Here is a 57,671-nt window from a genome sequence, read left to right on the forward strand (position 1 = left end):
GGGGACGGGGGAGGGGCGGGTGTGGGCAGGGGTGTGCGTGTGCGTGCGGGACGAAGGGACGGAAGGGACGCGGGACTTCGCGGTCATGACGGCCACCACCTGACGGAGAGGGATCCGATGCCCGGACCCAGCGCCCGGACACCCCTCACGATCCGCCGTCCCGCCGACTCCCGCTCGGGCCTGTGGACAATCCCCAGCCTGTGGATATCGCCGTCACCCCGAGGAGTTACCGCCCGCCGCGATCCGAGGCGATCCGCCGCAGCGCGGCCACCGGATCCGGGGCCCGCGTCACCGACCGGCCCACCACGATGTGCGAGGCCCCGGCCCCGAACGCCGCCCAGGGGCTCCCGGCGCGGGCGTGCCCGCCCGTATCCCCGTCCGAGTCCCCGCCCGCCGGCGTCACGCCCGCCAGCGTCACGCCCGGCGTGACGATCAGCGGGTCCCGACCCAACAGGGCCCGCAGCGGCCCCGCTTCCCGGGGCGACGCGATCACCCCGTCGCATCCGGCCTCCGCCGCCAGCCGGGCCAGCCGCAGCACCTGCTCGTCGGGGTCCGCGCCGATGCCGATGTCGGCGAGGTCGCTCCCGGTCATGCTCGTGACCACGGTCAGCGCGAGCACCCGTAGCCCCGGGAACTCCCGAGCCGCCTCCACCGCGGCCGTCATGATCCCCGTACCGCCCATGGAGTGCACGGTCACCATGGAGGCGCCCAGCGCGCCGGCGGCGCGGACGGCGCCCGCCACGGAATTCGGGATCTCGAAGAGCTTCAGGTCGAGGAAGACCTCGTGACCCCGCCCGACGAGCTCACGCACGAGGTCCGGCCCGGCGGCGGTCAGGAGCTCAAGGCCGACCTTGTAGGAGCCGCAGGCGTCCCCGAGGCGTGCCACCAGGGCCTCGGCGTCGGGGCGGTCGGCGAAGTCGAGGGCGACGATGATCCGGCGATCGGCTGTGGTGGTGTCCATCTACGGCAGCTCGATGCCCAGGTCCCAGCCGTCGTGCGCGTGGGTGCACAGGCAGGAGCGCGACGCGGTCGCGGGCAGGGCCGCCACCGCGTCGAAGAGGACCTCGCGGAGCCGGCCGACGTTCTCGCCGAAGACCTTCAGGACCTCCGTGTGGGAGACCCCCTCGCCCGCCTCGGCGCCCGCGTCCAGGTCCGTGACCAGTGCCATCGAGGTGTAGCAGAGGCCCAGCTCGCGCGCGAGGACCGCCTCCGGGTGGCCGGTCATGCCGACGACGGACCAGCCGGCCGCCGCGTGCCACCGCGACTCGGCGCGCGTCGAGAAGCGCGGCCCCTCGATGACGACCATGGTGCCGCCGTCCACCGGCTCCCACTCCCGCCCGCGCGCCGCCGCCAGCGCCGCCGACCGGCCCACCGGGCAGTACGGGTCGGCGAAGGTGGTGTGCACGACGTTCGGGACGGAGCCGTCGGGCAGGGTCTCGCCGTCGAAGAAGGTCTGCGCGCGGGACTTCGTACGGTCGACCAGCTGGTCGGGGACGAGCAGGGTGCCCGGGCCGTATTCGGGGCGCAGGCCGCCGACCGCGCACGGACCCAGCACCTGGCGGACGCCGACCGAGCGCAGCGCCCACAGGTTGGCCCGGTAGTTGATCTTGTGCGGGGGCACGGTGTGGCTCCGGCCGTGCCTCGGCAGGAACGCCACGGTCCGGCCCGCGAGCTCGCCCAGGTGAAGGGAGTCGCTGGGGGGCCCGTAGGGCGTCTCCACCTGGATCTCGGACACGTCCTCCAGGAAGGAGTAGAAACCCGATCCGCCGATGACACCGATCTCTGCATTCGCCATGCGGCCCACCCTAACGGGGCATGCCGAAGGCCCCGGCGTCGGCAAGGACGGCAGGGCCTTCGGTGAAGCTGTCGGGCGGGTCAGGCAGCCGAGGTGCTCGACGACGACGAAGAAGTCGAGGTCGAGGTCGACGACGCCGTCGACGAGGACGACGCGGCCGGGGTGGCGGCCGGCGTCGACACGGGCTTCGAGGCAGGGGTGCTGCTCGACGAAGCGCCGCGGCTGTCGTTCCGGTAGAAACCGGATCCCTTGAAGACGATGCCGACCGCGGAGAACACCTTCTTCAGGCGTCCGTCACAGCTCGGGCACACGGTCAGCGCGTCATCGGTGAACTTCTGCACGGCCTCAAGGCCCTCACCGCACTCGGTGCACTGGTACTGGTAGGTCGGCACGAATTTCCTCCTGGCACTCTCACTCAATGAGTGCTAACGACGCTCCATGGTGACGTATTCCGGCGGATCAGTCCACCGTCACCGGCACGCGGTGACCCAGGCCACGCTCGTTCACACCCGTGGAGGGTGCCTTCGAGGCGGCCGGCTTGGACGAGCTGACGATCCGGCTCGGGGCCTTCGGGGCCAGCTTCGCACGCAGTGCCAGCAGGATGGCCAGTGCGAGCACGGTGGCCACGAGCGGCACGAGGAAGCCGTACGAAGACCCGTGCGCGTCCGTCAGGCGGCCGGCCAGGGTCACGGCGCCGGCCTGCCCGAAGGCGACCGCTCCGGTGAGCCAGGTGAAGGCCTCGGTCCGCGAGGTGGCCGGGATCAGCTGCTCGACCATGGTGTAGCCGGTGATCAGCGCGGGGGCGATGCACAGGCCGACGACCAGGCCGAGGGCGCCGAGCAGGATCATCGAGTCGGCGGCCCACAGGACCGAGGCGGCCGCGGTGAGTCCGATGTAGCCGAGGATCAGGCGGCGGCGGGGGCCGATCTTCCAGGCGACGGCGCCGCAGGCGATGCCGGCGATCATGTTGCCCGCGGCGAAGACCCCGTAGAGCAGGCCGTTGGCGCCGGGGTTGCCGATCTCCTCGGAGAAGGCGGCGAGCGAGACCTGCATGCCGCCGAAGACGGCGCCGATGCCGATGAAGGCGACGATCAGGACGCGCAGGCCGTGGAACGACAGGGCCGAGGCGTGCTTCTCGCCGTGCGCCGGACGGGCCACGGGCTTGGGCTGCGTGGCGCGCTGGGCGGCGAAGAGCAGGCCGCCGATCAGCGTCAGCGCGGCCTCGGTGGCCAGGCCGGCCGCCGGGTGGACGCCGGTGCACAGCGCGGTGGCCAGCACGGGGCCGACGACGAAGGTGAACTCGTCGGTGACGGACTCGAACGCGGCGGCCGTCGGCAGCAGCGGGGAGCCTTCGAGCCTGGCCGCCCAGCGGGACCGGACCATGGGCCCGACCTGCGGGACGGACGCACCGGCGGGGACGGCCGCCAGTGCGAGCGCCCAGACGGGCGCGCCCAGCAGCGCGAACGCCACCAGGGAGCTGACGGCGGCGGCGTGCGTGAGGGCCGCCGGGACCAGCACGGCGCTCTGGCCGCGGCGGTCGATGAGCTTGCCCATGACGGGGGCGAACAGCGCCATGGAGATACCGGTGACGGCGGCGACGATGCCGGCGCTGCCGTAGGAGCCGGTGGTGTGCTGCACGAGGAGCAGGATGCTGATCGTCAGCATGCCGAAGGGGAGCCGTGCGGCGAATCCCGGGAGAACGAAGCCGAGGGCGCCGGGCGTGCGCAGGAGCTGCCCGTAGCCGGGGCGGGCGGACTTGTCGGTCGTGACCGCGGATGTCACGGCCTGGCCTTTCCGCTGCCTGGTAGAACTCCCCGTCTGCGGACGATGCACCGCTTTGTGGGCGGTCGCACCCGTACATGTGGGAGCCCCGAGAGCTGTCCTCTTGCGCAGAACCGAGTGATACCTGGGCGCCCACTGCGGGAGGGTGCCACGGCCGCTTTGCGGTCGCGCCAGCTCTGCGTCAGGCAGAGTTGGTTCGATGTTGTGCCTTTATCGTACAGGTGGATCGGCTTTCACGCCCTGTGATTAGGGCTACAGGGCATGTCTTCACCTGCGATTAACTGGAACTTTGCATTCAGGTCCCGTCTATAGCGGGATGAATGCGGACACACGCCATCGAAAATGGCCGAATTAGAGCGGTGCTCTAACTCGCGGGACCGCGAAACCACCCCGGGGAATCACCCCGGGTAACCACCCCCGACATGGCCTACCGGGCCGGAGGCTCGCCCGTCCCCAGCCACCCCGCCAGCTTGCCGCCCCGGGCCACCGCCCGCAGCCGCGCCTCTGCCGCGTCCCGCACCGGATCCGTGGCCACCACCAGCAGCTCGTCCCCGCGCCGCAGCACGGTCGACGGCGCCGGTACGAAGCTCTTCGCGTCCCGGACGACCAGCGTGACGGAGGCCCCCGGCGGCAGTCGCAGCTCGCTCACCTCGACGCCGTGCATCCGGGATGCCGGCGGGATCGCGAAGGACAGCAGGTGCCCGCGCAGCTTCTCCAGCGGGGCCGACTCGATCCCCAGGTCGGAGGCGGCCTCGTCGGTGTCGCCGAGCTTCAGCTTGCGCGCCAGCCACGGCAGGGTCGGGCCCTGGATCAAGGTGTAGACGACGACCAGGACGAAGACGATGTTGAAGACGCGCTCACTGCCCTCGATCCCGGTCACCATCGGGATGGTGGCCAGGATGATGGGCACGGCGCCGCGCAGGCCCGCCCACGACATCAGGGCCTGCTCCTGCCAGGGCAGCCGGAACGGCAGCAGCGAGACGAAGACCTCCAGCGGCCGCGCCACCATCGTCAGCACCAGCCCGATGACGACGGCCGGCCAGAAGTCCTGCGCCAGCTCGTGCGGGGTGACCAGCAGGCCCAGCAGCACGAACATGCCGATCTGGGCGATCCAGCCGAGCCCGTCCGCGAACCCGCGGGTGGCCGGCCAGTGCGGCAGCTTCGCGTTGCCGAGGACCATCGCCGCCAGGTACACCGCGAGGAAGCCGGAGCCGTGCGCCATCGCGCCGGCCGCGTACGCCGTGATGGCGATGGCCATGACGGCGATCGGGTAGAGGCCGGAGGCGGGCAGGGCCACGTGCCGCAGCCCGTACGAGCCCAGGAAGCCCACGGTCAGGCCGATCGCGGCGCCGATCGTCAGCTCCAGGGCGATCTTGCCTATGAGGACGTACCACTCGTCGACCGGTCCGACGGTCGCGAAGGCCACGACCAGGATGACGACGGGGGCGTCGTTGAAGCCGGACTCGGCCTCCAGCACGCCCGTCACCCGGGAGGGGAGCGGGACCTTGCGCAGGACGGAGAAGACCGCAGCCGCGTCGGTCGAGGAGACGACCGCGCCGATCAGCAGGGCCTGGCGCCATTCGAGTCCGACCAGGTAGTGCGCGCACGCCGCGGTCACGCTCACGCTGACGGCGACGCCGACCAGCGACAGCACGATCGCGGCCGGCAGGGCCGGCTTGATCTCTTTCCACTTGGTGCCCAGACCACCCTCGGCGAGGATCACGACGAGCGCGGCGTAGCCGATGACCTGGGTCAGCTCGGCGTTGTCGAATACGACGTTGCCGATGCCGTCCTGGCCTATCGCGATGCCTATGCCGAGGTAAATGAGCAGGCTGGGGAGTCCGCTGCGCGAAGAGACGCGTACCGCCGCAACGGCGACGAGCAGCACGAGCGAGCAGACCAGCAGAAGCTCATTGAGCGTGTGGACAGTCAGCGGGCGGCCCTTTCCTCGACGTGCCTGGCGATGACGGAACGAGGGGACGTCGGGCTGACGGATCGTTCCGGCACGGGCACGGACGGCAAGTACTTCGTTACCTTACCTAATCTTTGACGCGCCCTTTACTCGATAGCCACATTGTGAAACGCCCGCGGGGCTCTGTCCTCATGACCTCTCGCAATGACCTCGACCCCTGGCGGATCAACGGACCGGGTCCTGCGCCTATGGTTGCTCCCAGTACTCCCAGGACCACCCTGCCCCTCTAAGGACAGCGATGCCCGCCAACGAAACCGCCCCTTCCGTCAAGAAGAAGGGACGACGCGCCCGTCTGATCGTGCTCGTCCTGGTCCTGGCGCTCGTCGCGGGCCTCGGGTACGGGGCGTACTGGACCGTGGACAGCGTGCGCGCCTCGTTCCCGCAGACCACCGGCTCCCTCCAGGTGCCCGGCCTGGCCGGGACCGTGGACGTCAAGCGCGATGCCAACGGAATCCCCCAGCTGTACGCCGACACCGACGACGACCTCTTCCGCGCGCAGGGCTTCGTGCACGCGCAGGACAGGTTCTGGGAGATGGACGTCCGCCGCCACATGACCTCCGGGCGGCTCTCGGAGATGTTCGGTGCCGGCCAGGTCGAGACCGACGCGTTCCTGCGCACCCTGGGCTGGCGCCAGGTCGCGGAGCAGGAGTACAAGGACAAGCTCTCGCCGGAGACGAAGAAGTACCTGCAGGCCTACGCCGACGGGGTCAACGCGTACCTGAAGGGGAAGTCCGGCAAGGACCTCTCCGTCGAGCACGCCGCCCTCAAGCTCAGCGACGACTACCAGCCCGAGCAGTGGACCCCGGTCGACTCGGTGGCCTGGCTCAAGGCGATGGCGTGGGACCTGCGCGGCAACATGCAGGACGAGATAGACCGCGCGCTGATGACGGACAGGCTCTCGCAGCGGGAGATCGCCGACCTCTACCCGCAGTACCCCTTCGAACGGAACAAGACGATCGTCGAGGGCGGCTCGGTCGCGGGCGGCAAGTACACCCCGCAGAGCCCCTCGGCCTCCGGCGGTCAGGGCAGCGCCATCGGCTCCCAGGCGTCCTCCGCCTCCTCTTCCCCGTCGGCCTCCGGCGGGACGGGCCAGACCGGCCTGGCGGGCAACGCCACCGCCCAGGGCGCGACCGTGGGACTGCGCACCCAGCTGAGCGCGCTGGCCGACACCCTCGACGAGATCCCCGCGATCCTCGGCCCGGCGGGCAGCGGCATCGGCTCGAACTCCTGGGTCGTCTCGGGCAAGTACACGACCACCGGCAAGCCGCTGCTCGCGAACGACCCGCACCTCGCCCCGCAGCTGCCCTCGGTCTGGTACCAGATGGGCCTGCACTGCCGGGCGGTCTCGGCCGCGTGCCAGTACGACGTGGCCGGCTACACCTTCTCGGGCATGCCCGGCGTGGTCATCGGCCACAACACCGACATCGCCTGGGGCATGACCAACCTCGGCGCCGACGTCACCGACCTCTACCTGGAGCAGATCAAGCCCGAGGGCTACGTCTACGACAACAAGGTGCTCCCCTTCGCCACCCGCGAAGAGGTCATCAAGATCGCCGGCGGCGGTGAGAAGAAGATCACGGTCCGGAGTACCAACAACGGGCCGCTGATCTCCGACCGCAGCGACGAGATCACCTCGGTCGGCGCCCGCGCCCCCGTCGCCAGCTCCGCGCCCGACCGTGGCAACGGCTACGGCGTCGCCCTGCGCTGGACCGCCCTGGACCCCGGCAAGTCGATGGACGCCATCTTCAGGATCGACCGGGCCAAGAACTTCACCGAGTTCCGTGCCGCGGCCCGTGACTTCGAGGTCCCCTCCCAGAACCTGATCTACGCCGACGGCAAGGGCGCCAACGGCAGCATCGGCTACCAGGCCCCGGGGCGCATCCCGATCCGGGGCGGCGGCGCGGACGGCTCCATGCCGGCCCCCGGCTGGGACTCGAAGTACGCCTGGAAGGGCACCAAGGACTCCGCCGCGGGCTGGATCCCGCAGGACGAGATGCCGTACGACCTCAACCCGTCCCGCGGCTACATCGTCACCGCGAACCAGGCGGTCGTCGAAAGCGGCACCGGCGCCGGCAAGTACCCGTACCTGCTGACCACGGACTGGGGCTACGGCGCCCGCAGCCAGCGGATCAACGACCTCATCGAGGCGAAGATCAAGGACAACGGCAAGATCTCCACCGACGACATGCGCACCATGCAGATGGACAACAGCAGCGAGATCGCCGCGCTGCTGACCCCGCTGCTGGCCAAGATCGACGTCTCGGACCCGGACGTCCGCGCCGCGCAGAAGCTGCTGGAGGGCTGGAACTACACCCAGGAGCCCGACTCGGCGGCGGCCGCGTACTTCAACGCGGTCTGGCGCAACATCCTCAAGCTGGCCTTCGGCGACAAGATGCCCAAGGAGCTGCGCGTCGAGGGTAGCTGCATGAACGTCCCCGAGCAGACGACCGGGCCGGCCGACGACCTCGCCAAGATGGTCCGCGAGTGCGGTATGCGCGACTCCGACTCGGCGCAGCCGGACGGCGGCGACCGCTGGTTCGAGGTGGTCCGCCGCCTGATCAAGGACGACAAGTCCACGTGGTGGCAGGCGCCGGCCGTCGGCCGCACCGTGCCGGCCACCACCACCCGCGACCAGCTCTTCGCGCGGGCCATGAAGGACGCCCGCTGGGAGATGACCGCGAAGCTCGGCAAGGACCAGTCGACCTGGAGCTGGGGCCGGCTGCACCAGCTGATGCTGAAGAACCAGACGATCGGCACCGAGGGCCCGGGCTACCTGCAGTGGCTCCTCAACCGCGGCCCGTGGAACCTGGGCGGCGGCGAGGCCACCGTCAACGCGACGGGCTGGAACGCCTCCAGCGGGTACGGGGTCTCCTGGGTGCCGTCGATGCGGATGGTCGTGAACCTCAACGACCTCGACAAGTCCCGCTGGATCAACCTGACGGGCGCCTCGGGTCACGCGTACCACGACAACTACACGGATCAGACGACCATGTGGGCCAAGGGCGAGCTACTGGACTGGCCCTTCGGCAAGGAGGCCGTGGACAAGGCCACCGTCGACACCCTGAAGCTGACGCCCTAGCGGGCGGTCCGAAGCCTCAGAAGCGCACCACCCCCGACGGGGTGGCCACCGCCCGCACGGGGTGGTCGTGCGGCTCCTCCGGGACCCGCGCGACCACCTCGTGGTCGTAGAGGAGCACGACGAGCGCGGGATGGGCCCCGGCGCGTTCCAGCCGCTCCAGCACCCGGTCGTACGAGCCTCCGCCCCGCCCCAGCCGCATCCCGCGCCGGTCCACGGCGAGCCCGGGCAGCAGCACGGCGTCGGCGCCGGCCACCGCGTCCGGGCCGAGGCGTGGTCCGGCGGGCTCCAGGAGCCTCATCTTCCCGGGGTGCGCGGCCTCGGCCAGGCTCCCCGGGCCCTCGTACGCCGCCCAGTCGAGGTCGTTGTCCGGCAGCAGGACGGGCAGCAGCACCCGCTTCCCGGAAGCCCGCAGCGCGTCGAGCAGTTCGCGGGTGCCGGGCTCGGCGCCGACGGAGACGTAGGCCGCCACGGTCCGGGCGCCGGTGAGTTCGGGCAGTTCGAGAGCGGAGCGGGAGAGGGCGCGGGCCGCCGTACGCAGGGCGTCGGGGGACAAGGCGCGGCGGGCGGCGAGGAGTTCGCGGCGCAGGTCCGTCTTGCCCTGCGGAGGCTGGTTCGCGACCACGGGTGGCTGGTCTCCTTCACTGGTAGTGCAAACTCGACATATTCACCTGGAGCTCATCTGGCGCCATCCGCGAGCGACTATTGTTCGGCGCATGACTCAGTCGCAACCCGTGATCAAGAAGGCCGTCATCCCGGCCGCGGGCCTTGGTACTCGCTTCCTTCCCGCGACCAAGGCGACACCCAAGGAAATGCTCCCGGTTGTGGACAAGCCGGCCATTCAATACGTGGTCGAAGAGGCAGTCTCGGCCGGCCTCGACGACATTCTCATGGTCACGGGTCGTAACAAGCGTGCTCTCGAAGACCACTTCGACCGCAACTACGAGCTGGAGTCCGCGCTCATCGCCAAGGGCGATGACGACCGGCTGAAGAAGGTCCAGGAATCGAGCGACCTGGCCACCATGCACTACGTCCGCCAGGGCGACCCGCGCGGCCTCGGCCACGCCGTGCTGTGCGCCGAGCCGCACGTCGGCGACGAGCCCTTCGCCGTCCTCCTCGGCGACGACCTCATCGACCCGCGCGACCCGCTGCTGCGTCTGATGTGCGAGATCCAGCAGCGCACCGGCGGCAGCGTCGTCGCGTTGATGGAGGTGGACCCGTCCCAGGTGCACCTGTACGGCTGCGCCGCCATCGAGGCCACCGACGAGTCGGACGTGGTCCGCATCACCGGTCTCGTCGAGAAGCCGGACGCGGTGGACGCGCCCAGCAATTTCGCGGTGATCGGCCGCTATGTCCTCAACCCCGCCGTCTTCGACATACTGCGTGAGACCGAGCCGGGCCGCGGCGGAGAGATCCAGCTGACCGACGCCCTGCAGAAGCTGGCCGCCGACGAGACCCTCGGCGGCCCGGTGCACGGCGTGGTCTTCCGGGGCCGCCGCTACGACACCGGGGACCGCGGGGACTACCTGCGGGCCATCGTCCGGCTCGCGTGCGAGCGTGAGGACCTGGGCCCGGAGTTCCGCACCTGGCTTCACCGTTACGTCACGGAGGAGATGTAGCACCTTGAGCAGCCACGCACCGCAGGACACCGGCCACCAACGTCTGTGGTCCGTGGACGAGCACCTCGCCGACGTCCTCGCCACCGTCCGGCCGCTCGAGCCCATCGAGCTCCAGCTGCTCGACGCACAGGGCTGCGTCCTGGTCGAGGACGTCACCGTGCCCGTCGCCCTCCCGCCCTTCGACAACAGCTCGATGGACGGCTACGCCGTCCGGACCGCCGACGTCCAGGGCGCGAGCGAGGAGTTCCCCGCGGTGCTGACGGTCATCGGGGACGTGGCGGCCGGCAGCGGTGAGCTGCCGACCGTCGGCCCCGGCCAGGCCGCCCGCATCATGACCGGCGCCCCGCTGCCCCCCGGGGCGGAAGCCGTCGTACCGGTCGAGTGGACCGACGGCGGTACGGGCGGCGGCGCGGCCTCCGGGATGACCCCGGCCAGCGAGTCACCCGAGGGCGCCGTCGGCGAGGTGCGGGTCCACCGCGCCGCCGAGGCGCGGGCGCACGTCCGCTCGCGAGGGAGCGACGTACAGGCCGGGGACCTCGCGCTCGCCGCGGGCACGGTCCTGGGCCCGCCGCAGATCGCCCTGCTGGCGGCCATCGGGCGGGGCACCGTGCGGGTGCGGCCGCGCCCGCGCGTCGTCGTCATGTCCACCGGCAGCGAATTGGTCCAGCCCGGCGAGGCGCTGACGGCGGGCACGATCTACGACTCCAACAGCTTCGCCCTGGCCGCCGCCGCGCGGGACGCCGGAGCCATCGCCTACCGGGTCGGCGCCGTCGCGGACGACGCCGACACCCTGCGCTCCACCATCGAGGACCAGCTCATCCGGGCCGACCTGCTGGTCACCACGGGCGGGGTCAGCGTCGGCGCGTACGACGTGGTCAAGGAAGCCCTCACGGCCGTCTCCACCGGGGACGAGGACGTGGACGGCGCGGGCATCGACTTCCGCAAGCTCGCCATGCAGCCCGGCAAGCCCCAGGGCTTCGGCACCATCGGCCCCGACCACACCCCGCTGCTCGCCCTGCCGGGCAACCCGGTGTCCTCCTACGTCTCCTTCGAGCTGTTCGTGCGCCCCGCGATCCGCGCCCTGATGGGCCTGCCCGCCTCCGAGGTCAGCCGGCCGAGCGTGCGCGCGGTGCTCGAGGCGGACAAGGCGATCGGCTCCCCGGCGGGCCGCCGCCAGTTCCTGCGCGGCAAGTACGACGCCGTGAGCGGCACGGTCAGCCCGGTCGGCGGATCGGGCTCGCACCTGATCGCCGCGCTGGCGCACGCCGACTCCCTGATGGTCGTACCGGAGGACGTCACCTCGGTGGAGCCCGGGGCCGAGCTGGAAGTGGTCCTGCTCGGCTGAGGCCGGGCGGATGCGGGTAGCGTGTTGCACCACACAGGCCCTTGCGGGGCCCGGACGGGAGCGGCACGCACATATGAGTACGCAAAGCAGCGCCGGTGGCGCCGGCGGCACCAAGCTGACGCACATCGACGAGGCCGGCGCGGCCCGGATGGTCGACGTCTCGGAGAAGGACGTCACCACCCGGACGGCGCGGGCCAGCGGGCGCGTGCTGGTCTCCCCCCGGGTGATCGAGCTGCTGCGCGGCGAGGGCGTCCCCAAGGGGGACGCGCTGGCCACCGCGCGGATCGCCGGGATCATGGGCGCGAAGAAGACCCCCGACCTGATTCCGCTGTGCCACCCGCTGGCCGTCTCCGGCGTGAAGGTCGACCTGTCGGTCGCCGACGACGCCGTCGAGATCCTCGCCACCGTCAAGACCACCGACCGCACGGGCGTCGAGATGGAGGCGCTGACCGCCGTCGCGGTCGCCGGGCTCACCGTCATCGACATGGTCAAGGCGGTCGACAAGGGCGCGGTCATCACGGACGTGCGGGTCGAGGAGAAGACGGGCGGCAAGTCCGGCGACTGGGCGCGTTCGTGAACGCCCCGCGCGGCGGCGAGGTCCACAGCCACAGCCACGGCCAGGAGCCGCGGTCCGTGACGCCACAGGCCACGTCCGCGGCGCCGTCGCCGCGCGCGCTGGTCGTCACCGCCTCCAACCGGGCCTCGAAGGGCGTCTACGCCGACAAGGGCGGCCCGGTGCTCGCCGACGGGCTGCGCGCCCTCGGCTTCTCCGTGGACGGCCCGCGCGTCGTCCCCGACGGGGACCCCGTCGAGGCGGCCCTGCGCGAGGGCGTGGCCGCCGGGTACGACGTCATCCTCACCACCGGCGGCACCGGCATCTCGCCGACCGACCGGACCCCGGACGCCACCGCCCGGGTGCTGGACTACGAGATCCCGGGCATCCCGCAGGCCATCCGCGCCGAGTCCCTGGCGAAGGTGCCGACCGCGGCCCTGTCGCGGGGTCTGGCGGGCGTGGCCGGCCACACCCTGATCGTGAACCTGCCGGGTTCGACGGGCGGGGTGCGCGACGGGATCGCCGTCCTGTCCCGCGTACTGCTCCACGCCGTCGACCAGATCCGGGGCGGCGACCACCCCGCGCCCCCCGGCAGAAGCACAGGGAGCGCGAGCTGAACGGCCCCTCCTGGCCGGTGGTGCTGTCGGACGGTGAGGTCACGCTCCGGCCGATAAAGCTGCGGGACCAGACCGCCTGGCGCGAGGTCAACCGGCGCAACCGCGACTGGCTCCGGCCGTGGGAGGCGACGATTCCGCCGGCCGCGCCCTGGGGGCCGGTGATCCAGCGGCCGACGTACCGCCAGATGGTCCGCCATCTGCGGGCGGAGGCGAACGCGGGGCGCATGCTGCCGTTCGTCATCGAGTACCAGGGGCGCCTGGTGGGCCAGCTGACGGTCGCCGGGATCACCTGGGGCTCGATGTGCGCGGGCCACGTCGGCTACTGGGTGGACCGCGAGGTGGCGGGCCGCGGGGTGATGCCGACGGCGGTCGCGCTGGCGGTGGACCACTGCTTCACGAAGGTCGGCCTGCACCGGATCGAGGTGTGCATCCGCCCGGAGAACGGCCCGAGCCGCCGGGTCGTGGAGAAGCTCGGTTTCCGCGAGGAGGGGCTGCGCCCGCGGTATCTGCACATCGACGGCGCGTGGCGCGATCACCTCGTGTACGCGCTGACGGTGGAGGAGGTGCGGGACGGGCTGCTGCGTCGCTGGCAGCGGGAGCGCCACCCGCACGGTCCCGCGTCGCCCGAACAATAGGAATCCGATATCTGTTCGAATTCTTTCGCGCAATGACCGATTCGCCCATAACCTGATCCGAAGAATCACAAAAAAAGTCCGTGATATCAGCGAGATCGCGCGACACGCCGTCCCAATTGGCGGATCCGCCCGCCCGCGCCCCTCTACGGTGTGGGGTGTGAGCAGCAGCGGCCTCATCTACGCAGTCATCGTCGGGGCCTGGGCCGCCTACTTGGTGCCCATGTGGCTCCGGAGGCAGGACGAGCTGAACGAAGCCCGTCCGACGGAACGCTTCTCCACCGCCATCCGGCTGCTTTCCGGCCGGGCGGGAATGGAGCGCCGTTACGCCAAGGGGCTGCGTGAGCGCGGTGACGAAGAGGCGCAGCCCCAGCCCCCCGCGGACCCGGACGCCGCGACGGAAACGGTGAACTCCGTGGACGCCGCCGACGCCCGGGCAGTCGTCGTGCCCCCGCCCACCCGGTCGGAGCCGAGATCGGCCGCCTCCGAGCGGGCCGACCGCGCGGAGCGCGCCCGCCGCGAGCAGCGCCTGGTCGTCCTGGCCCGCCGCCGGCGCACGATCGCACTGCTCTTCCTGATCTTCACCCTCGGCGCGGTCGTCGCCGCCGTCGGCGGACTGCAGTACCTGTGGGCCCCGGCCGTACCCGCCCTGCTGCTGAGCACGTACATCGTGCACCTGCGGGTCCAGGAGCGGCGGCGCTACGAGTTCACCATGGACCGGCGGCGCGCCGAAGCGGCCGCCCGCCGGCTCCGCGAGAACCGCCCCCGCCGCCGGGAGTCCGAGGCGGCGGCCGGCTCCGAACCGGACCCCGCGCCACCCGTCTCCCCGCAGGAGGCCGGCCGGCGCGCCCTGGTCGAGCAGACCGACCACGCGGAATGGGTGGACCAGCAGCGCGAGCGCGAGCGCGGCCCCGCCCGAGGTGACAGCTGGGAGCCCGTCCCGGTCCCGCTGCCGACGTACGTGACGGCCCCGGTCGCCCCGCGCGCCACCGGCCCGGCCACCCCGGACCCCTGGAGCGCGTCCCGCTCCAGCACGGCAGAGCCCACGGAGCCGCGCCTGCGCGCCCAGCCCGCCCCCCGCACGCCCCGCGCCCGCGACGCGGCCCGCACGCCGCTGTTCGACCAGTACGAGGGTGACGAGCGCCCGCGCGCCGCGAACGAATGATCGATGACCTGCGCGGACGCTCCCCGAAACCGGTTTTGGAGCACCCGCGAGGGGATGCTAATGTTTCACACGTCGCAAGGGCCTGTGGCGCAGTCTGGTAGCGCACCTCGTTCGCATCGAGGGGGTCTGGGGTTCAAATCCCCACAGGTCCACAGACAAAGAAGATCCCGCCCGGTCGAAAGACCGGGCGGGATCTTCTGCTTTCCCGGCACTGCACTAGAAGTCGCCGCCGGAGGAGCAGCCCGTGGTGAAGTTGCCGTTGAGGTCGCGGTCCAAGGCCGGCGGCGGATCCGGCCGAGGGCGCGGTCGCGCGGACGCGGGGGCCGGTGACGACGATCGCCCCGAGGTCGCGCAGGGCGACCAGGGCGCTCTCGGAGACGCGCTGCGGGCCACCGGCGAGATGGGCGAGTTCGTAGACGTTCAGGTCGATGTGCATGGGCCCCCCCGTTGGGTCGCGCCGACGTCCTGGCTCCAGTGGGGGCGGGCGCCGGGCAAGCGGCTCGTGCCGGTGCGCAGTTCAGAGCTGGATCTGAGCTCCGGCCGGCCCGCACCCCGGGGTTACCGGCTCGTAGGCCTGCTGATAGACAGCTCCCTACGAAAACCCGTCGCACCCCGGTCAGGCGCCGTGCCACCCTCCCGCAGGGAAGTAGCCCCTTGGCCCGTGGTGGCCGGGCGGGTCGGATCGCGTGGGGGGAACACATGAATCTGCTGCCGAACGGCACAAGACGGTGGCGCGGGAGGGGGAGGAGCGGCCGCGCGGCGGTCGCTTCGGCGGCCCTGCTCGCAGCCGTCCTGACCTCTCTGGTGGGCCAGAGCGGGCCCGCCTTCGCGGCGCCGGCCCGGCCCGTGGCCGCCGCCGCCCCGCAGCCGGACGCCGACGCGGGCAAGTCCGCGCCGGCCCCGCAGCCCGGGGCGAAGGCCGTGCCCGGTCCGAAGGCCACGCCCGAGCAGGACCCGAAGGCCGACCGGGCCGCCGCCGTGCGCTCGCTCCAGGAGGGCGACCCGGCGGCCACCTGTCCCACGGCCCTGGTGGCGCACACGCCCGTGGACTGCGTGGTCGAGCCGTACAAGACCGTCTCCTTCTCGCTCACGCTGCCGCAGCAGAAGGACCTGGTGTTCCTCCAGGCCGTCTCGGCGCAGACGGTCTACCCCAGGCTGATCGCACCCGACGGCAGCGCGGTCACCTGTGAGAGCGTCCGCCAATACTCCAGCGGCGAGATCCGCTGCGCGACCGGCCAGGCGGGCACGTACACGGTCGAGGTCCGCAACGACAGCGGCATGGAGAACGCCCTCTCGGTGGCGTACCTCCCGCTGCTCTCCACCACCGCGTGCAAGGCGGTCGGCGCCGCCGACCGCACGCTCGGCGCCCCGACCGTGTTCCACGGTTCACTGCCGGCCGGCTCGCCGGGCGACTGCTACACGACCGACCTCGCCGCGAACGACGTACTGCGCACCCACAGCTCCTCGTACCGGGTCCTGCAGACCGTCTACGACGCCACCGGCAAGCAGGTCTGCTCCTCGGAGAACCGCGAGAGCGACGCACTCGACTGCAAGCTCGCCGGCACCGCGCCGTTCCGCGTGACGGTGCAGCAGATCTCGGGGGCCGCGGAGGCCTACGACTTCACCCTGGCCCGGCTCTCCCGCCCGGAGGGCTGCGCGGTGGTGACGCCGCAGGCGTACGGCGCCTCCCCGGACCTGAGCTCCACGGCACGCTGCCGGACCCTGCGGGTCGCGGCCGCGGCCCGGCACACCTTCGGCCCGGTCTCGGCCGTCGCAGCCCCGTACGGCGGGCTGTTCGCCGCCGACGGCACGCCGTCCACCAGCGCCTGCACCGCTACCGGCGTCTGTGATCTGGCCGTCGGCGACCACACCTGGGTGGTCGATCCCAGCCGCACCGACGCGGGCCAGGCCGCCGCCCCCTTCGGCATGGCCCTCCACTCCGCCAAGGAGACCCGGGGCTGCACCGCCACCCACGACAACGGCCTCGTGGCCGGTCCGGTCCAGGGCAAGTTCGACGGGCCCGGGCAGCAGTTCTGCCTGACCCTGCCGACCGCCACCGGGAAGGGCCTCTACCTGCTCAACCGGCCGCCCGCCGAGGGCACCAGCGTCGCCGTCCAGGTCTACGACGCCACCGGCGCCGAGCAGTGCGACAGCCGCGGCTCCTCGTACGCCGTCTGCAAACTGACCGGCACCGCTCCGTTCCGCGCGGCGCTGAGCGGCGAACCGGCCGGGTCCTACCAGCTGCTGGTCCACAAGACCGGCGAACCCGCGGGCTGCGCCGCGTGGCCGCAGTCCGGCTTCGGCGGCTCCTGGGGCGCCGAGGTCTCGCTGACCGAGGCCGTGCAGCAGGTCTGCCTGAGCCTGCCCGCGAACCAGCACTCCACCACCGAGATGCTCGACTACGCCAACATCGCGAACCGGGTCAACGCCTCGGTCCAGGTGGTCGACCCCGCCGGCAACACCGCGTGCTCCACCTCGGGAAGCTCCACCACCAACTGCGTGCTGGCCGCGGGTGTCCCGTACACCGCGATGCTGGTCGGCACCGGCTGGGTGGACACGTACAAGCTGGTCCGGCGGGACATCTCGCCGACCGCGAACTGCACCGCCACGGCCTCGACGAAGGTCGGCGGCCCGTCCACCCCGCTCGACCTGACCTCGGCCCTGGACGCCCGCTGCATCCGCGTCGCCGCCGCCGCCGCGGACAAGTACTGGCTGAGCGCGCGGACCCTGGGCTCGCGCTACGACCCCTCCACGGTGATGACCGTCGTCGACGCGGGCGGCAAGACCGTCTGCAGGCAGTGGGGGGTCGCCTGCCGGGTCACCGGTTCGACGTCCTACGTGGCGATCGTGATCGCCTCCGGGTACAAGGACAAGCCCATCCACACCAACGTCGACGCCTGGAAGGTCGGCACGGAGGCCGGCTGGGCGCCGGAGTGCGCCGCCAACCGGATCTCGGTCGACGGCTTCCCGGTGCGCAGCGGCACGCTCACCGAGTCCTCGACGGCCTACTGCGCCGTGGTCGACGTGAAGACCTCGCAGGCCTTCAACGTCTTCGGCACCACCAGCGCCACCGACGTGGAGAAGCCCAATGTCGGGCTCCTGAGCGCCGCGCACTGGGACAACTCGTACCTCGGCTACCAGTGCATGAACAACTACGGCACCTTCGGCGCCCGGTGCGCGACCTACGACAGCTCCGACGTGGGACAGGCCGTGCTGATGGTCAGCCCCAACAAGACGGTCACGCCGGTCGAGTTCAGCCTGCAGGGTGTCTGCGACAGCGGGTGCACGCGCCCGCCGAACCAGGACCCGACCTCGATCAGCCCCGCGACCGGCGCCGCCGGGACGCGGACCCAGGCCGTCGTCCGCGGCACCGGACTCACCCTGGGCACCAAGGTGAAGCTGGTCCGCAGCGGCGGGGGCAGCGACACGCGGCCGGTCATGACCGTGCTCTCCGTGAACCCCGCCGGCACCGAACTCAACGTCCTGGTCGACACCAACGGGCTGGAGCCGGGCGCGTACGACGTCGTACTCGACGGCATCGGGTACTCCAGCGGAACGCCCTCCCCGGGCTACCTCCCCAAGGCGTACACGGTCACGGCGCCGCCCGTCTCCGCGAAGAGCCGCTTCGTCCCGGTCACCCCCTCGCGTTTCCTCGACACGCGTTCCGGGGTCGGTGCCAAGCAGGCGAAGGTCGGTGCGGGCGGTGTGGTGACGCTGCAGGTGGCGGGTGTGAAGGGCATCCCGGCCACGGGTGTGACGGCGGTCGTGATGAACGTGACGGCCGTGTACCCGACGGACTTCGGCCACGTGACGGTCTACCCGAACGGGCAGCCGGTGCCGAACGTGTCGAACCTGAACTACTCGCCCGGACAGATCGTCCCGAACCTGGTGACCGTTCCGGTCGTCAACGGGAAGGTGGACCTGCGCAACTCCGCGGGCTCCGTCGACCTGATCGCCGACGTCACCGGCTACTACACCGACAAGGCCGGCGCCGGCTCCGCGCTGACGGCGATCACCCCCTCGCGCTTCATGGACACGCGTTCCGGGGTCGGTGCCAAGCAGGCGAAGGTCGGTGCGGGCGGTGTGGTGACGCTGCAGGTGGCGGGTGTGAAGGGCATCCCGGCCACGGGTGTGACGGCGGTCGTGATGAACGTGACGGCCGTGTACCCGACGGACTTCGGCCACGTGACGGTCTACCCGAACGGGCAGCCGGTGCCGAACGTGTCGAACCTGAACTACTCGCCCGGGCAGATCGTCCCGAACCTGGTGGTCGTCCCGGTCGTCAACGGGAAGGTGGACCTGCGCAACTCCGCGGGCTCCGTCGACCTGATCGCCGACGTCACCGGCTACTACTCCGCCACCGGATCGACGTTCTCCTCGGGGGCGCCGGTCAGGCTGCTGGACACCCGCGCCGGCATCGGCGGCCGCGCCGGAGCCGTGGGCCAGGACGACCTGGTCAGCGTGCAGGTGGCCGGCGTCGAGGGCGTGCCCTCGACCGGGGTCACCGCGGTCGTGCTGAACGTCACGGTCACCGCGCCCACCGCCGACAGCCACCTGGTGGTCTACCCGCACGGGGTCGCGCGTCCCGACGTGTCGAACCTCAACTTCACGGCCGGGCAGACGGTGCCCAACCTGGTGGTGGTCCCGGTTATCGACGGCCGCGTCACCCTCTACAACCACGGGGGCAGCTCCCAGGTGATCGCGGATCTGGCCGGGTACTTCACGTCCTGACACCGCGGGGTCGGACGTGGTCCGACCGGCACAGGCTGCCGCGCCGTCCCGGAACCCCGGGCGGCGCGGCAGCGCCGTTTCCGGGCCCCGGGCCGGGCCGTCCCTAGGCGGGGTCCAGCGGCTTCGTCATGCAGCGGCTGGAGTCGTGGAAGCGGTAGTGGCCGAACTTCTCCGACAGGGAGTAGCCCGAGGAGAGGTAGAGGGCGATGGCCTCCGGCTGCTGGTCGCCCGTTTCCAGGGCCATGCGCAGCCGGCCGGCCGCGCGGGCGTCCGCCTCGAGCTCGGCGAGGATGCGGCGCGCCAGGCCGAGGCCGCGGGCTTCGGGGGTGACGTACATCCGCTTGAGCTCGGCGTCGCCGTCCGAATAGCCCTCGCCGTTCGCCTCCTGCGCGCGCCAGCCGCCGCTGGCTATCGGCACGCCCGAAGCGTCGTAGGCGAGGAGGTAGAGGCCCCTCGGCGGGGCGAACATCGCCGGGTCGAGGAATGTGACATCGCCCTCGCCGTCGTAGCGCTCCTGGTACTCGATCTGCACTTGGTCGTTGAGCTTGACCGCGTCCGGGTGGTCGTACGACACGGCGCGGAGCTGGATCTCCTGAGACATCCGAACAGCCTACGGAACGCTCCGGCTATCGTGCAGGGATGCTCTCTGTGACCTCCGTGAATGTGAATGGGATCCGCGCCGCCGCCAAGAAGGGGTTCTCCCCGTGGCTGGCCGGATCGGACGCCGACGTCGTCTGCCTGCAGGAAGTGCGGGCCGAGGAGGGGCAGATTCCGCAGGAGGTGCGGGAGCCCGAGGGGTGGCACACCGTGTTCGCGCCGGCAGCCGCCAAGGGGCGGGCCGGGGTCGCGCTCTACACGCGCCGGGAGCCCGAGCGGGTGCAGGTCGGATTCGGCAGCGCGGAGTTCGACGGCTCCGGCCGGTACCTGGAGGCCGATCTGCCCGGCGTGACCGTCGCCAGCCTGTACCTGCCCTCCGGGGAGGCCGGGACCGAGAAGCAGGACGAGAAGTACCGGTTCATGGGGGAGTTCCTCACCTATCTGAAGGAGCTCAAGGCGCGGGCCGCCGCCGATGGGCGCGAGGTCGTCGTGTGCGGTGACTGGAACATCTGCCACCAGGAAGCCGACCTGAAGAACTGGAAGACCAACCGGAAGAACGCCGGCTTCCTGCCCGAGGAGCGCGAGTGGCTCGGCCAGGTCTACGAGGGCGCCGGGTACGTGGACGTCGTGCGCAGCCTGCACCCCGAGACCGAGGGTCCGTACTCCTGGTGGTCCTACCGCGGGCGGGCCTTCGACAACGACGCCGGCTGGCGCATCGACCTCCAGGTCGCCACGCCCGGGCTGGCCGCCAAGGCCGTCAAGGCCTTCGTGGAGCGGGCCGAGACGCACCCGGAGCGGTGGTCCGACCACGCGCCCGTGACCGTGGTCTACGAGCTCGGGGTCTGATCGGGCACCGGCGGGCGCAGGCGGTCCATCGCCATCGTCAGCTCGGCCTCGACCACGCTCTTGGCCAGGGGGCGCATGCGCGGTACCGCCTCCTCGGAGATGTGTGTGGAGATCAGCTCCGCGAAGAGGGCCGCCAGCGCGTCCGTGTGCTCGCGCACCCGGCGGCCCGTCTCCAGGACGGCCGAGAGGGGTACGCCCTCGCGGACCAGCGCCGAGGAGACGTCCAGCAGCCGGCGGCTGACGTGGACGATCTCCTCGCCGTCGGTGGCGAGGTAGCCGAGGTCGAGGGAGGCCGCCAGGTTCTCCGGGGTGACCTCGCCCTCGAAGTAGTCGGCGAGGGCTTCGGGCGACAGGCGGACCGGGGTCTCCTCGGACCAGCCCATGCCGAGCAGCTCGCCGAGCTGGCCGACGTCGCGGCCCTTCTCGAAGGCGACGGTCAGCTCCGCTATCCCGCCGAGGGTGTGGCCGCGCTCCAGCAGGGCGGCGATGGTGCGCAGCCGGGCCAGGTGGTGGTCGTCGTACCAGGCGATGCGGCCCTCGCGGCGGGGCGGCGGCAGGAGCTTGCGCTCCCGGTAGAAGCGCAGGGTGCGTACGGGTATGCCGGCGGCCTCGGCCAGCTCCTCCGTGCGGTATTCGCGCACTGTGGTCCTTGCTTCCGTCGCTTCGGTTGCGTCCTGCGTCGCGTTGTCCGGCACGTGCGCAGCCTAGGGCGTACCCGCAGTAACTTTCCTGACGCGACCCCTACCCATGAGTACGGGGCTGCTCTACTCTCCCGATTGTGCCAGTGATTGCTGGCAGCTTGGGCATCCGAAGGCGGCGGGCATGGGCGGTGGCATGGACGGGCGCGAGCACGTACGCGTGGCGGTGATCGGTTCCGGATTCGGCGGGCTGGGCGCCGCGGTGCGGCTGAGGCGCGAGGGCATCACGGACTTCGTCGTCCTGGAGCGCGCCGATTCCGTCGGCGGCACCTGGCGCGACAACAACTATCCCGGGTGCGCGTGCGACGTGCCGTCCCACCTCTACTCCTTCTCCTTCGCGCCCAATCCGGACTGGCCGCGGACCTTCTCCGGGCAGCCCGCCATCCGGGAGTACCTGGAGCACGTGGCCGACACCTTCGGGCTGCGCCGCCACATCCGGCTGAGCCACGAAGTGCAGATGATGCGCTGGGACGCGGACGAGCTGCGCTGGGAGATCGAGACCTCGGCCGGATCGCTCACCGCCGACGTGGTCGTCTCCGCCACGGGGCCGCTGTCCGACCCGAAGATGCCGGAGATCCCCGGGCTCGCCGGCTTCCCCGGCAAGGTCTTCCACTCCGCCCGCTGGGACCACGACTACGATCTGCGCGGCAAGCGCGTCGCCATGATCGGCACCGGCGCCTCCGCCATCCAGATCGTGCCCGCCATCGCCCCCGACGTGGAGCGCCTCACGCTCTTCCAGCGCACCCCGCCGTGGGTGATGCCGCGCACCGACCGGGCGATCTCCGCCGTGGAGCGCTGGCTCCACCGCCAGCTGCCCTTCACCCGGGCGGCCCGCCGCGGGCTGCTGTGGGGGATCCGCGAGCTGCAGGTCAGCGCCTTCACCAAGCGGCCGAACCAGCTCGGGCTGATCGAGTCGCTCGCCAAGGCGAACATGGGGCGCTCGATCAAGGACCCGGAGCTGCGGGCCAAGCTGACGCCCTCGTACCGCATCGGCTGCAAGCGGATCCTGCTCTCCAGCGAGTACTACCCGGCGCTCGCCCGGCCGAATGTGGACCTGGTCGCCTCCGGGCTGAAGGAGATCCGCGGTTCGGTGCTGGTCGCCGCCGACGGCACCGAGACCGAGGTCGACGCGATCGTCTTCGGCACCGGCTTCCACGTCACGGACATGCCGATCGCCGACCGGGTGGTGGGCGTGGACGGCAAGACCCTCGCGGACGTGTGGAAGGACGGGATGCAGTCGCTGCGCGGAGCCACCGCGGCGGGCTTCCCGAACTGGATGACGATCATCGGGCCGAACACCGGGCTCGGGAACAGCTCGATGATCCTGATGATCGAATCCCAGCTGAACTACATGGCCGACTACATGCGCCAGTTGACCCTCCTTGGTGGAAGCGGTCTCGGCGGCCGGGTCGCGCTCGCCGCCAGGCCGTCGGCCGTCAACACCTGGAACCGGCACGTCCAGACGAGGATGGAGCGCACCGTCTGGAACACCGGCGGCTGCACCAGCTGGTACCTGGACGCGCAGGGCCGCAACACCACCGTCTGGCCGGGGACCACCGGAGAGTTCCGCAAGGAGACCCGGAGCGTGGACCTGGGCGAGTACGAGGTCGTACGCCATCGGGAGCGCGAGCGGGTCCCGGCGGACGCCGGGGTACCGGCCCAGGCCCGCGTCCAGTCCGCCGCCTCCGCCGAGGAGGGCGCCGCGTGAGCCGCCTGACGCACGTCACCGCCGGTGCCTACGCCCCGCCGGCCGCCCGACGCGAGCTGGTCGCCACCTCCGCCGACGGCTCCCGCCTGCACGTCGAGGTGCACGGCGAGGACGGGGCCCCGGCGGTCGTGCTCGCGCACGGCTGGACCTGTTCCACGGCCTTCTGGGCCGCGCAGATACGGGCCCTGGCCGCCGGTCACCGGGTCATCGCCTACGACCAGCGCGGCCACGGGCGCAGCCCCGCCGCCTCGGGCTACAGCACCACCGCCCTCGCCGACGATCTGGCCGCCGTCCTGAAGGCCACTCTCGCGCCCGGCGAGAAGGCGGTCGTCGCGGGCCACTCCATGGGCGGGATGACGATCATGGCCGCCGCCGGGCGGCCGGAGTTCGCCGAGCACGCCGCCGCCGCGGTGCTGTGCAGCACCGGCAGCGGGCGGCTGGTCGAGGAGGCACTGGTCCTGCCGATCCGCCCCGGCCGCGCGAGGACCCGTATCACCGCGGCGGTCCTGGGATCCCGGGCGCCGCTCGGGCCCGTCACCCCCGTCGCCAAAGCAGTGCTGAAGTACGCCACGATGGGCCCCGGCTCGGCGCCCGACAAGGTCGAGGCCTGCGCCCGGATCGTCCACTCCTGCCCCACGGGGGTGCGCCACGCGTGGTCGGCGGTGCTGGCCGGACTGGACCTCGACGCGGGGCTGGCCGCGCTCACCGTGCCCACCGCCGTCATCGGCGGCAAGAGCGACCGGCTGACGCCGATCGTGCACGCCCGGGGGCTGGCGGCCGCGCTGCCGAACTGCGTAGGGCTCACCGAACTGACCGGGATGGGGCACATGACCCCGATCGAGGCACCGGAAGCCGTCACCGAAACCGTGCGCGGCCTCGTCGCGCAGTTCGTCGATCAACCCAGTGTCAGCCACCCCGCGAAGGAGAAGACGCCGTGAGTGCTCGCAGGAGTCTGGAAGGCCAGGTCGCCGTCGTCACGGGCGCCGCCCGCGGGGTCGGGGAGCTGCTCGCCCGCAAGCTGTCCGCGCGCGGCGCGAAGGTGGCCCTCGTCGGCCTGGAGCCCGAGGCGCTCAAGGAGGTCTCCGAGCGGCTGCACACCGACAGCGACCACTGGTACGCCGACGTCACCGACCACGAGGCCATGGCCCGGGTCGCGCAGGAGGTCAAGCAGCGCTTCGGCAAGGTGGACATCGTCGTCGCCAACGCGGGGGTCGCGGCGGGCGGGCCCTTCGCCGACTCCGACCCCGACGCCTGGCGCCGGGTCATCGAGGTCAACCTCATCGGCGGCGCCGTCACCGCCCGCGCCTTCCTGCCCGTGCTGATGGAGAGCCGCGGCTACTTCCTGCAGATCGCCTCGCTCGCCGCGATCACCCCGGCGCCGATGATGAGCGCGTACTGCGCCTCCAAGTCCGGTGTCGAGGCCTTCGCCCACTGCCTGCGCGCCGAGGTCGGCTACAAGGGGGTCAAGGTCGGCGTCGGCTACCTGTCCTGGACCGACACCGACATGGTGCGCGGAGCCGACCAGGACGAGGTCATGCGCGAGCTGCGCCAGCGGCTGCCGTGGCCGTCGAACCGGACGTACCCGCTGGGGCCGGCCGTCGACCGGATCGTGGCGGGCATCGAGCGGCGCTCGGCGCATGTGTACGCGCAGTGGTGGCTGCGCGGGATGCAGGGGGTGCGCGGCTACCTGCCGGGGATCATCTCGACCGTCGGACAGCGTGAGATGAAGCGGTTCGAACCGCGACTGGCCAGTGTCTCCAAGGGACTTGTCGGGGCCGGCGGGGCGGCGGACGAGCAGGAGCGCACCCCGAGCCACTGACCGGAATGCGAGGAATGTCCGCCTGTGTAAGCCTGGTCGGGTTCCCCTTGCCGAACACCGCTTCAGGAGTGAGGACACATGGGCATCAAGGACCAGTTCCAGGACAAGGCGAAGGACCTCGCGGAGAAGGCGAAGGCCGCGGCCGCGGGCAGGCAGGACGAGGCGTCCGAGCGCGCGTCGCAGGCCGTGGACCAGGCGAAGGACAAGGCCCGCGACACCTTCGACGACAATTTCGACAAGTAGCGACACGTAGGTCCTTGCAGCTCTGAGGGGTGCGACCCGCAGTTCCGGGGTCGCACCCCTCACGCATGCCCTACGGCGTCATCCGCGCGGCGGCACCTCGCGCGGCGGCAGCTTCGGCCGCCGCCGGTCCGGTACGTCCGTGTAGCCGGGCGGCACCGCCGCCGGGTCCTGTTCCAGCAGCTCCAGCGCCAGGATCACGGCGTCGTCCAGCTGCGCGTGCCGCCCCTCCGCCCAGTCGAGCGGGGTGCGCAGGATCGGCAGGTCGGGCTCCACGCCCTGGTTCTCCACGGACCAGCCGTACTCGGGGAACCACGCCGCGTTCATCGGAACCGTGATCACCGTGCCGTCGCCGAGGGTGTGCCGGCCGGTCATGCCCACCACCCCGCCCCAGGTGCGCTGGCCGACGACCGGGCCGAGCCCCAGCAGCTTGAAGGCCGCCGTGATCATGTCCCCGTCGGAGGAGGTCGCCTCGTCGGCCAGCGCCACGATCGGGCCCCGGGGCGCGTTGGAGGCGTAGGAGACCGGCTGCGCGCCCCGCGTCAGGTCCCAGCCGAGGATCGAGCGGGTCAGCTTCTCCACCACCAGCTCGCTGATGTGCCCGCCCGCGTTGCCGCGTACGTCCACGATCAGCGCGGGCTTCGACATCTCGGCCCGCAGGTCGCGGTTGAACTGCGCCCAGCCCGAGCCGCCCATGTCGGGGATGTGCAGGTAGCCGCACTTGCCGCCGCTGACCTCCCGGACGACCGCGCGGCGCTTGGCCACCCAGTCCTGGTAGCGCAGCGGCCGCTCGTCGATCAGCGGCACGATCGCGACCCGGCGCGCGTGGCCCTGGCCCTCCGCGGGCTCGAAGGTGAGCTCGACGGTGGTGCCGCCGGCCGCCGAGAGCAGCGGATACGGCCCGGTGACCGGGTCCACGGGCCGGCCGTCGACGTGGGTGAGGACCGCGCCCTCGCGGATGCCGGTGCCCGCGAGCGGGGAGCGGGCCTTGGAGTCGGAGGACTCGCCGGGCAGGATCCGGCCGATGACCCAGGCGCTGTCGCGGGGGAAGAGGTTGGCGCCGAGCAGGCCGATGGCCCGCTGGTAGTGCGGGGGGCCCTCGTTGCGGCGGGCGGGGGAGACGTAGGCGTGCGAGGTGCCGAGCTCGCCCAGGACCTCGCGCATCAGGTCGGCGAACTCGTCGGGGGAGGCGACCCGTTCGACCAGGGAGCGGTACTGGCGCAGCACCCCGTCCCAGTCGATGCCGCACATCTCGGGCTCCCAGAAGTACGCGCGGATGAGCCGCCCGGCCTCCTCGAAGGCCTGGCGCCACTCGGCCGCCGGGTCCACCTCGTGCAGGATGCGCCGCAGGTCCAGGTAGACGGTGGAGTCGCTGTCCCCCGACTCGGTCGCCGGGACCGCGCGCAGATCGCCGTCCTCGTTGACCACGAGCCGGGTGCCGTCGCCGCTGACCGCGAACCAGTCCAGCCCGGACGCCAGCTCCGTCTTGCGGGCCTTCGTGAGGTCGAAGTACTCCAGCGTCGGCTTGCCGCTGACGTCGGCCGGGTTGGCGAAGGTCTCGCCGAGCGCGCCCGAGATCGGCCAGCGCAGCCACACCAGGCCGCCGCCGCTCACCGGGTACAGGGCCGAGTACTTGGAGGCCGACACCGGGAAGGGGGTCACCCGGCTCTCCAGCCCCTCCACCTCGACCATGACCGCGCCGTCCCCCGACTCCGAGTCCCCCTCGACCGGGTCGAGCCCGCCCGCCGCCGGGCGGCCGTGGGGGGAGAAGGCGAAGGGAGAGGGGGTCGCCGAGGAGAGCGGCACCAGGTACGGGCGGCAGCCCAGCGGGAAGGACAGGTCGCCGGTGTGCACGTCGTAGACCGGGTCGAAACCGCGCCACGACAGGAAGGCCAGGTAGCGCCCGTCCCGGGTGAAGACCGGATTCTCGTCCTCGAAGCGGCCGTTGGTGACGTCCACGATCGTGTGCGCGCCGGGCCCGGAGATCCGGGCCATCTTGATCTGGCGCAGCGAGCGCCCGATGCCCGGGTGCGACCAGGTCAGCCAGCAGCCGTCCGGGGAGAAGGCCAGGTCGGTGACGGGACCGTTGTCGGACCGGATCAGCTCGCTCGCCTCCCCGTTGGACTCCTCGGTCGCGTCGATGAGCAGCAGCCGCCCGTCGTTGGAGGCGATCGCGAGCCGCTCCCCGTCCGGATCGGAGAGCAGCTCCAGTACGCGGCCCACCCCGCCCGAGGCGAGGCGGCGCGGCTCGCGGTCCCCCGAGGCCCGGGGCAGGTAGGCGATCTCGATCGCGTCCTCGCCCTCCGCGTCCGTCACGTACGCCACCTGCCCGCCGCTGCCGAGCATCTCGGGCAGGCGCACCCGTACGCCCGGGGTGTCGGCGATGGTGCGGGCCGGGCCGTCGCGGTGCGTGAGCCAGTACAGGCTGCCGCGCACGACGACGGCGCTGGCCCGCCCGGTGGCGTCGACGGAGAGCGAGTCGACGTGGCTGGCGGCCGGGACCTGGTAGCTGCGGCGCCCCGCGCGGGGCCCGCCGAGGCGGACCTCCAGCTTGCGCGGGGAGGCGTCCGGCGCCAGCGAGTCGACGAGCCAGATGTCGCCGGCGCACTGGTAGACGACGCGGCGGCCGTCGCTGGAGGCGTGCCGGGCGTAGAACTCCGCGTGGTCGGTGTGCCGGCGCAGGTCCGTGCCGTCGGGCAGGCAGGAGTAGAGGTTGCCGATGCCCTCGTGGTCGGAGAGGAAGGCGATCCGGCCGTCCACGAACATCGGGGAGTCCAGGTGCCCCTCGATGCCCTCCAGCAGCCGCTCGCCGTGCAGCCACAGCCGGCCGGTGGCGCCGCCGCGGTAGCGCTTCCACGCGGCGGGCTCGTGCGGGGGCTTGCCGGTGAGCAGCAGGGAGCGCCGCTCGCCCCCCTCCTCGGCGTGCATCTGGATGTCGGAGACCGGCCCCCAGGGCAGGCGCCCGCCGGGGCTGCCGTCGGTGGGGAGGCTGTAGGCCCAGGCGAAGTAGGAGAAGGGCTGCCCGTGCGAGGAGACGGCCAGGATGTCGCTGCGGCCGTCCTCGTCGGGCGGGGTCCAGCCGCAGACCCGGGTGTCGGTGGAGCCCCAGTAGCTGAGGCGGCGGGCCGGGCCGCCCGACACGGGGGCGAGGTGGATCTCGGGGTCGAGGCTGCGCCAGGTGGTGAAGGCGATGTGCTTGCCGTCGGGGGAGAAGCGGGGGTGGCCGACCCGGGTGCGGTCGACGGTGATCCGCCAGGCACGGCCCGCCGGCTCTCCGGGCGGAACCAGGGGTGCGACCCAGAGGTCGTCCTCGGTGGCGAAGCACAGCACATCGTCGTGGAGATGGGGGAACCGGAGGTACGCCGCGTCGTGACTCACCCCCCAATGCTTTCCGCGCGGAGGGGGGCTGGCAACTCGTACAGATGATCCATGGGCGTGTCGGCGGGGGCGCTTCGAAGCGTTCACCGGGTGACCGACACCACTCGCCGATCGAAACGGAACGGTTTCGTTTCGCTTGACACGGGGGTATGGTCGATCCGTACGAAACAGTTTCGTTCGGATGGGTGAGACCGGGAGGAGACGCCGAGATGGTCGAAGAGGTCATGTCGCGCCGCAGCCGGATCACCCCCGAGCGGGAAGCCGAACTCCACGGGGCGGTCCTCGACCTCCTGCGCGAAGTCGGCTACGAGGCGCTGACCATGGACGCGGTCGCCGCCCGTACGAAGTCCAGCAAGGCGACCCTCTACCGCCAGTGGGGGAGCAAGCCCGAGCTGGTGGCCAAGGCCCTGCGGTGCACCCAGCCGGTCTCCCTCCGGGAGATCGACACAGGCAGCCTGCGCGGGGACTTCGCGGTCATGATCGAGAACTCCGACGACGCCCAGATGGCGAAGGACACCGCGCTCATGCGGGGCCTGACCCATGCGGTCCACGAGAGCCCGGAGCTCCACAAGGCGCTGCGGGACCTGCTGGTCGACCCGGAGATCACCGGTCTGCAGGCGATGCTGCAGCGGGCGGTGGACCGAGGCGAGATCGCTCCGGACTGTCCGGCCCTGGCCTTCGTGCCGCACGTCCTCATCGGGACGTTCATCGCGCTCCCGCTGATCGAGGACCGGTCCGTCGACCGGCGTTTCCTCGGCGACTTCATCGATGCCGTGGTTCTCCCCGCCCTCGGCGTCTGACTCCCCACGTCCCCGCAGTTCCCGCACGTTCCGCCACGGCGTCCCCGCGCCAGAGCTCGATTCCTGCTGCTCCTGACACGCCGCTCTCGTCGTCGGACCGGCATTCCATGCCCTGATCCATCCCACGACCCGAACGGGAGAACCACCGACGTGGCCACCTTCCTTTACCGACTCGGCAGGGGTGCCTTCCGGCGCCGTCGATTCGTCGCCCTCGTCTGGGTGGCGCTGCTGTTCCTCGCCGGCTTCGGCGCGGCTTCGGCGTCCGCACCCACCTCAGGCTCGTTCTCCATACCCGGCACGGAGGCCCAGAAGGCCTTCGACCTGCTCGACCAGCGCTTCCCGGGGATGGCCGCCGACGGCGCCACCGCCCGCATCGTGATCAAGGCCCCGGCCGGCGAGAAGGTCGACTCCGCGGCCGTCAAGCCGCAGGTCGAGAAGATCGTCACCGAGCTGAAGGACGGCCCGGGCAGGGACCAGATCTCCTCGGTCGCCAACCCCTACGAGGCGCAGGCCGTGAGCCAGGACGGCTCCACCGCCTACATCAGCGTCAAGTACAAGGTCAGCGGCATGGAGCTGACGGATCCGACCCGCGAGGCCCTCAAGGAGGCCGGCACCGAGGCCAAGGCCTCCGGCCTGAACGTCCAGATCGGCGGCGACGCCCTGATGGCGGCCCCCGAGACCGGCTCCGGCGAGATCATCGGCATCTCCATCGCCGCGGTCGTCCTCGTCATCACCTTCGGTTCGCTGATCGCCGCCGGACTGCCGCTGCTGACCGCGCTGATCGGCGTCGGCATCGGCGTCTCCTCGATCACCGCGCTCGCCAACGTGCTGGACCTCGGCTCCACCACCTCCACCCTCGCGATGATGATCGGCCTCGCGGTCGGCATCGACTACGCGCTCTTCATCGTCTCCCGCTACCGCTCGGAGCTCGCCGAGGGCCGCGAGCGCGAGGAGGCCGCGGGCCGGGCCGCCGGAACCGCCGGCTCCGCCGTCGTCTTCGCCGGTCTGACCGTGGTCATCGCCCTCGTGGGCCTGGCCGTCGTCAACATCCCGATGCTCACCAAGATGGGCGTCGCCGCCGCCGGCACCGTGGTCATCGCCGTCCTCGTCGCCCTGACGCTGGTCCCCGCGATCCTCGGGTTCGCGGGCAAGAAGGTGCTGCCCGCCGGTACGAAGTCCAAGCTGTTCGGCAAGGGCAAGCCGGTCGCCGAGGGCGCCGAGCCCAAGGCCAACGGCGGCACCCGCTGGGCCCGCTTCATCCTGCGCCGCCCGGTCATGGTGCTGCTGGTCGCGGTCGTCGGCCTCGGTGCCGTCGCGATCCCGGCGAGCAAGCTGGAGATGGGCCTGCCGGACGACGGCTCCCAGCCGGTGTCCACCTCGCAGCGCCAGGCGTACGACCTGCTGTCCGAGGGCTTCGGTCCCGGCTTCAACGGCCCGCTGATGGTCGTCGTGGACGGCGACAAGGCGCTCGCCGACCAGACGGTCGAGCGGATCAAGGGCCTGGAGGGCGTGGTCGCGGTCACCCCGCCGACGCTCAACAAGGAGGGCGACGCCGGAGTCATCACGGTCATCCCGAAGGACCGCCCGTCCTCCGAGCAGACCGAGGGCCTGGTCCACGAGATCCGCGAGGGCAGCGGAGACGACGTCCTCGTCACCGGCGCCACCGCGATGAACATCGACTTCTCGCAGAAGATGAACGACGCGCTGCTGCCCTACCTGGCCCTCGTCGTCGGCCTCGCCTTCCTGCTCCTGATGCTCGTCTTCCGCTCGATCCTGGTCCCGCTCAAGGCGGCCCTCGGCTTCCTGCTCTCGGTGGTCGCCGCCCTCGGCGCCGTCGTCGCGGTCTTCCAGTGGGGCTGGCTCGGCTCGCTCTTCGGGGTGGAGCAGACCGGCCCGATCATGTCGATGATGCCGATCTTCATGGTGGGCGTCGTCTTCGGTCTGGCCATGGACTACGAGGTCTTCCTGGTCACCCGCATGCGTGAGGCGTACGTCCACGGCGAGCGGCCCGGCCAGGCCGTCGTGACCGGCTTCCAGTACAGCGCCCGGGTGGTCGTGGCCGCGGCCGTCATCATGATCGCTGTGTTCTCGGGCTTCATGGGGGCCACCGAGCAGATGGTCAAGATGATCGGCTTCGGCCTGGCCATCGCCGTCTTCTTCGACGCCTTCGTCGTCCGGATGACCATCGTCCCGGCCGTGCTCGCACTGCTCGGTCACAAGGCCTGGTGGCTGCCGAAGTGGCTGGACCGGATCCTGCCGAACGTGGACGTGGAGGGCGAGAGCCTGCGCAAGCACCTCGGCGAGTCCGTGGACGGCTCGGGCGGCTCCGACGGTCCGGACAAGGACCGCGAGCTGGTCAAGGTCTGACGCCTGACGCCTGACGCCTGACGCCTGACGTCCGGCGTCCTGGGGTCCGACCCGACCCGCCCCGCACGAAGGACCGGCCCCGCACCTCATCGGTGCGGGGTCGGTCCCGTTTCGACGGGCGGGGCGGGGCTGGGCCTAACGGGTGGGGGCAGGCGAGGGCGCGTACGTCCGGCGCAGGAAGCGGCGCAGCGCGGCGATGTCGAACTGGACCACCGCGACGCCCTCGGGGGAGTGGAACTCGACGACGGCCTGGACGCGTCCGCAGGGCCAGACGCGTACGTCGCCCGTCCCGGTCGGGGCCTGGAGGCCGGCCTCCAGGAGGGCGCGGGGGAAGACCCACTCGTTGTCCGTGCCCTCGGGGGAGAGGTCGGCCGGGAAGACGATCCGGACGGCGAGGGGCTCGGCGGGGACGAAGCGCAGGGCGACCGGGATGGCCCGGTAGAGAGGATCGTCGGTGATCACGCGGGCGCGCACCCGCTCCTCGACGACGGGCGCGGGCGGCGTGGCGGTCGCCGTGCCGGAGGCCCTGGCGGTCGGGCTCGCGGATGGATTCTCGGAGGTGGCTGACATCGACAAGACTCCTCAAATCGGAACATTTACGTCCGCATTGCCCCCAGCCTCGCACATTCCCACGAATCCGCACGGACCTACTTGTGACGGAAGCGCTCTTGCCAACCATTTGCAATTGGGCACTACTCTTGAACGGTTAAAGATTTTGACGGTTCAACGGACCGCAGGAAGCGGAGCAAAACCATGCATGTGCCCGACGGCTTCATCGATGCCCCCGTCTCCATCGCCGCAGGTGTCGCCGCCGCCGGAGCCGTGGCGGTCAGCCTCCGAGGTGCCCGCCGGGAGCTCGACGAGCGCACCGCGCCGCTCGCCGGCCTCGTGGCCGCCTTCATCTTCGCCGTCCAGATGTTGAACTTCCCCGTCGCCGCCGGCACCAGCGGCCACCTGCTGGGCGGAGCACTCGCCGCGATCCTCGTCGGCCCCTATACGGGCGTGCTCTGCGTGTCCGTCGTCCTGCTCATGCAGGGCGTCCTCTTCGCCGACGGCGGCCTGACCGCGCTCGGCGTCAACGTCGTGAACATGGCCGTCGTCACCGTGGTCGTCGCCTACGCCGTCTTCCGCGGGCTGGTCAAGCTGCTGCCCGACAGCCGCCGCTCGGTGACCGTGGCCGCCTTCGCCGGAGCCCTGCTCTCGGTGCCGGCGGCCGCCGGCGCCTTCACGCTCCTCTACGCCCTCGGCGGCACCACCGACGTACCGCTGGGCCAGGTCTTCGGCGCCATGGTCGGCGTCCACGTCCTCATCGGCCTCGGCGAGGCCGCCATCACCGCCGCCACCGTTGGCGCCGTGATCGCCGTACGCCCCGACCTCGTCCACGGCGCCCGCGGCCTGTCCGCCCCGCTGAAGCTGCGCGTCGGCGGCGAACTCGTCGACGCCCCGGCCGCACCGACCGCCGCCCCCGTCGGCCTCGCCGCCCGCTCCACGAAGCCCGTGTGGATCACCGGTCTGGTCGCCGCCCTGGCCCTCGCCGGCTTCGTCTCCTTCTACGCCTCCGCCAGCCCCGACGGCCTGGAGAAGGTCGCCGCCGACAAGGGCATCGACCAGAAGGTCACCGAGCACGCCAACGCCGACTCCCCGCTCGCCGACTACAGCGTCAAGGACGTCTCCGACGCCCGCCTCTCCGGCGGCCTCGCCGGTGTCATCGGCGTCGGCGCGACCGTCGCCGTCGGCACCGGCGTCTTCTGGACCGTCCGCCGCCGCCGCAACGCCGACCTCACGGCCGCCTCCACGGCCGTGCCGGCCGCCTGACATGGGCGCGGGCCACGCCCACAAGCTCTACCGGCACGGGCACTCGCCGGTCCACGACCTGCCGCCGCACTGCAAACTCGCCGCGACCTTCGCCTTCGTGGTGGTCGTCGTGTCCACACCGCGCGAGGCGGTGTGGACCTTCGCCCTCTACGCCGTCCTCGTCGCGGCGGCCGCGGCCGTGGCCCGGATCCCGGCCGGCTTCCTGCTGCGCCGGCTGCTGATCGAGGTGCCCTTCGTCGCCTTCGCCGTCCTGATGCCCTTCGTGGCACAGGGCGAGCGGGTCGACTTCCTCGGCATGTCGCTCAGCGTCTCCGGCCTCTGGGGCGCCTGGAACGTGCTGGCCAAGGGCACCCTCGGGGTGGCCGCGTCGGTGCTCCTGGCCTCCACCACCGAACTGCGGGCCCTGCTGCTGGGCCTGCAGCGGCTCAAGCTGCCACCGCTGCTCGTGCAGATCGCCTCCTTCATGATCCGCTACGGGGACGTGATCACCGACGAGCTGCGCCGGATGTCCATCGCCCGCCGTTCCCGCGGCTTCGAGGCCCGCGGCATCCGGCACTGGGGCGTCCTCGCCAAGACGGCCGGCGCCCTGTTCATCCGGTCCTACGAGCGCGGCGAGCGGGTCTACCTCGCGATGGTCAGCCGCGGCTACGCCGGCTCCATGCCGGTGATCGACGACGTCGCGGCCACCCGCGCCCAGTGGGCGTACGCGGCCGTACTCCCGGTGACGGCGCTCGCCGTCTGTCTGATCGGATGGACCCTGTGAACGCACCGTCCGCACCCGCTCCGCCCTCCCTCGACGTAACGGGCCTCGCCTACGCCTACCCCGACGGCCACCAGGCCCTCTTCGGGGTCGACCTGACGGTCGGGCGGGGCGAGCGCGTGGCCCTGCTCGGCCCCAACGGCGCCGGCAAGACCACCCTCGTGCTGCACCTCAACGGGATCCTGACCGGCGGCGTCGGCACCGTGAGCGTGGCCGGGCTGCCCGTCGAGAAGCGCAACCTCGCCGAGATCCGCCGCCGGGTCGGCATCGTCTTCCAGGACCCCGACGACCAGCTGTTCATGCCGACCGTGCGGGAGGACGTGGCCTTCGGCCCGGCCGCCGCCGGAATGCGCGGCGCCGAGCTGGAAGCGCGGGTGCGGGGCGCCCTGGACCAGGTCGGTATGGCCGCCTTCGCGGACCGCCCCCCGCACCACCTGTCCTTCGGGCAGCGCCGCCGGGTCGCGGTGGCGACCGTACTGGCCATGCGCCCCGAGATCCTGGTGCTCGACGAGCCGTCCTCCAACCTGGACCCGGCGTCGCGGCGGGAGCTCGCGGACATCCTGCGCTCGCTGGACGTCACGGTGCTGATGGTGACGCACGACCTGCCGTACGCGTTGGAGCTCTGCCCGCGCGCGGTGATCCTCAGCGAGGGGACCATCGTGGCGGACGGGCGGACGCAGGAGGTGCTGTGCGACGCGGAGCTGATGCGGGCGCACCGGCTGGAGCTGCCCTTCGGCTTCGACCCGCGCTCGGTGTCGGTGGGATGAGCCCCGGTGCCGGTGGGATGAGCACGGTCGTGGCATAAGCGCGGATCGCGGGTTGTTGCACCCCTCGTGAACATCCAGGGTGAGGTGGCGGAGGGCTACGAGGCCGTCCGCGAGGCCTTCGTGCGCAACTTCGAGGTGCTCGGCGACCGGGGCGCGGCCGTGGCCGTCTACCGCGACGGGCGGCGGGTCGTGGACCTGTGGGCCGGCACGAAGGACGCGGACGGCACCGGCACCGACACCGCCGGTGGCACCGACGGCGCGGAACCCTGGACCGCCGGCACCGCGCAGGTGGTGCGTTCGGCCACCAAGGGCGTCGCGGCGGTGGTGCCGCTGCTGCTGCACGAGCGCGGACTGCTGGACCTGGACGCGCCCGTGGCCTCGTACTGGCCGGAGTTCAAGGCGGGCGGCAAGGAGCGGGCGCTCGTACGGGACCTGCTCGCGCACCGGGCCGGCGTGCCGGCGCTGGACCGGGGGCTGACCCCGGCGCAGGCGGCGGACGGGCAGTCGGGCGCGCTGGCGGTCGCCGGGCAGCGCGCACGGCTACCACGCGCAGACGTACAGCTGGCTGCTGTCGGAGCTGGTGCTGCGGGTGACGGGGGAGTCGCTGGGGCAGTGGCTGGCCCGGGAGGTGACCGGGCCGTTGGGTCTGGACTTCTGGATCGGCCTGCCGGACGAGGAGGTCGCGCGGGTGGGCCGGGTCGCGCCGGTGGAACCGCCCGAGTCGGCGGGAGCGCTCAGGCTCCGGCCGCGCAGGAACGTTTCGGAGGCCTACGCCGACCCCTCCTCCCTGACCCGGCGGGCCTTCGCCGCGATCGATCCGCTGCCGGACGAGAACGCCCCCGAGTACCGCGCGGCCGAGCTGCCCGCGTCGGCGGGCATCGGCACGGCGCGGGCCCTGGCGGGCCTCTACGCGGCACTGCTGTCCGACACGCAGGACGGCGCGCGGCTGTTCGCGCCGGACACCACCGCCCTGGCGGGCCGCGAGCTCTCCGCCGGACCGGACCGGGTCCTGGTGGTCAACACCCGCTTCGGCCCCGGCTACATGCTGCACGGCCCGGCCTCCCCGCTGCTGTCCCCGGCCTCCTTCGGCCATCCGGGCCGCGGCGGCTCCCTGGCCTTCGCGGACCCGGAGGCCGGCATCGGCTTCGGCTACGTCACGAACGCCCTGGCCAAGTCGGTCACCGCCGACCCCCGGGCCCAGGCCCTGGTCCGAGCACTGCGCTCCGCGCTCTAAAGGTTGTCCGCGAAGTGGAGCCCGGCCCCACTTCGACGACAGGGCCCGGGCCCTGGGTGAGCCGGGAAACCGTGTCGACCGGGTCCGGTGCGGAGCGCTAGCGTGCGGGGGCATGACGACCACCGCGCATCCCCTCTTCGCCGAAGCCCTCGCCGCGCTGGGGCTCGAGCCGGACGTACGCAGCTTTCCCGACGGGACCCGGACCGCCGCCGACGCGGCCGCCGCGATCGGGTGCGAGCTCAGCCAGATCGTGAAGTCGCTGATCTTCGCTGCGGACGGGGTGCCCGTCCTGGTGCTCATGGACGGGGCCTCGCGGGTGGACGTGGAGGCGGTGCGCCGGGAGCTCGGCGCCGGCGCCGTGACCCGGGCGGACGCGGCGCTGGTCCGCGAGACCACGGGCTACGCCATCGGAGGCGTCCCGCCCTTCGGCCACCGCACCCGCACCCGGGTCCTCGCGGACCGCTCCCTGCTGGTCCACGAGGTGGTCTGGGCGGCCGCCGGGACCCCGCACACGGTGTTCCCGATGGCCCCGCGCGAGCTGATCCGGCACGCGGGGGCCGCACTGGCCGACGTGCGGGAGGCGTAAGAGACGGCCTACGGGACAGCCCTTAGGTCAGCCCGCGTTCAGTACCGCCGCCACGATCGGGCCTGCGGCGTCGGCGCCGTGGCCGCCGCCCTCGACCATCGCGGCGGCCGCCACGTCACCGCTGAAGCCGGTGAACCAGCTGTCCGGGTTCTGCGCGCCGTCGACCTCCGCCGAGCCGGTCTTCGCACCCTTGTCGGAGCCGGCGACCGCGGCCATCGCGCCCCGGGCCGTACCGCCGGTCGCGGTCAGCTTCATCATCCGCACCAGCTGCGCCGTCACCGACGGCTTCATCGTCCGGCCGGCCTTCGCGAGTTGGCGTCCGTCCAGCGAGGCCTTGACGACGACCGGCTGGCGGAACATCCCGGTCCGGGCCGTCGCCGTGATGGAGGCCATGGTCAGCGGGTTCATCTGGACCTGGCCCTGCCCGATGTACGCGGCGGCCGCCGCCGGGCCGGTGGCCTCCGGGACCTTGCCGTCGACGGTGGGTACGCCGACCTTCCACTCGACGCCGATGCCGAAGACCTCACGGGCTTCCTTCGGGAGGGCGTTGATGTCGTTGACCGGCTTGATCTGCTTGATGAAGGCGGTGTTGCAGGACTGCGCGAAGCTCGTGGAGAAGGGCTCGTCGTCGAGCTTGAAGCCCTTCAGGTTCGTGAAGCGCCGGCCTTCCCAGTACGCCTCCGCCGGGCACTCGGCGACCTTGTCCGCCGACACCAGGCCCCGGTCCAGCAGCATCGCGGAGGTCACGATCTTCATCGTGGAGCCGGGTGCGCGCGCCCCGCTGATGGACGCGGGAAAGCCGTCCCCGCGGTGATCGGCGATGGCCAGCACGTCCCCGGTGCTGGGCTGCACGGCGACCACCGACGCCTGCGGGAACTTCAGGACCGCCTTCTCGGCGGCCTCCTGGACATCCGCGTCCAGGACGGTCTCGATCCGCCCCGGGGTGCCCTCGACCAGCGTCAGCAGGCTGCGCCTCGGGGCGTCCTGGGCGGCCGGCTGGATCCACAGCTCGGCGCCGCCCTTGCCGCCCAGCTTCTCCCCGTACGCCGTGCGCAGTTTGTCGAGCACCGGGCGCAGCGACGGGTACTTCTCGGCCGACAGCTCCTTGCCGTTGCGGTCGACGGCCTGGACGGGCGGGCTCGCCGGGGTGCCCCCGCGCAGCCTGTCGCCCTTCTGGAGCTGCGGGTGGATCACCTCGGGCTGCCAGTCGACCAGCGGCAGGCCGGTGGTGTTGCCGCGCACCACGGTGAGCTTGGACTCGTAGGCGAGGGGCTTGGTGACCCCCGCGAACGTCACCTCCGCGGCGACGGAGTACGCCACCGTGGCCCCGGTCTGCGCGCCGGGGGTGATCACGGCCTCGGACACCCCGGCCGCGGTCTTGTAGTCCCCGACGGCGTCCTGCGCGGCACCCGGGTTGTTCGTCAGGTCGGCGGCCGCCCGGGCGTCCCCCGACGCCCACGCGGCGAGGAAGGCCTTGGCGGTCTGCGCCGCGTCCTTGTCGCTGACCGGCCCGGTCCCCTTGGCCGGCGCCGAGGGCCCGGGGGCGCTCTGGCTCGTGCCCTCGCCCCCGCCCGCGTCCCCGACCAGCGCGTACACCCCGTACCCGGCTCCGCCCAGCATCGCGAGGAACACCCCGCCGATGATGGCGCCCTTGGCAGCCCCGTTCACTTCACAGTCCCCGTCCCCCGTACCGCGGCCCCTCTTCCCCGAACGCTGAACGCGTTCAAAGGGCCCTTGGCTTAGACCATACGTCGAATTGACGCACGGCCGAAGGGCTTGTTACCGGACCGGAACATGTGGTGCGCCACCCCTTCAGACCCAGGTGTCCAGCCACATGCGGCCCCGCCAGGAGAGGGCAGCGCCCATACCGAGGGGTGGAGTCGCAGGCGAGGGGTGGGAGCGGGCTCAAGCCTGCTGTGGGCGAAGCAAATGCGGATGGAGCTCAGTTACCTGGTCATGCGCCTTGCGCACTCGGTCTGCATCTGAGTTCGGGTCAAGGAGTGCCGCCATCAGCTCGTTGCGTGCATCGGCGGCTGTACGAACCTTGCGTGCGTTCATGAGGCCGAAGTCATGGACGCTCATACCTGCCTCGTAAGCACCCTTTATGGTCATCTTGACGCATTCGTACAGGTAGCCTTCACCGCCACACAGCTCAAGTTGCCCGCGCCGTTCAAGCTCTGCGGCTACGTGCGGAACACTGGTTGGCTTTCCTGCCCCGTGAAGGTCGACCAAGGCGTCCCAGATCAGTCTGTTCGGGTTGATGACTGACCTGGAGCGGAAGAGCTCGGGTATTTGGCCGGCGACGGGTGCGCTCCCCTGCCCGTCCGGGAGGGATGGAACGTCGGTATCGGACGGTAGACGCGAGTCGTGGGCCTCGTCCCAGAGCGACTTGAAGCGGTCAGTCTCTGCGTCCGCGTCGAGGCGTGGACGCGCCGAGATGGCTAGCTGCTCAACAACCACGTCGACCACGCCCCATGAGGGTAGAAGGGGTTTCGTGAAGGCGTGGTGGATCTTTGTGTGGCTGACGACCCTCTCCACTGCCAAGTAGAGCCTGCGGGCCGAGGGGTAGCCAGCCTTGCCGTGTAGCGCATGGAGTTCGCGGTTGAAGGTTCGCAACGGCCCCTTGGGAAGGTCCGGCATCTGCCATCGAGCCATCCGGTTGCCCCCATCTATGCGACCCATGGATGTTGGCATGGTGTCACGTAGCGTCACGGCTTGTCAGGAACTGTAAGAAATCGCGGGCAACCGTAAGAGCACGTCAACCAGGGATGTACGTCCTGAACGCTGGTCCTAAACCACCTATCGGAGGATCAATGGACCAGATCAGTTCGCGCACGCTTCTACTCGTCCTGGTCGGCACCGCCACGGCGTATCTGATACTGCATAACCCGCCGTTGGGCGCCGCCCTGGGGACGGCGGTCACGCTCGTCGCGCTTCTGCATGACCTTCTGGAGAAGTAAGCCCGTTGACGTTGATGTGCATGGGCCCCAGCTCGGAGGAGGATCGCCGGGGCCCAAGGGTGATGCGCAGGGGTCAGGCAGTGACCTCGGAAGGGGCACAGACCGGAGGGCGGACCCCTGTCAGCTCTTCGGCCCGGGTGAGGAGGAGGGGCGCCAGCTTCGGGTAGAAGCCGCGGGCGACGGCCTGGAGCATTTCGGCGATCGCGGCCAGCTCGCCGATGCGGCCGGCGGGGGTGTTGAGGACATTCGAGAACTGACTGCGGATGCGGGTGGCCACGAGCGGGACTCGGAGGCTGTACGCGTGAAGAAGGCCGGGGTCGTAGCCAACGGGCACGCGGCCCCAGCGCTCCCAGTCCAGGAAGGTCAGCGGCATGCCGGTGAGGTTGCCCCAGTGGAGGTCGCCGTGACCGGTGACGCGCTCGACTTTGGCCGGGGCGGGGATGCCGAGGAACTGGGGAAAGGCTCGAGCGATCCATTCGTCCCGCACGGTCTGCTTGGCTCCATCCACTTCCGCCAAGCGGTCGAGGGAACGGCGCAGCACTCCCCACCACTCCTCGGGCAGAGCAGGGTTCCGGATCAGGTCCGGACTCCGGGGCGAGACAACGGGGTGCGGCACCAGGTCGAGGACCTCAGCTTCAAACGCGTACTCGACTTCGGCCCAGTCGTAGGTTCCGTGGACGGCCGGGCGGGGTACGTCGCGCGGTACCAGGAGGTCGGCGCCGACGATTCCTTGACCATGCTTGCGCCCGGCGTTCTTCACGAGACTGCGGCTGACCCGCAGCCAGTACGGGCCCGACCGGCGGCCCAGGGTGAAGCCCGCGAAACCCCACGCCATCGGCCCGGTACACGTCAGCCCGACAGCTTCGGCCGCATGCCGATGTGCGGCCTCCATCAGGGTCCGGGTGGCCTCATCCGGTGGCAAGTTCATCGGTCACTCTCCTGAGCTGTTCGGCGGTGAGAGGTGCGGCCAGGGCCTTGGCGGCATCGTCCCAGTGTTCGCGGTTCGCGGTTGAGGTCAGGACGAAGTCCAGGGCCGGGCATGACCCAGCGGCCAGCACTCCGGCCGCGCCAGCCGATAGGCCAGGGCGGATCAGGTCCACGAGTTCCGGGGTGATGGCATCGAGCAGTTCGCCACCGTGCAGGGGCGCGGAGCCGAACGTGATCAGCCCGGCGTCCTTCGCCTGCACCAGGGGGCCGCCGCCGTTGAGGGCCTGCGTGATCGGGGCGTCACTGATCAGGCTCACCGGCATTTGTACGGCGATTAGGTGAGGGTCGGTAGAGCCCGCCGCTTCCCGGGCGAGCGCCAGTAAGTCAGGAACGCTGAAGGCACCTTCCAGCAGGCCCGACCACGTGGCGACTCCGTAGCCGGGAATCCGGCCCTGCTGGACCTGTTCCTCCAGGGCGGTGAACGCCTCCCTCAGCCGCCAGTGCATCACCGCCCGGTCCACCCCGCGACCGGCTCGTTCGGGGTTGTGCACGAACACCAAGTCCACGCGGCCGAGCAGAGCGACAGCCTCGTTCACCTGGTAGGCGACGAACCTCGGGTCGAGGCAGTGGCCGGCGGATGCGTCATGCTCGGTGAGCAAGCCGAGCCCAAGGGCGGTCCGCCCCTGGCTCCGGGTGAAGAATCCGGCCTTGGTTGCCACCAGCGGAGCACGGGGGGACTCCCGCAAGACCGAGCCGAGGTCATGGAGCGCCAGGCCGTCGCCGTAGTTCGGAGCGGTGTCGATCCAAGGCGCTCCGGCCTGCACAGCGATACGCGCTGCTGACTTCACATTCCGGACCCGGTAGGTGCCCAGGCCCAGGGCCGCCGTCACAGCCCGGTCCCCACGACCGCCACCGTTTGGCCTTCGACCAGCAGCCAGACCAGTTCGGCCACCTCCTTGACCTCCAGGCCGGCGGACTCGGCGAGGTCCCCCAGAGTGACGGGCTGGCCGAGGAGCAGCAGCCGCAGAACCGGCGCGGCGGAGTCGGCGAAGTCCCAGGCGGTACCAGCCGCCGAGAACGTGACCGAGCCGTGCCCGCCGTTCTCCACCAGGCGGCCCCTCGGAGCGGTCAGCCGTACAGCGATCTCCGGCCGCGCGGGGAGCGTGTTCACGTACGGCAGGGAGGGGATCGCATGCCCGTGGTGCGTGGTGTCGATCGACTCTGCCCACCGCTCCACCAGCCGGGGGTCAGCCAGCTCATCCAGCAGTTCCCGGCGCAGCGCGGCGAGGAAGTCCGACTGGTCCGGCAGCGAGGCGAACCGCGGAACGTCCTTGCGTAGTGCGAGGACGGATCGGAGCTGGTCCACGACCCAGTGGAGGAGGTCGGCGCCCGTGTGGGAGACCAGGCCGAAGGTCAGATGCAGGGACTCGGTGCCCTGGTCGGCGGTGACCGCGTGCCACCAGCCGCGGGGCAGGTAGAGCACGTCCCCGGGGTCCAGGACGATGTCCGCCACCGGGTCGCCTTCGGGCTTCTCGGGTGACTCCACGTCGCGGAAGGTGGGGGCCTCACGGGTCGCCCCATACAGCCGCCATCGCTTGGAGCCGTGCACCTGAACCACGACGACATCGTGGTCGTCCCAGTGGAGGCCGAAGCCCTCCCGCTCGGTCCACGAGGCGTACGCGTTGACCTGCACGGGGGTGCCGAGGAAGTGTTCCAGGCCCTCGGCCGCCACACCGATGGGCGGGTGGATCTTCTCGATCGAGTCCAGAACGAGCGAGGCGCCGTCCTTGAGCTGGGCGTGCAGTTCGGCAGGCAGGATGCGGGACCAGGTCACCGCGCGCCGGGTCGTCGTCGGAACCGCATACCGGTGAACGGGCACCATCTCGCCGTCCACCGACAGCCGCAGGCGGGGCGGCTCCAGGCGCTGAGTGGCGATGATCCGGTTGAGGTCGTCCCAGGAGAAGAGGCCCGCCGTGTCGGCGGCGCCGGCGAAGAGAGCGTAGGAGCGGTTGTACGTCTGGGCGAGGAACGTGTCCCCGCCCAGACGCCCCGCCCACGAGGCAGAATCAAGCATCGTGGGCGGCCCGATCAGTCGTTGCCGTCGGAACGGCCGCCACTGACGTCAGACTCCTGCTCGGTACGGGCGCGAGCGGCCACGATCTTCCGCTTCGCGACGAGCAGGCCACCCCCCTCGGGGGCCACCGAACCGGTGTTCTCTTCCATCATCGAACTTCCCTCTCTACTTGGGGAACTCCCACCGGAGACCCGGCGGGAAGACTGGAGTCGGCGAACCGACGAGCGGCTACGACGTGGCGTAGATGCCAGCGGCGTACAGGCCCACGGAGCCGACGAGCATGGCCAGGTACAAGGGGCCGGCGAACCGTCCGAACCGGCGCAGCACCCACCGAGATAAGCCATCCACTACGCGGCCCCCGGCTCGACCACCGCCGGCCGAAGAGCACGGGCCGACACGGACGGGCCCGCACAGCGAGCGCACTCGCACGGGGGGTAGCGGACGGGGTTCGAGAGGACGATGAACGGATCACCCTCCCGCGTGGTGGTCTTCTGCGACCACGTGCGCCCGGAGTCGCGGGACACGCGAAGCGTCATCAGAACGCGGTGTTCGGCAGCCGAGTCCGCTGTTCGTGAGACGCCTTCGAATCCGTGACCCTCGGCATCGTTGCGCGTTGCCATGTCCGCACCCTTCCGCAGTTCCTCGCCCACGCCGTTTGCGACAACACCCAGGAAACCGCGTTGAGTCGGGGGTCTCCACGGCATCGATGCGGCACTCTTGACGCAGATCCGTGCATGGGTGCCGAAGGGGCCAGAGTCGCGGGAAGGGGCCGTCATGGGACTGGCGAAACGACGCAAGACCCTGGGCTACAGTCAGGAGAAATTGGCCCAGCTACTCGGCGTGGACCGCACAACGGTCGGGCGCTGGGAAAGCGGCAGGATCGATCCTCAGCCGCCCCAGCGACGAGGCTTGGCTATCGCCCTCGAAGTCAGCCTCCAAGAGCTAGACGCCCTCCTGACACCGCCACGAGCCGCAGGCCAGGAGACCGCCGGGCACCAGTCCAGTGACCCCCCGAACGCGGGAGACGCCGACGAAATGATCCGCCGCGAATTCCTCCGCATACTGACTGTCAGCGGGGCCTTGACCGCTCTGCCAGTCGAGGAGGCAGAGGCCCTCACCGAGGGCGTCCGCAGGGGGATGCCTGCCGACTTCGCGCGCATGAACAGCCATCTCTGGCAGGTCTACCAACTGGCTCGATCCAAGGGTTCCGTCTATCCCGTCATCCGGGACCAGCTGACGACGCTGAACGAGGCCCTGGCGAGCAACCGTGGAAGCGCCCGCCCCCTGCTGAGCGCGGCGGCCGACCTCTTCCAGTTGGCTGGCGAGGTGGCGTTCGACGGCAACCGGTACTCCGACGCCGCCGCTTCGTACTCCCTTGCGGCGTCGGTCAGCAAGGACGCCGCAGCGTACGACCTGTGGGCATGCGCGCTCGTCCGGCACGCGTACGTGGACATGTCCGAGCAGCGCTACCGCCAGGCGGCGCAGATGCTCGGCGCAGCCGAGCGACTGGCCAGCCGGGGTGACAACAACCTTTCGACCCGGCATTGGGTCGCTTCGGTCCAAGCCGAGGCCTACGCGGGTCTCGGCGACTTGGACGCGTGCGAGCGCGCGATGGACCAGGCCGAGACCGTCCGAGACCTCACCGCGGACAGCGTCAACGGCGGATGGCTCCGTTTCGATGGCGCGCGTCTGGCCGAGGAACGGGGGTCGCGCTACGTGCAGCTGGGCCGTCTCGACCTGGCGGAGGGCGCTTTGAAGGATGCTCTAGAGCAGACAGCCCTGGCGGCCGGGCAGTCGTACCGGCGACGCGGAGCAGTGCTTACCGACCTGGCCGCCATCGGCGCGAAGCGGCGGGACGTCGAACAAGTCGTGGCGTACGGCAGGGAGGCCATCAGCCTGGCCCGAGCCTCAGCATCCGGGTACGTCGCCCGTAGACTCCAAGCCCTGTGCGACGAGTTCGGTCCCTTGAGCCGCGACCACCGCGTGGCGGAGCTGGGGGCGGAGATCGCCACGCTGAGCACGCCGTGACGAGAGGGGTAGGCATGTCGCAGACCGAAGGTGCACGACTGTTCCGGGAAACCTGGATCACGGGAGTGCATCAGCACTTCCCCGGGGAGCCGAAGGCTGGCTACGTCACTCCGTGGGACGACACCCCGCAGTGGGAGCGCGAGGCTGCCGGCTCGGTCTACGACCAGGTCCGGCAGTTCATCGAGATCAGCGGTGGCCACACGTCGAGGCTGTCCCGCGAGCAGAAGAGCCGGTTCGTCGCGACGTGCTGGACGGCCCAGATGTTCAAGCACTTCAAGGACCCGAAGCCGGGCTACGTGGCCGACTGGTTCGACCTCCCGTCCTGGCAGCAGGAGACCGACGCGGACATCTTTGAAGTGATCGAGAAGGCGCTGAGCTGACCACATTGGAACCTTCCTAGGTGGTCAGTCGAGTGGACCGCCAGAGCGGTTACTAAGCGTTGTCCCGTAAATGATCTCTGAGTGGCCTCGGGCATGGTGGGCTGCTGTGCGGCGGGTGGTCTATCCAGCGAGGGCGAGGTTGTGCATCCGTGCGATGCCGAGCATGGCGTGGTGGACGCCGTCGCCTTTGAGGCGGCAGTCGCGGAGGATCTTCCAGGTCTTCATGCGGGCGAAGACGTGCTCGACGCGGGCACGGACCTGCTTGTGGGACTTGTTGTGAGCCTGCTTCCAGCCGGACAACTCCTCGCCCTTGCGGCGCCGGTGGGGCATCACGAGCCCGGTGCCCGGATAGCCACCGTCGGCGATGGTCATCGTGGTGCCGACGGCGGCCTTCGCGCCCGACTCCTCCCACGCCTTGCAGTCGTTGCGGTTGCCGGGCAGGGGCCGGCCGACCACCACAACGAGGCGAGTGTCGGCGTCGATGACGACCTGGTGGTTGGTGGAATACCGGTAGTTCTTGGACCGCGCGGCGATCGTGTGGTCGCGGGTGGGCACGAGAGTCCCGTCCACGATGAGCACGGTGTCCTTGGCGAACCGCTCGCGGGGTTGGAGCGCGAGCATCGGCCCGAGGTGATCGATGATCCGGTCCGCCGCCGACTTGGACACCCCGAACAGCGGGGCCAGTTGGCGCATGGTCAGGTTCGTGCGCCAGTAGGCCGCGACCAGCAGCGCCCGGTCCTCCAGCGGAAGGCTCCACGGCCGGCCCCTGCGGACCGCATCCGCACCCTCGCGCCGCAGAACCGTCACCAGCTTCCCGAACTGGCGCGGGCTCAACCCGGTGAACGGGGCTATCCAAGACGGCTCCGACGCCGTGATCACACCAGCCACACCGGGATCATCGCACCGGGCCAGCCAGCCCCGTCCGCAAGCCGCCCCGCTTCAGCGAAACTCGTGGACCACCTGGATCTCGCCCACAATGTGAGCGTTGAACTCGTCCAGCTCCTCGGCCGGTACCCACAGCTCGAGGATCGTCCGCCCTCCGGCCTGCTGCACGGGATACCGGTGCAAAAACTCCGAATCGACCTCGAAGCGGGTCACGAAGCCGACACCGCTGTGCTTCACGTTCCAGTCCCTGGCGATCTTGATCGCGTAGTCCTCGTTGAGGACCGGGTAGAAGATCGGCTGCTCGGGCAGTCGGGGCGGCCAGGCACGCCAGTTCAGCTCCCGAACCAGATCCAGCTCCTTGGGGCCGGTGGGGCGCCACAGGGTCGTCGTTGCTTGCTGGCTGGTCATCTGCATCGCTCTCTGAACGTAGACCGCCGGTACGGCGGGTCGGGAGACTGGACGATACCGGCGCCGCGAACTCAGCAGCTACGCAGTTTCCACACCCTGGCCAGGTCCGTGAACAGCAGTTACGGGACAGCCCTTAGGCGTTGGGGGTTTTCCACTTCGCCCTTCATACGGAAACGGTCCCCAACCTGGCCCTTTGGTTGGGGACCGCCGTCGCGCCATCACGGGTCCGGCTGCTTCGGAAATTCAGCTGCGAGGCATCGGTAACGCAGAGGAACATCGGTCTTCTATGAACGAGATCCGAGTCGACGCCGTCTACCAGGCGTCTAGCGAGCGGACCATCGGCCGCATGTGCGACATCGAAACCGCGCTTGCTGCTGAGCCTCTGACGACAACGGTGGGCGCTTTTGATGTCGTGCTCGCATTCCCGAAGTTCGAAGGCCAACTCCCCGCCCCTGGGTACCCCGGCTGGTCGGGGGACGACAGTGCGCCGGTGGCGCTGAGCCCGACGTACTTCACTGCCCACACTGTGTTCTCGCTTGACCCCGGCCTTGATCAACCTGTCGTCCAGGCAGAGCTGAAGGCCGCCATAGCAGCCATCAGATTCGCTGCCGCACGCCTGTCTGACGCTCTACGAGTCGAACAGCCGAGCGTAGGCATGGTGGGCCATATCCCGCAGGTACTGTCACTCACGGTGACGGACGCCACCCGGGGTCTCAAGCTGGCGGTGCCTGAACCGCTCAATCCCGCATACCCCATGGTCGTGGGCCTACCCGCGCTCACCGTCGATGCGGCCATGAGCGCACTGCGCAACGGCGTCTCGCCGACACGAGCGCTGCTCGCGCAGGCGCGATACCTGACGCAGTCGACCAACAGCCCGCAGCCAGGGACCGCGATCCTGTTGGCCGCGGTGGCGGCCGAGACCTACGCCAAGGAGTCACTCAAGTCCGGCCGTCCTGCCGGCTCCATACCCAGCCTGCGGTCACTCCAAGAGAAACACGGCACTGCCTTGGATCTCTATGGCCCCATAGCGAAAGTGGTGATCGGTCGGTCCCTTGAGCATGACGATCCCACGCTTTGGTCGGACCTTGGAGCGCTCTTCAGCGCTCGAAACAAGATGGCTCATCGGCTGAAGACTCCGACACATCCCGATGCGAGCAAACTGGTCGTCGCCGCGATGCGGGCCATGGACTGGCTTGGCTGAGGGTGCTGATCCCAGGCGGATCAGCGCGTGGTGTCAGATGTTGTGGACCGCGAGGCAGAGGGGCAACCTCAAACCAGATGCGCTCGGCACCTTCGCCCGCGATGATCGATAGTTCCATCGCGCAGTTGGAGTGCTGATATGCCCAACCAGGAAGATGTTCTCTCCTACGCCCGCTCACTGGCCGAGACGCTGCAAGAAGGCTTGGTGTGGGTGCCTGGCCGGGAAGACCGAGGCTGGTGGAAGATATCTGACCACCAGCAGCTCCCCACCCTGATGGCGAACGCGTTCGCCGGCATGGAGTTCCTACGCCAGTACGCGGGGGCGGAGAGCTTCTGGACCTCCCGAGCTGCCGAGGTGTACCAGAGCAGGGGAGACAATCAATCCACTGAGTCCGGAGCTCGCGCAGTCGGTGATGTCCTGCTCACCTGGGTTCGACAGGTCGAAGCGGGCGTCGGCGAGATCGTGGGTGCCCGTGCTTGGTCGGAAGTAGGTTTGATCAGCACGGACATGATGGGGCAGGTACGGAGGCTGCTGGATGACAAGCAGACACACCCGGCTGCGGCCATCGTGCTGTGCGGGGCAGCGTTGGAGAGTGCGTTGCGGGCGCTGATCGAGGCCCGTGGACTGGAACTGACCGAGCGCCCTTCTCTCAGCGCTTACTCGCGGCTTCTCCGCAAGGAGGAGCTGATTACGAAGCAGGAAGCGAAGGACCTTGAGCAGGTCGGTGGACTTCGGAATACGGCGGCTCATGGTCAGTTCGATGAGCTGAGTCGAGAGCGCGCCGGCCTCATGGAGCAGCAGACCAACCTCTTGCTCAGCAGGATCTCCGAGCTCCAGCTGTAAACCTGCCGGAGGCTGCAGGTCGGGTCCCGGCCACGTGGTGGACCAGGTGTGGACCGTCTGCCGCTGCAGGAGGCCCTGGGAGAGGGGAACGGGCAGGTCAGGCATGCAGAGACGCTTCCCGCAGCACGCTCTTGAAAACCGTCGTGGAAGCGAGTTCAAATCCCCCACACCCACCGCAGACGAACGGCCCCTGACCAGTAACAACGGTCAGGGGCCGTTCTCATGAGGCTGTTCGCCAGCGATCGCTCTTCCCCGCTGGTTCCCGACCGAACGGTCCCGGGAGGGGCGCGGCCACGCTCTGATCCGTAGCTCTAGCCAGACCGGTCAGTGATGGCCATACCGGCCGCTAAGCGCCCCGGATGGTACGGAATTCGATCGGGCAGCTCCGATTCGGCTCCCGGCGGGTGCTCCGCCTTGCTCCGGGCCGTCTGCATCCGCCGTTACTCGTCCTCGTTGATTGCAGCCGAGGAGATCTCGGGTGGTTAGGCACGCGATCTCGTTGATGCCAGATGCGGACGCGCTTAATGCCTGCCATGTCGCAGACCGACCAGGACTGATACGGCCCCGACAGCGGCTGTGATCAGTCCTCCGACCGCTGAGATGAGCGCCGCAGTCTCGCCTCCTCCTGAACCTTGAGCTACCACAACTGTCACTGTCGGGGCAGGCGGTAGTGGCTGGGAGAGGTGACTGGCGGACTGTGTCGACGGGACGGGGCTGGCGGCCGGGCCTTCCGTGGCCTCTGGTTCTGTGAATGGGTCAGGGCCAGCGCTGATGGCCTGTGCTGGCTGTAGAAACACCTCGCCGCCCTTGTCTCTGCTGCCCAGGGTGATAAAGGTGACGGTGGCGAGAACCGCGACAGCGATAACCATCAGGGCAACGCCGACCCAGACGAGCCTGCGTCGTCTCGTCTTGTGGCTCCCCTGGCCTTGTCTCGGGACTGAGCTGCTTGCCTCGTCGTCAGTCACTCCATCAGCCTGCGGCAGGGCGGTGGAGCGTGCGAGTCCAGTGCTCCAGTCGGAGTACGAACAGGGCGGAGCAGTGAGCGTTCCGGATCCGAGGTGTAGGCGTGCGGCCGACGGGCCGCACCCGCCGCGCGTGCGCGGCGGGTGCCCTTGATGAGGTAGGGAAACGTGTGACCGACGGCTGTGGGTGGGGACGCTTAGTAGAGGGCCTTGGGCCGTCTGTGGGCCGTCCCGGGATGGCCAGCGATGTCCACCAACCACCAACAACCACCGCGACGGCCCTGACGCCGATGAGCGTCGGGGCCGCCGTTTCGGCTGCTAGACCCAGGTGTCCAGCCACATCCGGCCCCGCCAGGAGTCCATCGGGAGGCTCTGGCCCGTGTAGATGGGCCAGAAGTAGATGAAGTTCCAGACGATCAGCAGCACCAGGACGCCCGCCGCCACCGCGCCCAGGGCGCGGCGCCGTTCCGAGGAGCCGGCCGGGCCCAGCAGGGCGCCGATCATCATGGCCACCGCCAGGCAGACGTACGGGACGAAGACCACCGCGTAGAAGAAGAAGATGGTGCGCTCCTGGTAGTTGAACCAGGGCAGCAGGCCCGCGCCCAGCGCGCACGCGATCGCGCCCGCGCGCCAGTCGCGGCGGAAGAACCACCGCCACAGCACGTACAGCAGCGCGAAGCAGCCCGTCCACCACAGCAGCGGGGTACCGAGCGCCAGCACCTCGCGCGCGCACTTGGCGGTCTCGGTCGCCGGGCAGCCGTCGGTGCCGGGCGAGGGGGACTCGTAGAAGAAGGAGACGGGACGGCCCAGGACCAGCCAGCTCCACGGGTTCGACTCGTAGGTGTGGCCCGAGGTCAGGCCCACGTGGAACTTGTAGACCTCCGTCTCGTAGTGCCACATGCTCCGCAGCCACTCCGGAAGGAACGACCACGAGCTGTGCTGGTCGTTCTTGGCGGCCCAGTCGCGGAAGTAGCCGCCCTTGCCGTTGTCGGGGGAGAGGATCCAGCCGAGCCACGAGGTCACGTAGACCGCGATCGCCACCGGGACGGTCGACAGGAAGGCCGGCAGCGCGTCCCGGCGCAGCATCGCCGCGTACGGGGCTCCCGCGCCGGCGGTGCGGCGCGCGGCCGCGTCCCACAGCACGGTCAGGACCCCGAAGAAGGCCAGCACGATCAGGCCGTTCCACTTCGTGCCGAAGGCAAGGCCCAGGCACACCCCGGCCGTCAGCCGGTACGGGCGCCAGCCCAGGCCCAGCGTCTCCGCGATCAGCGCGTCCGGACGGGCCCGCCCGTCCTCGTCCACCGGGAGCGCCGCCGCGAGCCGGGCCCGCGCCTTGTCCCGGTCGATGACCAGCGATCCGAAGGCGCCCAGCACGAAGAACATCAGCACCAGGTCGAGCAGCGCGGTACGGCTCATCACCAGGTGCAGGCCGTCCACGGCCAGCAGGGTGCCCGCCAGACAGCCCAGGAACGTCGACCGGAACAGCCGCCGGCCGATCCGGCACAGCATCAGGACGGACAGGGTCCCCAGCAGCGCGGTCATGAACCGCCAGCCGAAGGGGTCGAAGCCGAACATCCACTCGCCCAGGCCGATCACCCACTTGCCGACCGGCGGGTGCACGACGTAGCCCGGGTCCAGCGGGAGGGTGACCCCGTCCGGGTTGGCGAGGATCGACTTGTCGATGTCCTTGGGCCAGCTCGCCTCGTAACCCTGGCGGATCGTGGCCCACGCGTCCTTCGCGTAGTACGTCTCGTCGAATATCACCGCCTTCGGGCTGCCCAGATGGGCGAACCGCAGCACCCCGGCGACCAGCGCCACCAGCAGCGGCCCGGCCCAGGCCAGCACCCGCTGCCAGGTTTCCGCCGCGGCGGCCGAGATCCCCAGCTGCCCCCACAGCTGCGCGGAGGGCCGCGCGTACGGGGGCACCAGGCGGGCGCGCACGTCCGACCGCCGCTTCGCCGGGGCGGGCGGCACGTAGCCGAACCCGCGCAGGCGGCCGAGCCAGGCCGACGGCTGGGCGGCGGATCCGGGGCCGGGGTCGGGCTCTGCCGAGGGGTCGGGCGGGGCCCCCGCGGGGCTGGGCGGCGGCGTCGCGGTACTGGTCACCGGGTCATCGTAGGGAACGAGGCTGTGCCAGACCCAGGGGGACGGGAGCGTTGGGGCGCGCCGGGTGGGACGGCTGAGAGGATGGGGCGGTGACCACTGACCAGCCCCGCTCCGCCGAAGCCCCCTCCCCGGCCCCCTCCGACGCGCATGCGGCAGGCGTCCTCGTACTCGCCGGGACGCCCATCGGCGACCTCGCGGACGCGCCGCCGCGCCTGGCGACCGAGCTGGAACGGGCCGACGTGATCGCCGCCGAGGACACCCGGCGGCTGCGCCGGCTGACCCAGGGGCTCGGCGTGTACACCACCGGGCGCGTCCTTTCCTACTTCGAGGGCAACGAGTCCGCTCGCACCCCCGAACTGGTCGAGGCCCTGCAGGCCGGCAAGCGTGTCCTGCTGGTGACCGACGCCGGCATGCCCTCGGTCTCGGACCCCGGGTACCGGCTGGTCGCCGCCGCCGTGGAGAAGGACATCAAGGTCACGGCCGTGCCCGGCCCCTCCGCCGTCCTCACCGCGCTCGCCCTCTCCGGGCTGCCGGTCGACCGCTTCTGCTTCGAGGGCTTCCTGCCGCGCAAGGCCGGCGAGCGCCTCGGCAAGCTCCGCGAAGTCGAGGGCGAGCGTCGCACCCTCGTCTACTTCGAGGCCCCGCACCGGCTCGACGACACCTTGGCCGCGATGGCCGAGGTCTTCGGCGCCGGCCGGCGCGCGGCCGTCTGCCGCGAACTGACCAAGACCTACGAGGAGGTCAAGCGCGGCGGGCTCGGCGAGCTGGCCGCCTGGGCCGCCGAGGGCGTGCGCGGCGAGATCACCGTGGTCGTCGAGGGCGCCCCGGCGGCGGCCCCCGGCGACGTGGACGCCGAGGAGCTCGTGAACCGGGTGCGGGTGCGCGAGGAGGCGGGGGAGCGGCGCAAGGAAGCCATCGCGGCGGTCGCCCTGGAGGCCGGGGTACCCAAGCGCGAGGTCTTCGATGCGGTCGTGGCGGCAAAGAATGCGGCACAAAAGGTGCCGTAAGTCGGTAAAGAGCTAACCTGAAAAGCAAAGCTCAGACCGCGCACCGGGCGCTTTGGGCATGACTCGCCCAAAGACCGTCCAACACTAGACAGGGCCTGATGCGCTCCCGCCCGAAGAGGCGTCCACTGGCAATGGCACCAGTGGAACAAGAGGAGCTGGCATGAGTGAGTTCGCTGACCCCCAGGTACCGGCCGCAGGACCCGTCGCCGCACCCGCCGCACCGACCGTCGCCGCACCCGCCGCACCGACCGTCGCCGCACCCGCCGCACCGACCGTCGCCGCACCCGCCGCACCGGCCGTCGCCGTGCCGACCGTGCACGAGGCGTACTCCTTCGCGTGCATGAAGTGCGGATACGGGTGGGAGCAGGGCTACGAGATCGAGCACCACGTCGACGGCCGGGGCCAGCCGTTCATCGTCTACACGGTGGACGGCGAGCGGGTCCCCTCTCCGCTGTCCAACCCGACCTGCCTGAACTGCGGCGGGCACGTGGTGCGGATCATGCGGGAGGGCCAGGTCAACTCGGTCGTGGGCATGCTCGACAAGCTGTACCACCACCGCGCCGCCCCCGGGATCGCCGGACCGGTCCCGGCCGGGTACACCCCGCGGCCCCCGAAGCCGCGCAAGGCCGTGGTCCTGCACGACGCCCCCGGGCCGGTCGCGGTGCCGCGCCCCGGGCTGCTGGACCGCCTGCTGGGGCTCTTCCGCAGGTCGGGCTCGTAGCTGCCCGGTCACTCGCAGGGGCCCGGTCATAAGATCGGCCGTATGAGCCGTAGTAGTACGTCGAACGACGCGCCGCCCCCGCTGCCCGAACCGCTCCGGGTGGCGGTCGCCGACTCCCACACCCACCTGGACATGCAGTCCGGCACCGTCGAAGAGGGCCTGGCCAAGGCCGCCTCCGTCGGTGTGAGCACCGTCGTCCAGGTCGGCTGCGACGTGAAGGGCTCCCGCTGGGCCGCCGAGACCGCCGCCGCGTACGAGAACGTCCACGCGGCCGTGGCCCTGCACCCCAACGAAGCCCCCCGCATCGTGCACGGGGACCCCGACGGCTGGTCGAGGCAGGGCGCCCGCACGGGCGGCGGCGAGGCCGCGCTCGACGACGCGCTCGCCGAGATCGAGGCCCTCGCCGCGCTCGCCCACGTCAAGGCGGTCGGCGAGACCGGTCTCGACTTCTTCCGCACCGGCCCGGAGGGCATGGCCGCGCAGGAGCGCTCCTTCCGCGCCCACATCGAGATCGCCAAGCGCCAGGGCAAGGCCCTCGTCATCCACGACCGGGAGGCCCACGCGGACGTCCTGCGCGTCCTGCGCGAGGAGGGCGCACCCGAGCGGACCGTCTTCCACTGCTACTCCGGTGACGCCGAGATGGCCCTGGAGTGCGCCGCCGCCGGGTACTACATGTCCTTCGCCGGAACCGTGACCTTCAAGAACGCCCAGCCGCTGCGCGACGCGCTGACGGCGGCCCCGCTGGAGCTGGTCCTCGTGGAGACGGACGCCCCGTACCTGACCCCGGCCCCGTACCGCGGACGGCCCAACGCCCCCTACCTCATCCCGCTGACGGTACGGGCGATGGCCGCCGTCCGCGGCATCGACGAGGACGCGATGGCGACGGCGCTGGCGGCGAACACGGCCCGCGCCTTCGACTACTGACCGGCCCCGCCACCCCGCCCCTTTTTCCTCGCCCGCCGCTTCACCCGTTCGCCACGGTCCGTAACCATCCGACTTTGTCGCGTGACGGACGCTCCGCTAGGGTGCCGTGCCCGAAGCAGCCGGACGGACCACTGGAGCGAGCGTCGTGAGCGATATGGCCTGGCCTGCCGGTGGACGCGACCCCTGGCCCGGGGACCCGGACCCGGAGCCCCGCGACCCCTGGGTCCCGGATCCCCACCCTGCCCCCGCCCCGGCCTACGGCGCCGGAGGCGGTGGCGTCGTCGGCTGGGCGGACGCGATGGCCGCCCGGAGCGGCCCGGAGCGGCAGCCGGAGCCCGGGGTGCCCTCCCCGCGGACCGGCGGGAGCCCGCCGTCCGGGCCCGGACGCCTGGCCACCGCCCCGGCGCCGGAGCCCCCGGCCACCGGCCGTCGCCGGCGCGCCGAGCCGGCCCCGCCGCCCGACCCGGCGGAACCGGCCCCGCCCGCGGCCACCGGCCTCACCCCGGCCGGGCCGGGGCGCCGGCGGGCCCCCGGGGAGACCCACGCCGCAGCCCCGGCCCTCGGGATGGACCAGGCCCTCGCCGGCGAACTGCCCGAACCCGCCGGGCCCGGCCGGCGCCGAGGCGGCGTACAGGCGGCCGCAGAGGCTCCGGCTCCCCCCGGGACCGGGCGCCGCAGGGGCGGCCTCGACACCGTGCCCGCACCGGCCGGGCCCGCCACCGGCCCCCGCACCCGGCGGCGCCGCAGCGGCGCCCCCGCACCCCGCGACAGCTGGCGGCGGATCGTGCCGCAGGCCCTGGTCGTCGCCTTCCTCGCGGGCGGCACCACCGCCTTCGTCGCCGCCGACAAGGCCGTACGCCTCACCGTCGACGGAGTCCCGCAGACCCTGCACACGTTCGCCGACGACGTCGACGCGCTGCTCGTCGCCGAAGGCCTCGGCGTCGGCCCCCACGACCTCGTCGCCCCCGCCAGGGGAGAGGCCCTCGACGACGGCGACGAGATCGTCGTCCGCTACGGCCGCCCGCTGCGCCTGACCCTCGACGGAGAGCGCCGCGACGTGTGGACCACCGCCCGCACCGTGGAAGGCGCACTGCGCCAGTTCGGCATCCGCGCCGAGGGCGCCTACCTCTCCGCCTCCCGCACCGCCCCCGTCCCGCGCACCGGGCTGGCCCTCGCCGTCCGCACCGAACGCAGCATCACCTTCATGGCCGACGGCCGCGAGAGGGCCATCCGCACCAACGCCGCCACCATCCAAGAGGCCCTCGACCAGGCCGGCATCACCCTCCACGGCCAGGACACCACCTCCGTGGCCCCCGGCGCCTTCCCGCGCGACGGCCAGACCGTCACCGTGCTCCGCATCACCGGCACCCGGGAGATCCGCGACGAGCGCATCCCGTACGAGACCGAGAAGGTCAAGGACGCCACCCTCTTCGCGGGCACCGAGGTCGTCGAACGCTCCGGCCGGCCCGGGGCCCGCAGGGTCACGTACAGCCTGCGCACCGTCAACGGCGTCAAGCAGAAGCCCCGCCGGATCGCCGAGGAGACCGTCCGCGAGCCCGTCACCCAGCTCGTCAAGGTGGGCACCAAGCCGCTGCCGACCTCCGTCGCGGGCGCTGACGGCCTCGACTGGTCGGCGCTGGCCCGCTGCGAGTCCGGCGGCCGGCCCTCGGCCACCGACCCCTCGGGCACGTACGGGGGGCTCTACCAGTTCGACGTACGGACCTGGCATTCCCTCGGCGGCGGCGGCCGCCCGCAGGACGCACCGGGCCAGGAACAGACGTACCGCGCCAAGAAGCTCTACGTGCAGCGGGGGGCGAGTCCGTGGCCGCACTGCGGCCGTACCCTTTATCGGTGAGCACAGCAGAGCAGCAGCCCGAGTCCGAGCGGCCCGAGACCTCGTCCGAGGCCTCGACGGAGGTCACTCCCGCGCCCGAGGTCACTCCCGCGCCCGAAACCTCTTCCCTCCTCGGCGCGGCCGACATCCGGGAGCTGGCCGCCGTACTCGGCGTACGGCCGACGAAGCAGAAGGGCCAGAACTTCGTCATCGACGCCAACACGGTGCGCCGCATCGTGCGCACCGCCGCGGTCCGCCCGGACGACGTGGTCGTCGAGGTCGGTCCCGGCCTGGGCTCGCTGACGCTCGCGCTGCTGGAGTCCGCCGACCGGGTCGTCGCCGTCGAGATCGACGACATCCTCGCCGCCGCGCTGCCCGCCACCATCGAGGCGCGGATGCCCGAGCGCAAGCACCGCTTCGCGCTGGTCCACTCCGACGCCATGCTCGTGAAGGAGCTGCCCGGCCCGCCGCCGACCGCGCTCGTCGCGAACCTGCCGTACAACGTGGCCGTGCCGGTGCTGCTGACCATGCTCGACCGCTTCCCCAGCATCGAGCGGACCCTCGTCATGGTGCAGGCGGAGGTCGCCGACCGGCTCGCCGCCAAGCCCGGCAACAAGGTGTACGGAGTCCCCTCGGTCAAGGCCAACTGGTACGCGGACGTCAAGCGGGCCGGCTCCATCGGCCGCAACGTCTTCTGGCCCGCGCCGAACGTCGACTCCGGACTCGTCTCGCTGGTCCGCCGCGCGGAACCGGTCAAGACCACCGCGTCCAAGTCCGAGGTCTTCGCCGTCGTCGACGCCGCCTTCGCCCAGCGCCGCAAGACGCTGCGCGCGGCGCTGTCCGGCTGGGCCGGATCGGCGGCGGGCGCGGAGGCCGCGCTCGTCGCGGCCGGGGTCTCCCCGCAGGCCCGCGGCGAGTCCCTCACCGTCGAGGAGTTCGCGGCGATCGCCGAGCACAAGCCGGCGGCGCAGAGGCCCGCGCTGTGAGCGTGACGGTACGGGTCCCCGCGAAGGTCAACGTCCGGCTGGCGGTAGGCGCGGCGCGGCCGGACGGCTTCCACGACCTGGCGAACGTCTTCCTGGCCGTGTCGCTGTACGACGAGGTCACGGCGACGCCCTGCGACTCGCTCAAGGTCACCTGCACGGGCCCCGACGCGGACAAGGTCCCCCTGGACCGCACCAACCTCGCCGCCCGGGCCGCGGAGATCCTCGCCGCCCGCAACGGCCTGACCCCCTCCGTGCACCTGCACATCGAGAAGAACATCCCGGTGGCGGGCGGCATGGCGGGCGGCAGCGCCGACGGCGCGGCGGCCCTCCTCGCCTGTGACGCGCTGTGGGGCCTGGACACCCCGCGGGAGGACCTCCTCGCCATCTGCGCGGAGCTGGGCAGCGACGTGCCGTTCAGTCTGGTCGGCGGGGCGGCGCTCGGCACCGGCCGCGGGGAGATCCTGACCCCGGTGGCCGCCGGCTCCTTCCGCTGGGTGTTCGCGGTCGCCGACGGCGGGCTCTC

Annotated in this window: 49 protein-coding genes, 1 tRNA gene and 1 pseudogene (1 of these 51 running past the window's edge); 32 read left to right on the top strand and 19 right to left on the bottom strand. The window is 71.2% G+C overall.

The annotated features are described in order from the left end of the window. Positions 1–226: 226 nt before the first annotated feature. The 5 genes from pyrF to J7F03_RS34830 all read right to left on the bottom strand — a co-directional run bounded on the left by pyrF (position 227) and on the right by J7F03_RS34830 (position 5,573). Positions 227–961 (bottom strand): orotidine-5'-phosphate decarboxylase, encoded by a 735-nt coding sequence (gene pyrF, locus J7F03_RS34810; RefSeq protein ID WP_214956667.1) that lies wholly within the window; start codon positions 959–961, stop codon positions 227–229. Beyond that, complete coding sequence (locus J7F03_RS34815) at positions 962–1,795, bottom strand: S-methyl-5'-thioadenosine phosphorylase (protein ID WP_214956669.1); 834 nt, start codon at positions 1,793–1,795, stop codon at positions 962–964. Between the two features lie 80 nt (positions 1,796–1,875). Further along, a complete protein-coding gene (locus J7F03_RS34820) occupies positions 1,876–2,187 on the bottom strand; it encodes an FmdB family zinc ribbon protein (protein ID WP_214956671.1) in 312 nt (103 codons plus the stop codon). Positions 2,188–2,254: 67 nt separating this feature from the next. Continuing rightward, positions 2,255–3,577, bottom strand: a complete 1,323-nt coding sequence (locus J7F03_RS34825; RefSeq protein ID WP_214956673.1) for an MFS transporter — start codon at positions 3,575–3,577, stop codon at positions 2,255–2,257. Positions 3,578–4,004: 427 nt separating this feature from the next. After that, positions 4,005–5,573: a potassium/proton antiporter gene (locus J7F03_RS34830; protein WP_214956771.1), complete on the bottom strand. Its 1,569-nt coding sequence runs from the start codon at positions 5,571–5,573 to the stop codon at positions 4,005–4,007. Between the two features lie 214 nt (positions 5,574–5,787). On the opposite strand from J7F03_RS34830, the gene J7F03_RS34835 reads away from it, so the two are divergent. Continuing rightward, positions 5,788–8,628, top strand: coding sequence for a penicillin acylase family protein (locus J7F03_RS34835; protein WP_214956675.1), 2,841 nt, complete (start codon positions 5,788–5,790; stop codon positions 8,626–8,628). 16 nt (positions 8,629–8,644) lie between these two features. Here the strand turns inward: J7F03_RS34835 and J7F03_RS34840 are convergent, their stop codons facing one another. Then, on the bottom strand, positions 8,645–9,250 hold the full coding sequence (locus tag J7F03_RS34840) for a 5-formyltetrahydrofolate cyclo-ligase (protein ID WP_214956676.1): 606 nt from the start codon (positions 9,248–9,250) through the stop codon (positions 8,645–8,647). A gap of 91 nt (positions 9,251–9,341) precedes the next feature. On the opposite strand from J7F03_RS34840, the gene galU reads away from it, so the two are divergent. The 8 genes from galU (at position 9,342) to J7F03_RS41590 (ending at position 19,287) form a co-directional block, all read left to right on the top strand. After that, positions 9,342–10,244 (top strand): UTP--glucose-1-phosphate uridylyltransferase GalU, encoded by a 903-nt coding sequence (gene galU / locus J7F03_RS34845; RefSeq protein ID WP_214956678.1) that lies wholly within the window; start codon positions 9,342–9,344, stop codon positions 10,242–10,244. A 4-nt stretch (positions 10,245–10,248) separates the two neighbouring features. Continuing rightward, a complete protein-coding gene (gene glp / locus J7F03_RS34850; protein ID WP_214956681.1) occupies positions 10,249–11,589 on the top strand; it encodes a gephyrin-like molybdotransferase Glp in 1,341 nt (446 codons plus the stop codon). A gap of 73 nt (positions 11,590–11,662) precedes the next feature. Next, positions 11,663–12,166 carry a cyclic pyranopterin monophosphate synthase MoaC gene (gene moaC / locus J7F03_RS34855; protein WP_214956683.1) on the top strand — a complete coding sequence of 168 codons (504 nt, stop codon included), beginning with the start codon at positions 11,663–11,665 and terminating at the stop codon, positions 12,164–12,166. Positions 12,167–12,222: 56 nt separating this feature from the next. Next, positions 12,223–12,759 carry a MogA/MoaB family molybdenum cofactor biosynthesis protein gene (locus J7F03_RS34860; protein ID WP_308380089.1) on the top strand — a complete coding sequence of 179 codons (537 nt, stop codon included), beginning with the start codon at positions 12,223–12,225 and terminating at the stop codon, positions 12,757–12,759. A 17-nt stretch (positions 12,760–12,776) separates the two neighbouring features. Continuing rightward, complete coding sequence (locus tag J7F03_RS34865) at positions 12,777–13,394, top strand: GNAT family N-acetyltransferase (RefSeq protein WP_214956687.1); 618 nt, start codon at positions 12,777–12,779, stop codon at positions 13,392–13,394. Between the two features lie 157 nt (positions 13,395–13,551). After that, entirely contained in the window at positions 13,552–14,556 is a 1,005-nt protein-coding gene (locus tag J7F03_RS34870; protein WP_214956689.1) for a hypothetical protein, read from the top strand. 78 nt (positions 14,557–14,634) lie between these two features. Next, a tRNA-Ala gene (locus J7F03_RS34875) sits at positions 14,635–14,708 on the top strand. Between the two features lie 547 nt (positions 14,709–15,255). After that, positions 15,256–19,287, top strand: coding sequence for a hypothetical protein (locus J7F03_RS41590; RefSeq protein ID WP_251072955.1), 4,032 nt, complete (start codon positions 15,256–15,258; stop codon positions 19,285–19,287). A 103-nt stretch (positions 19,288–19,390) separates the two neighbouring features. On the opposite strand, the gene J7F03_RS34885 is transcribed toward J7F03_RS41590, so the two are convergent. Beyond that, the gene (locus J7F03_RS34885; protein ID WP_214956691.1) at positions 19,391–19,888 is read right to left on the bottom strand and encodes a GNAT family N-acetyltransferase; all 498 of its coding nucleotides are present in this window, start codon (positions 19,886–19,888) and stop codon (positions 19,391–19,393) included. A gap of 38 nt (positions 19,889–19,926) precedes the next feature. Here J7F03_RS34885 and J7F03_RS34890 point away from each other — a divergent pair, with 38 nt between their 5' ends. Then, positions 19,927–20,730, top strand: coding sequence for an exodeoxyribonuclease III (locus J7F03_RS34890; RefSeq protein WP_214956693.1), 804 nt, complete (start codon positions 19,927–19,929; stop codon positions 20,728–20,730). On the opposite strand, the gene J7F03_RS34895 is transcribed toward J7F03_RS34890, so the two are convergent. Then, positions 20,712–21,425 (bottom strand): MerR family transcriptional regulator, encoded by a 714-nt coding sequence (locus tag J7F03_RS34895; RefSeq protein WP_308380090.1) that lies wholly within the window; start codon positions 21,423–21,425, stop codon positions 20,712–20,714. The genes J7F03_RS34890 and J7F03_RS34895 overlap by 19 nt on opposite strands. A gap of 139 nt (positions 21,426–21,564) precedes the next feature. Between J7F03_RS34895 and J7F03_RS34900 the strand changes: the two genes are divergently transcribed. The 4 genes from J7F03_RS34900 (at position 21,565) to J7F03_RS34915 (ending at position 25,198) form a co-directional block, all read left to right on the top strand. Beyond that, positions 21,565–23,136, top strand: coding sequence for an NAD(P)/FAD-dependent oxidoreductase (locus J7F03_RS34900; RefSeq protein WP_214956775.1), 1,572 nt, complete (start codon positions 21,565–21,567; stop codon positions 23,134–23,136). After that, positions 23,133–24,074 carry an alpha/beta fold hydrolase gene (locus J7F03_RS34905; RefSeq protein ID WP_214956695.1) on the top strand — a complete coding sequence of 314 codons (942 nt, stop codon included), beginning with the start codon at positions 23,133–23,135 and terminating at the stop codon, positions 24,072–24,074. Before J7F03_RS34900 ends, J7F03_RS34905 begins: the two co-directional genes overlap by 4 nt. After that, positions 24,071–24,955, top strand: coding sequence for an SDR family oxidoreductase (locus tag J7F03_RS34910; protein WP_214956697.1), 885 nt, complete (start codon positions 24,071–24,073; stop codon positions 24,953–24,955). Before J7F03_RS34905 ends, J7F03_RS34910 begins: the two co-directional genes overlap by 4 nt. A gap of 78 nt (positions 24,956–25,033) precedes the next feature. Then, on the top strand, positions 25,034–25,198 hold the full coding sequence (locus tag J7F03_RS34915; RefSeq protein WP_214956698.1) for a hypothetical protein: 165 nt from the start codon (positions 25,034–25,036) through the stop codon (positions 25,196–25,198). Positions 25,199–25,276: 78 nt separating this feature from the next. On the opposite strand, the gene J7F03_RS34920 is transcribed toward J7F03_RS34915, so the two are convergent. Further along, positions 25,277–28,573 carry a S41 family peptidase gene (locus tag J7F03_RS34920; protein ID WP_214956699.1) on the bottom strand — a complete coding sequence of 1,099 codons (3,297 nt, stop codon included), beginning with the start codon at positions 28,571–28,573 and terminating at the stop codon, positions 25,277–25,279. 209 nt (positions 28,574–28,782) lie between these two features. Here J7F03_RS34920 and J7F03_RS34925 point away from each other — a divergent pair, with 209 nt between their 5' ends. After that, positions 28,783–29,373 (top strand): TetR/AcrR family transcriptional regulator, encoded by a 591-nt coding sequence (locus tag J7F03_RS34925; RefSeq protein WP_214956700.1) that lies wholly within the window; start codon positions 28,783–28,785, stop codon positions 29,371–29,373. A 150-nt stretch (positions 29,374–29,523) separates the two neighbouring features. Next, on the top strand, positions 29,524–31,740 hold the full coding sequence (locus J7F03_RS34930; protein ID WP_214956701.1) for an MMPL family transporter: 2,217 nt from the start codon (positions 29,524–29,526) through the stop codon (positions 31,738–31,740). A 135-nt stretch (positions 31,741–31,875) separates the two neighbouring features. Here J7F03_RS34930 and J7F03_RS34935 read toward each other — a convergent pair whose 3' ends face one another. Further along, complete coding sequence (locus tag J7F03_RS34935) at positions 31,876–32,310, bottom strand: SsgA family sporulation/cell division regulator (RefSeq protein WP_214956703.1); 435 nt, start codon at positions 32,308–32,310, stop codon at positions 31,876–31,878. A gap of 183 nt (positions 32,311–32,493) precedes the next feature. On the opposite strand from J7F03_RS34935, the gene J7F03_RS34940 reads away from it, so the two are divergent. The 5 genes and pseudogenes from J7F03_RS34940 to J7F03_RS34960 all read left to right on the top strand — a co-directional run bounded on the left by J7F03_RS34940 (position 32,494) and on the right by J7F03_RS34960 (position 36,902). Then, positions 32,494–33,555 carry an energy-coupling factor ABC transporter permease gene (locus tag J7F03_RS34940; protein WP_214956705.1) on the top strand — a complete coding sequence of 354 codons (1,062 nt, stop codon included), beginning with the start codon at positions 32,494–32,496 and terminating at the stop codon, positions 33,553–33,555. Between the two features lies 1 nt (position 33,556). Continuing rightward, positions 33,557–34,318 carry a cobalt ECF transporter T component CbiQ gene (cbiQ, locus tag J7F03_RS34945; RefSeq protein WP_214956707.1) on the top strand — a complete coding sequence of 254 codons (762 nt, stop codon included), beginning with the start codon at positions 33,557–33,559 and terminating at the stop codon, positions 34,316–34,318. Next, complete coding sequence (locus J7F03_RS34950; RefSeq protein ID WP_214956708.1) at positions 34,306–35,082, top strand: energy-coupling factor ABC transporter ATP-binding protein; 777 nt, start codon at positions 34,306–34,308, stop codon at positions 35,080–35,082. The genes cbiQ and J7F03_RS34950 overlap by 13 nt, the downstream gene beginning before the upstream one ends. A 159-nt stretch (positions 35,083–35,241) precedes the next feature. Next, positions 35,242–36,316, top strand: a pseudogene (locus J7F03_RS34955) (serine hydrolase domain-containing protein). 112 nt (positions 36,317–36,428) lie between these two features. After that, on the top strand, positions 36,429–36,902 hold the full coding sequence (locus J7F03_RS34960; RefSeq protein ID WP_214956710.1) for a YbaK/EbsC family protein: 474 nt from the start codon (positions 36,429–36,431) through the stop codon (positions 36,900–36,902). 27 nt (positions 36,903–36,929) lie between these two features. Here the strand turns inward: J7F03_RS34960 and J7F03_RS34965 are convergent, their stop codons facing one another. Together J7F03_RS34965 and J7F03_RS34970 are read right to left on the bottom strand one after the other, a co-directional pair. Next, complete coding sequence (locus J7F03_RS34965) at positions 36,930–38,570, bottom strand: penicillin-binding transpeptidase domain-containing protein (protein WP_214956712.1); 1,641 nt, start codon at positions 38,568–38,570, stop codon at positions 36,930–36,932. A gap of 237 nt (positions 38,571–38,807) precedes the next feature. Beyond that, positions 38,808–39,584 carry a DnaB-like helicase N-terminal domain-containing protein gene (locus J7F03_RS34970; RefSeq protein ID WP_251072956.1) on the bottom strand — a complete coding sequence of 259 codons (777 nt, stop codon included), beginning with the start codon at positions 39,582–39,584 and terminating at the stop codon, positions 38,808–38,810. Positions 39,585–39,715: 131 nt separating this feature from the next. On the opposite strand from J7F03_RS34970, the gene J7F03_RS34975 reads away from it, so the two are divergent. Next, positions 39,716–39,862: a hypothetical protein gene (locus J7F03_RS34975; protein WP_251072957.1), complete on the top strand. Its 147-nt coding sequence runs from the start codon at positions 39,716–39,718 to the stop codon at positions 39,860–39,862. Positions 39,863–39,935: 73 nt separating this feature from the next. On the opposite strand, the gene J7F03_RS34980 is transcribed toward J7F03_RS34975, so the two are convergent. Genes J7F03_RS34980 through J7F03_RS42160 form a run of 4 tightly spaced genes read right to left on the bottom strand, consistent with a single transcriptional unit; the run spans position 39,936 to position 43,012 of the window. Next, complete coding sequence (locus tag J7F03_RS34980) at positions 39,936–40,790, bottom strand: hypothetical protein (protein WP_214956716.1); 855 nt, start codon at positions 40,788–40,790, stop codon at positions 39,936–39,938. Then, a complete protein-coding gene (locus J7F03_RS34985) occupies positions 40,771–41,679 on the bottom strand; it encodes an aldo/keto reductase (protein ID WP_214956718.1) in 909 nt (302 codons plus the stop codon). Before J7F03_RS34985 ends, J7F03_RS34980 begins: the two co-directional genes overlap by 20 nt. Beyond that, positions 41,676–42,863, bottom strand: a complete 1,188-nt coding sequence (locus tag J7F03_RS34990) for a JmjC domain-containing protein (protein ID WP_214956720.1) — start codon at positions 42,861–42,863, stop codon at positions 41,676–41,678. Before J7F03_RS34990 ends, J7F03_RS34985 begins: the two co-directional genes overlap by 4 nt. A 14-nt stretch (positions 42,864–42,877) precedes the next feature. Then, positions 42,878–43,012 (bottom strand): hypothetical protein, encoded by a 135-nt coding sequence (locus J7F03_RS42160; RefSeq protein ID WP_285440536.1) that lies wholly within the window; start codon positions 43,010–43,012, stop codon positions 42,878–42,880. Between the two features lie 625 nt (positions 43,013–43,637). Here J7F03_RS42160 and J7F03_RS34995 point away from each other — a divergent pair. Together J7F03_RS34995 and J7F03_RS35000 are read left to right on the top strand one after the other, a co-directional pair. After that, positions 43,638–44,891 (top strand): helix-turn-helix transcriptional regulator, encoded by a 1,254-nt coding sequence (locus tag J7F03_RS34995; protein WP_214956722.1) that lies wholly within the window; start codon positions 43,638–43,640, stop codon positions 44,889–44,891. Between the two features lie 14 nt (positions 44,892–44,905). Then, positions 44,906–45,271 carry a hypothetical protein gene (locus J7F03_RS35000; protein ID WP_214956724.1) on the top strand — a complete coding sequence of 122 codons (366 nt, stop codon included), beginning with the start codon at positions 44,906–44,908 and terminating at the stop codon, positions 45,269–45,271. Positions 45,272–45,391: 120 nt separating this feature from the next. Here J7F03_RS35000 and J7F03_RS35005 read toward each other — a convergent pair whose 3' ends face one another. Together J7F03_RS35005 and J7F03_RS35010 are read right to left on the bottom strand one after the other, a co-directional pair. After that, positions 45,392–46,159: a transposase gene (locus J7F03_RS35005; protein WP_214956726.1), complete on the bottom strand. Its 768-nt coding sequence runs from the start codon at positions 46,157–46,159 to the stop codon at positions 45,392–45,394. A gap of 51 nt (positions 46,160–46,210) precedes the next feature. Next, positions 46,211–46,570: a hypothetical protein gene (locus J7F03_RS35010; RefSeq protein ID WP_214956728.1), complete on the bottom strand. Its 360-nt coding sequence runs from the start codon at positions 46,568–46,570 to the stop codon at positions 46,211–46,213. A gap of 280 nt (positions 46,571–46,850) precedes the next feature. Between J7F03_RS35010 and J7F03_RS35015 the strand changes: the two genes are divergently transcribed. Then, positions 46,851–47,765 carry a hypothetical protein gene (locus J7F03_RS35015; protein ID WP_214956730.1) on the top strand — a complete coding sequence of 305 codons (915 nt, stop codon included), beginning with the start codon at positions 46,851–46,853 and terminating at the stop codon, positions 47,763–47,765. 138 nt (positions 47,766–47,903) lie between these two features. Beyond that, a complete protein-coding gene (locus tag J7F03_RS35020; protein WP_214956732.1) occupies positions 47,904–48,608 on the top strand; it encodes a DUF4145 domain-containing protein in 705 nt (234 codons plus the stop codon). Between the two features lie 1,280 nt (positions 48,609–49,888). On the opposite strand, the gene J7F03_RS35025 is transcribed toward J7F03_RS35020, so the two are convergent. Continuing rightward, on the bottom strand, positions 49,889–51,676 hold the full coding sequence (locus J7F03_RS35025) for a phospholipid carrier-dependent glycosyltransferase (protein ID WP_214956734.1): 1,788 nt from the start codon (positions 51,674–51,676) through the stop codon (positions 49,889–49,891). 89 nt (positions 51,677–51,765) lie between these two features. On the opposite strand from J7F03_RS35025, the gene rsmI reads away from it, so the two are divergent. From rsmI to J7F03_RS35055, 6 genes are all read left to right on the top strand, one after another. Next, a complete protein-coding gene (rsmI, locus tag J7F03_RS35030) occupies positions 51,766–52,683 on the top strand; it encodes a 16S rRNA (cytidine(1402)-2'-O)-methyltransferase (protein ID WP_214956736.1) in 918 nt (305 codons plus the stop codon). A 340-nt stretch (positions 52,684–53,023) separates the two neighbouring features. After that, positions 53,024–53,404, top strand: coding sequence for a hypothetical protein (locus tag J7F03_RS35035; protein ID WP_214956779.1), 381 nt, complete (start codon positions 53,024–53,026; stop codon positions 53,402–53,404). A gap of 42 nt (positions 53,405–53,446) precedes the next feature. Continuing rightward, entirely contained in the window at positions 53,447–54,328 is an 882-nt protein-coding gene (locus J7F03_RS35040) for a TatD family hydrolase (RefSeq protein WP_214956738.1), read from the top strand. A 565-nt stretch (positions 54,329–54,893) separates the two neighbouring features. Then, complete coding sequence (locus tag J7F03_RS35045) at positions 54,894–56,183, top strand: resuscitation-promoting factor (protein ID WP_214956781.1); 1,290 nt, start codon at positions 54,894–54,896, stop codon at positions 56,181–56,183. Positions 56,184–56,308: 125 nt separating this feature from the next. Beyond that, a complete protein-coding gene (gene rsmA / locus J7F03_RS35050; protein ID WP_214956783.1) occupies positions 56,309–57,148 on the top strand; it encodes a 16S rRNA (adenine(1518)-N(6)/adenine(1519)-N(6))-dimethyltransferase RsmA in 840 nt (279 codons plus the stop codon). Beyond that, positions 57,145–57,671 carry the 5' portion of a 4-(cytidine 5'-diphospho)-2-C-methyl-D-erythritol kinase gene (locus J7F03_RS35055; RefSeq protein ID WP_214956740.1) on the top strand. It continues 364 nt past the right edge of the window, so only the first 527 of its 891 coding nucleotides appear in the window; the start codon lies at positions 57,145–57,147; the stop codon falls past the right edge of the window. The genes rsmA and J7F03_RS35055 overlap by 4 nt, the downstream gene beginning before the upstream one ends.

Source organism: Streptomyces sp. ISL-43 (assembly GCF_018614195.1).
Taxonomy (GTDB): domain Bacteria; phylum Actinomycetota; class Actinomycetes; order Streptomycetales; family Streptomycetaceae; genus Streptomyces.

What these genes read in the sequence shown, in the direction of transcription:
- pyrF (WP_214956667.1), bottom strand. Translation starts at nt 961, where the DNA reads ATGGACACCACCACAGCCGATCGCCGGATCATCGTCGCCCTCGACTTC.
- J7F03_RS34815 (WP_214956669.1), bottom strand. Translation starts at nt 1,795, where the DNA reads ATGGCGAATGCAGAGATCGGTGTCATCGGCGGATCGGGTTTCTACTCC.
- J7F03_RS34835 (WP_214956675.1), top strand. Translation starts at nt 5,788, where the DNA reads ATGCCCGCCAACGAAACCGCCCCTTCCGTCAAGAAGAAGGGACGACGC.
- galU (WP_214956678.1), top strand. Translation starts at nt 9,342, where the DNA reads ATGACTCAGTCGCAACCCGTGATCAAGAAGGCCGTCATCCCGGCCGCG.
- moaC (WP_214956683.1), top strand. Translation starts at nt 11,663, where the DNA reads ATGAGTACGCAAAGCAGCGCCGGTGGCGCCGGCGGCACCAAGCTGACG.
- J7F03_RS41590 (WP_251072955.1), top strand. Translation starts at nt 15,256, where the DNA reads ATGAATCTGCTGCCGAACGGCACAAGACGGTGGCGCGGGAGGGGGAGG.
- J7F03_RS34885 (WP_214956691.1), bottom strand. Translation starts at nt 19,888, where the DNA reads ATGTCTCAGGAGATCCAGCTCCGCGCCGTGTCGTACGACCACCCGGAC.
- J7F03_RS34890 (WP_214956693.1), top strand. Translation starts at nt 19,927, where the DNA reads ATGCTCTCTGTGACCTCCGTGAATGTGAATGGGATCCGCGCCGCCGCC.
- J7F03_RS34900 (WP_214956775.1), top strand. Translation starts at nt 21,565, where the DNA reads ATGGACGGGCGCGAGCACGTACGCGTGGCGGTGATCGGTTCCGGATTC.
- J7F03_RS34915 (WP_214956698.1), top strand. Translation starts at nt 25,034, where the DNA reads ATGGGCATCAAGGACCAGTTCCAGGACAAGGCGAAGGACCTCGCGGAG.
- J7F03_RS34925 (WP_214956700.1), top strand. Translation starts at nt 28,783, where the DNA reads ATGGTCGAAGAGGTCATGTCGCGCCGCAGCCGGATCACCCCCGAGCGG.
- J7F03_RS34935 (WP_214956703.1), bottom strand. Translation starts at nt 32,310, where the DNA reads ATGTCAGCCACCTCCGAGAATCCATCCGCGAGCCCGACCGCCAGGGCC.
- J7F03_RS34940 (WP_214956705.1), top strand. Translation starts at nt 32,494, where the DNA reads ATGCATGTGCCCGACGGCTTCATCGATGCCCCCGTCTCCATCGCCGCA.
- cbiQ (WP_214956707.1), top strand. Translation starts at nt 33,557, where the DNA reads ATGGGCGCGGGCCACGCCCACAAGCTCTACCGGCACGGGCACTCGCCG.
- J7F03_RS34950 (WP_214956708.1), top strand. Translation starts at nt 34,306, where the DNA reads ATGGACCCTGTGAACGCACCGTCCGCACCCGCTCCGCCCTCCCTCGAC.
- J7F03_RS34960 (WP_214956710.1), top strand. Translation starts at nt 36,429, where the DNA reads ATGACGACCACCGCGCATCCCCTCTTCGCCGAAGCCCTCGCCGCGCTG.
- J7F03_RS34970 (WP_251072956.1), bottom strand. Translation starts at nt 39,584, where the DNA reads ATGGGTCGCATAGATGGGGGCAACCGGATGGCTCGATGGCAGATGCCG.
- J7F03_RS34975 (WP_251072957.1), top strand. Translation starts at nt 39,716, where the DNA reads ATGGACCAGATCAGTTCGCGCACGCTTCTACTCGTCCTGGTCGGCACC.
- J7F03_RS34980 (WP_214956716.1), bottom strand. Translation starts at nt 40,790, where the DNA reads ATGAACTTGCCACCGGATGAGGCCACCCGGACCCTGATGGAGGCCGCA.
- J7F03_RS34990 (WP_214956720.1), bottom strand. Translation starts at nt 42,863, where the DNA reads ATGCTTGATTCTGCCTCGTGGGCGGGGCGTCTGGGCGGGGACACGTTC.
- J7F03_RS42160 (WP_285440536.1), bottom strand. Translation starts at nt 43,012, where the DNA reads ATGGAAGAGAACACCGGTTCGGTGGCCCCCGAGGGGGGTGGCCTGCTC.
- J7F03_RS34995 (WP_214956722.1), top strand. Translation starts at nt 43,638, where the DNA reads ATGGGACTGGCGAAACGACGCAAGACCCTGGGCTACAGTCAGGAGAAA.
- J7F03_RS35000 (WP_214956724.1), top strand. Translation starts at nt 44,906, where the DNA reads ATGTCGCAGACCGAAGGTGCACGACTGTTCCGGGAAACCTGGATCACG.
- J7F03_RS35010 (WP_214956728.1), bottom strand. Translation starts at nt 46,570, where the DNA reads ATGCAGATGACCAGCCAGCAAGCAACGACGACCCTGTGGCGCCCCACC.
- J7F03_RS35015 (WP_214956730.1), top strand. Translation starts at nt 46,851, where the DNA reads ATGAACGAGATCCGAGTCGACGCCGTCTACCAGGCGTCTAGCGAGCGG.
- J7F03_RS35020 (WP_214956732.1), top strand. Translation starts at nt 47,904, where the DNA reads ATGCCCAACCAGGAAGATGTTCTCTCCTACGCCCGCTCACTGGCCGAG.
- J7F03_RS35035 (WP_214956779.1), top strand. Translation starts at nt 53,024, where the DNA reads ATGAAGTGCGGATACGGGTGGGAGCAGGGCTACGAGATCGAGCACCAC.
- J7F03_RS35040 (WP_214956738.1), top strand. Translation starts at nt 53,447, where the DNA reads ATGAGCCGTAGTAGTACGTCGAACGACGCGCCGCCCCCGCTGCCCGAA.
- J7F03_RS35045 (WP_214956781.1), top strand. Translation starts at nt 54,894, where the DNA reads ATGGACCAGGCCCTCGCCGGCGAACTGCCCGAACCCGCCGGGCCCGGC.